Genomic DNA, 57,671 nt, shown 5'->3' on the forward strand with positions numbered 1-57,671 from the left:
CCTCAGGGATACCCACCCTTTGCAATGTCTTTTTAACTTTAATAAAGTAGTGTGAACGAAACTGTGGCTCATCTACAAAATCCAACCTTCACCCCCTTTGACATTGTCGGAGAAATATTATATAATTATATACGTCGCAGGGGAGTAGCTCAATTGGTAGAGTAGCGGTCTCCAAAACCGTTGGTTGCGGGTTCGAGTCCTGTCTCCCCTGCCATTTTTATTTTGTATAGAATAACTGATTGCAAGGTGGCAAGCATCTCGGTGTTAATTGCCAATCCTATTTTTTCTTAAAAAAAAGCCCTTCATAGAAGGGCTTTTTATTTTTGGTTTTGCTTATTAATTTAAATTAAATTATAACCGCCTCAAAAATATTGTTGCAATTGGTACAAAACCCCCACATTTTTCTGTACTTGCCGTAATCATCCATATAATTATTATAAAAAATCAGAAACAACTGGTCACATTTGGGGCATCGAACCCCCAGGGTTTTACCGTTCCATTCTTCTTGTCTCATTGCATCCTCGCAGGTATCCACGCCTTCCATATAAGAAGGTTTCCACTGGCTTTTAGCCCCCGCCAAGTTATGCAATACATATCCCTCCCAGATTTTATTTTTTTATAAGGAAACTCCATCAAGAATCGACGGGAAGGTTTTAAAATTTTTCTCTTAATTTATACTATTTATTTTTTTATCTTTTTTATACCTTGAGATAAGCCTTTTCACCTAAAAAATTTTTGTATTTTTCCAGTCGCGGGTCGACCACCTCTTCTATAAACTCCATCACCTGGTTTTCACTTCTTCCTATAAATTTTTTAGGTTCCAGCATTTGCATTATCTCATCCCGGGTGAATTTAAAGCGTGCATCGCCGGCGATTTTTTCAATCAGATCGTTTTTATAGCCATCCTTGATGTTTTTAGCCGTTTCAATAGAATACCTGCGTATAATTTCATGCAATTCTTGACGGTCACCGCCCCTTTTTACCGCTTCCATCAATATATTTTCAGTGGCCATAAACGGCAGCTCTTCCATAACGTGATTTTTTATGACTTTCGGATTGACTACCAGACCCTCACTGACATTCATATATAAATTTAATATCCCGTCAACTGCCAGGAAACTCTCGGGTATTACTATTCTTCTATTGGCGGAGTCATCCAGGGTCCTTTCAAACCACTGGGTTGCTGCTGTGATATACGGATTTAACCCGTTCACAATTACGTACCTGCAAAGGGCGGTGATTCTTTCACAGCGCATTGGATTGCGTTTATACGCCATTGCAGAAGATCCGATCTGACTTTCCTCAAAGGGCTCTTCCACCTCTTTTAAGCTGGCCAGCAGTCTTATATCATTGGCAAATTTATGTGCACTTTCCGCTATGGACTGCAAAACGCTTAAAACTCTGCTGTCAAGTTTTCGGGGATAAGTCTGTCCTGTTATGGGAAACGTGCTTTTATAACCCATTTTTTCCGCTATCAACCGGTCTAATTTCTTAACCTTTTCCTCATCCCCGTCAAAAAGCTTCATGAAACTCGCCTGGGTCCCTGTGGTCCCCTTGGCCCCTCTGAGCATTAGATTTTGTTCCTGATATTCAAGATCGTCGAGATCCATAACGAGATCCTGAATCCACAGGCACGCCCGCTTGCCGACAGTGGTCAACTGAGCCGGCTGGAAATGGGTAAAACCCAGTGTGGGCATGTCTTTATATGCCAGCGCAAAACGCTTTAAATTATTTATTACGTTTACCAGCTTTTTTTTAATGATTTCGAGGCCGTCTCTCATTAATATGATGTCTGTATTATCTCCGACATAGGCGCTGGTGGCACCCAAATGTATTATTGGTTTTGCTTTGGGGCACTGCTTGCCGAAAGCCAGGACGTGTGCCATTACATCGTGTCTTGTCTTTTTCTCGAATTCCTCGGCGTCATCAAAATTTATTTCGCTAACATGAGCTTTCATTTCATCTATCTGTTCCTGAGTGATGGGCAAACCCAGTTCCTTTTCCGCTTCAGCCAGGGCAATCCACAGTTTGCGCCAGGTTTCAAATTTTTTTTGAGGAGAAAAATTGGCTAGCATTTCCTCACTGGCGTATCTCTCAACCAAAGGGTTCTCGTAAAAATTCTTCAAAGAAAAATCACTCCCATACATTTCTCTAAACAAATGGAGCAGGGCAAGCCCTGCTATTTATTTTAAATTACTTACAAATTCTTCAATGCGGTCCAGGCCGTTTTTGATATTTTCCATGGAAGTGGCATAAGAGAGCCTCACAAAATCATCAGTTCCAAAAGCCACACCCGGAACTACCGCCACTTTCACTTTTTCAAGCAGCATCTCGGCAAAGCTTGAAGAATCCTTAATGGGCTTTCCATCCACCTGTTTGCCAAAAGTGCCCGTGATGTTCATCATTATATAAAAAGCCCCCTTTGGCATACGGCACGAAAGACCCTCTATTTTGTTTATCCTTTCCACCATGTAGTCTCTTCTCTTAGCAAACTCCCTTACCATTTTCGCCACAACCTCATCCTTTTTTGGACCCGTCAGTGCTGCCAGGCTGGCTTTTTGTGCGATAGAATTGGGATTTGATGTAGAGTGGCTTTGAAAATTGGTCATGGCTTTGACCAGCTTCCCGGGACCGACTGCAAAACCTATCCTCCAGCCCGTCATGGCATAGGCTTTAGAAACACCGTTTACGACAAGGGTCCTATCATACATTTTCTCGTTTACCGCCGCAATACTTACATGTTTTTCTCCGTCATATATTAGTTTCTCGTAAATTTCATCAGAAATTACAAAAATATCATTCTCTACGGCAATGCGGGCTATTTCCTCAAGATCCTCTTTGGAATACACACTTCCCGTGGGATTGTTAGGGCTGTTTATGATGAGCACTTTTGTTTTTTCATCTATTAAAGGTATTATGGCTTCAGCTTTAAGTTTAAAACCACTTTCTTCCGTCGTCGGAACAAAAACCGGTATCCCTCCGCAGAGCTTAACCAGTTCAGGATAGCTTACCCAGTACGGCTTCGGGATCAGTACCTTGTCTCCGGGATTTAACAGGCAATACAGCGCATTAAACAGGCACTGTTTTGCACCGTTTGAAACAATCACCTGATTCTGATCATATGACAGGCCCGTGGTCTCTTTCATGTACTGTGAAACGGCGCTTTTCAGTTCAGGTATTCCAGCTACCGGCGTATACTTGGTAAATCCTTCCTTGACAGCCGCTACGGCCGCCTCTTTAATATATTCGGGGGTATCAAAATCCGGTTCGCCGGCCCCAAAACCGATGATATCATGCCCTTCTTTTTTCATTTGTTTTGCCTTGGTATCCACAGCCAGAGTTGGAGAAGGGCTTATGCCCTGGACTTTTTCTGATAGGTACATATCTTTTCCTCCTTACAAATATTAATTTTTGGCTTGTGGCAACAATTCGGGGGGAAGTTGAACGTCAATGTCTTTTGCATTGAAATCAAAATAAGATATCGTCATGTTTATAGTCTGCTCTCCGATTTTGCCTGCATATAAAACAATATCCACATTCATTTTGTGAATTAAAAAGTCCTTTTTGCCAATCCAGGCTTTAAAAGTATATTGTTTGTATTTAATTTCATTTGAACTTTTACCGTTTATTATTTTTGCAATTTTTTCTCTGTCAGGTACATACCTGACAACCTTACAATCGATGTCTCCCAATTTTTCATCGGGCAAATACTCGGCTTCCACGATTAATTCATTCAGGTCATCAAAAGTCTCTCCCGGGGTTTTTATGATGTTGTCCACTTCGGCGATACCTATGTCCCGGCTTTCGGTCCACTTTCCGGTAAAGGGGTTTTTTATAAAAAATGCGTCATCTTTTTGATAAATCTCGAGTTCCATCCCCATTAAATCACCTTTTAAATGGACTATTCCGGGATTCTGAACCTCCCCCTCAAAAATCACTTTTTGCCTGATATCCTTTACATTAAGCATCGTTTCGATTTTCATTCTATAACCTTTCGTTTGCTTCATTCTTTCATTGGCTTTTATGACCGCATCTTTCGGCGTTAAATTTTTAAAACTGTTCGAACAGCCCGCCACAAATATTATAAATACGAAAACATACAATACTATTGTAAGTCTTTTAACCGCATTTAGATTCTTCATGCCGCCCTCCGGAAAGTTAAGTACATTTTTATATTCTTCAAAAGTTGCCGGAATCCTCCTTAAAAAAATAAAAAAAAAGAGGAATCCCCCTTTTACATATAACTTTCGGCATAAATATATTTTAAAATCCTGGAAAGGGTTTGCTCACGAATGATATCGAGCCTTTCGAAGTTCATGTTTGACACATACAGTCGCTCGACGTGCTCATGTATCTTTTTTGCATCTTTCAGGGTTTTTACCGCGCTGTCTATCAAATTCCAGAACAGGGTTTCATTGAAATTTACATGTTCTTCATACGCTTTTATCTTTTCGGGATCTACCGCAAAATTCATGTCGATGATTTGGTCATTCTCTTTTAATCCGGATATCATGTGGGGTTTGACTGATGTAACAAATCCCACATTCAAATCTTTAATTATTATATGTTCTATCTTTTCCGGATTCATAGCGCAATGGAAAACTTCTACATCAAGACCATTTAGCAGCGCTTTCTCCAACACTCTTTTCATGAAAGTAGCTTTACCGGTGCCGGGATAGCCGCTTACCACAAATCTCTTTTCGACGCCCTTGAATATGGAGGCCAGGTAATGGACGAGCCCGTCGGGAGTTATGGCGCTGGCGAACATATGCCGTTCGAGAGACCTTTTTTCAAACGCCGGCGAATCCTTAAAGACCATTTCAAGTATTTCCTGTGTTTTTGCATCTACCAGGCGAAAATTCGTGGCATTAATATAAATGTCCTCAAGGTCATCGTGAATTACCCTGGCCGCCTTAAGGTAGTTATATGCTCTTGTATAGCAGCGACTGTATTCTCGTTGCAGTTCTAAAATCCGTTCTTTGCCCCGCTTTATGCCCTCTTCGTCCCAGTAGTCTCCTAAGTTTATAATCTCGTCCACACATCCCGGAAATTTTGGATCCATCATATGAGGAGCCGTTCCGTCCAGCAGGGCTATCTTAAAATCCGGCACTACCAATCCGTCGAGAGAATTGGTATCAGCAGAACAGTGAAGCAATTCCAGCTTTAAACCTTCCTTCAAGAGTTCTCTCGCAATCCTTTTCATGAAAGTCGACTTTCCAACCCCGGGTCCGCCTTTTATAATTAAAATTCTCCGGGCGGAGGGCCAGGATATCACCCGTTCGAAAAATGAAAAATAACCGTCCGGCGTGTTGCCTCCTGGAAAATAACTTTTAATACTCCCTCTCATAAATTGTCCCCTCCTGAAAATTCACCGTATATTATAATATTTGGAGGAGACGCGGCCGGTGCATGTCCTAAATTTCGTAAATTGAAATAACGGCCTTATCTTGATTTTTTGAGATGCCCAGGATAATTCGCTTGTTTTTTAAATTCTTATTTAAAAAATCGATTAACTTGTAGAGATCATCGCTGTAGTTGATTTCTTTTTTTGCTATTAATTCCAGCTTGTTTTCACTCACGTTTATTACCTTCCTCATATTTTTAAATTCCAACTTTTAATGGTGTCAATAATATCGTACTTAGTCAAATCGAAGTGAACGGGTGTAACAGAAATATAATTGTTTTTCACGGCCCACACGTCGGATCCGACATCGTTCAGATCTTCTACCACTTCGCCAGCCAGCCAGTAGTATACCCTGCCCCTGGGATCTTTTCGTTTATCGAAGCTGTTTTTATATTTCCTGCTGCCCAAATGCGTTATATAAATCCCTGAAATATCGCTTTCATCCAGAGGGGGTATGTTGACGTTCAGCAGAGAATCGCCCGGAAATGGATGGTCCATTATTTGCAGGCAGAGTTTCCTCGCAAATTTTGCGGGATATTCGTAAGATATGTTTTCATAGGCAGTAACGGAAAAGGCTATAGCAGGTACACCCATTATGGCCGCTTCTATGGCCGCAGATACCGTTCCGGAATATATTACATCGGTTCCAAGATTGGGCCCCCTGTTGATCCCTGACAGTACCATATCGGGAGTAAAATCAAGTAATGCCTCCAGGGCCAACTTTACACAATCGGAAGGGGTTCCGTTAACCATCCAGCACACCGCATCACAGCCCGGGACCTTGACATTTTCCACTCTCAACGGTTTGTGCATGGTTATGGCATGGGCCGTAGCGCTTCGCTCCCTGTCTGGAGCCACGATGGTTATCCTGGCTATTCTGGATATTTCACGGGCGAGAGTAATTAATCCTTCTGAAAAAATCCCGTCATCATTTGTCAAAAGTATGTTCAAACCTTCACACCCCTATTTAAGCGATAAGAGATTTATTAAAATACTCTACAGCCTTTTCACTATCTCCCAGCTTTTCAAAGCAAATGCCTTGAAGGGTATATATGTCGGGCCTCTTACTGTTTTTATCCTCTACCTTCCCTAGACACTCCAGGGCTTCACCGTAAAGTTCTTTTTTAATCAAACAATAGGCCTTATTAATCAAAACATAATCTGATTGGTTTCTTTGCAAAACCCTATCAAAAATTTTCAGGGCCTCGTCATAATTTTCCAGGGCCATAAAACACAGCGCCTTGTTGTTTAATAATATTATATCATCTTTTACGGTTCTTTCTGCTTCATTTAAACATTCCATGGCATTTTTGTAATCTCTTAATTTATAAAGGCAATATCCTTTGTTGACCAGCAAATCGCCGTTAATGGGGTCTATTCTGAGGCCCCGGTTGCAATACTCCAGCGCTTCCTCATACTTTCCCCGGGCAGCCAGACATAAAGCCAGATTATTGATGGCGGTGATATCATACGGAAATCTTGATAAAATTTTTCTATAAAACTCCTCCGCTCGTTTATAATCACCGGTTTTGCTCAAAATGAGAGCCAGATTCATCCTTATAAAATCGTCGTTGGGCGAATGCTTTAGACATTCGTTAAAGCACATTTCAGCCTCTTTTAATTTCCCCTGAGCCATTAAGCTTAACCCTTTTTTATTTAATATTTTGACACGGGATTCTTCATCCGCATGATTTAGTGCTCTGTTAAAAAACACCACGGCTTCGTCATACCTGTGGTTCTTATAAAGACAACAGCCTGCCCCGTACAAACCTATAGACTTAAACCTGGAGCTGCCTATCAACCACCTGTATTTGGCTTCAGCTTTTTCAATCTCCGACCTTGCATAATAAGTTTCCGCCAAAAAATACTTTATTTCGAAGCTTTTATCATCGAGAGCCTCCGCCTTTTCAAAAAAAGTCGAAGCTCTTAGATAATCTTTTAAAAAATAATACACTATTCCTCCCCAGCAGTAAAGCTCCCCGGAACTGCCCTTTCTTAAAAAATTTTTAATGTCATTTAATGCCCTTTCATAGCTGCTTGTCCAGAACAAAAAACTCAGCCATACAAAGCTCAAGTTGAACTTCCTGGCCCTGCCATTCCCCTTTCTCACGATATTTGTCAGCAGATTAAAAGCCTCAAACTTACTCATCGACAGACCCCCCTTATTTTTTCTTAACATAATATTCTATTTTTTCCCGGTTTTTCCTTCTGTGGTTAAAAAAGAAGGTTTGGCTTCCACAGCAAACCTTATACGTAAGAGTCAAGTTTTAACCGGGTCATAAATATTGCATTGCAGATGGCAAAATTCTTTAGGCATTTCCATTACTATATTCAACATATCACAGTTAAACCACGTCTGGCTCGAACCCCGTATCAGAAAAGTTTTATGAGGTTTGAGGTGCCTGCAGGGCCTGTCGGCCATTACCGCCGGCACTTGACAGCCGCCACAGGCCCATTTCTCATCCAAATCTCCAGATTTCAGCAGTGTGTTGGCAAGTGTGCATTTATAGATCATTCCCGATGAATTGATGGATTGAAAATCTTTATATTTTATCAAAAACGGGCATATCTCTAGCATATGTTCATGCCTCCCTTTTATATAATTAAATTATGAGAGGCATGAATTTATCGTGCTTGAACCTGTAAATCTTTAATTACCCATTTTAAACCTCCTTATCAAATTCTTCCCGCCATTTTATACCCCTCTTCAAAAGCCCTGAAATTCAGTTGTCTGAATTGAGCCGGAGAATTCTTCTCCAGGGATCTCTTCACGCTGTCATAACCCACTATTCCCGTCCTCCTCACCAGGATGCCCAGGGCGATCATGTTTAAAATTTTTATGTTGTTGAGGCTTACCGCAGTTTTTGTAATGGGATATCCTTCGGCTTTTCCCGAACACACCCCGGGTCTTATGGTGTCACTGTCATAAATTAACAGACCATCGCTGCCGATTTTGTCACAGTACAAATCAAAAGCCGGTTGAGACAAGGTAAAAACTATATCCGGCTCCAAAACCTCCGGATACGCTATCTCATCATCGGATATGACCACCTCAGACTTTGAAAAGCCACCTCTAGAAGCTACTCCATAAGATTGGGTCTGGACGGCATTTTTCCCTTCGAAAAGGGCCGCAGCTTCACCCAGAATCTTCCCCATTAATATCAATCCCTGGCCGCCGACCCCCGCCAAAACCACTTCTATCCTGCCTTTCAAGAAAAATCCCTCCTTATCTCCCGCTCAAATCTTCTTCCAATTGAGCCAATTTTTCTCGGGCGTTCTTTTGAACCTCGGCATATTTGGTAGAAAAGTCGGGTTTATCCTCATCGGCAAATACTCCGATGGCAAATTTATTGTTAAAAATGTCGCTTTCAGCGATTTTTGTCGTGCTGCTATTTTTAAGCCACTCCATCATCTCAACGGCGGATTTCATATTGTTAAGCCTTCCGAAATAAGTTGGACATATGCTTATAACATCCACCACCGAAAATCCTTTTTTCGCAATGGCGGCTTTTATGTATTTTTCCAAAATATTTACATGATACACTGTGGCCCGGGCTACGTATGGCGCTCCCGCGGCCCTGGCCAGGGCGCATATATCGAAAGGAGGCTCGATTGAACCAAACCTCGATGTGCTCGTAAAGCTCTTTTCCGGTGTAGTGCCCGAGTACTGGCCGCCTGTCATCCCGTAATTGAAGTTGTTGGCTATTATGGCGGTTATATCCATATTCCTCCGGGCGGCATGTATAAAGTGGTTTCCCCCTATGGTAACCCCGTCGCCATCCCCCATAAGTGTGACCACCTTTAAATTGGGATTTACGGCTTTTACGCCGGTGGCCGCCGCCAGGGCCCTGCCGTGAGTTACGTGAAGGCTGTTGGTGGCCAGATAGTCGTCGGCCTTTCCCCAGCAGCCGATCCCCGTTACCACCACCACATCTTTTGGGTCCAAATCCAGGTCCGCCAAAGCCCGGGCGGTGGCTTTCAAGATTATGCCGTTTCCGCAACCCTCACACCAGAAAAACGGCAATTTATCTTCGATAATATAATCAAATATACTCCTGGTCATTTCTTAGAACCTCCTTTGTCCTGCCCACAATCTCATAAGGCGTAATGATGGTGCCGTCCACCTTGTTTATCCCATAGACGGGCATATCTCCCACCACCCTTTTTACCTCGTTTACAATCTGGCCCAAATTCATTTCCGGCACCAGCACCATCTCTGATCTGGAGGCAAGTTCTCTTACCTTCTTTTCGGGGAAAGGCCAGATGGTATTCAGTTGCAATAACCCCGCTCTTACGCCTTCCCTCCTTAGCATCTTTACGGATTCTCTTACACTTCTAGCCGTGGCGCCGAAAGACACAAAAAGAATATCCGCGTCGCTCGTTTCGAATTCTCTTGTTATGGTTATCTCGTCTGTATGAGCGTAGATTTTCTCGTAAAGCCTCCTTATTAGCCTGCCGGCATTTTCCGGGGTGTTGTTGGGATAACCTGTCTCGTCGTGCATGGAACTGGATACATGCAAAATGTAATCGCTCCCAAAACGGGCCAGAGGCGGTACACTATTTTCGGCCGGCCGGTATGGTTTATATTCGTGTGGTGAAACTCCAGGATAGAGTCTGTCGATTATGGGAATATCATTGTGTAAAACAACCTTTTCCCGCATATGCCCCACAATTTCATCTGATAATAATACCACCGGTGTCCTGAATTTTTCGGAAAAGTTAAACGCGTATATCATCAAATCGTAGCATTCCTGGGCCGAACTTGGACATAGCACTATAATCGCGTGGTCTCCATGGGTTCCCCAGCGTGCCTGCATCACATCGGATTGAGCGGGCCTTGTGGCCATGCCCGTGCTGGGACCGCTTCTCTGGACGTTTATCACCACACATGGGGCTTCGGTCATTATGGCCAGACCCAGATTTTCTTGCATCAAAGAAAACCCGGGACCGCTGGTGGCGGTAAAGGCTTTGGCGCCGGCCATGGACGCTCCCACCAGTGCCGCCATGCTCCCCAATTCATCTTCCATTTGAATAAAAACTCCCCCCACTGCAGGGAGTCTCTGAGAAGCAATTTCGGCGATTTCCGAGGAAGGGGTTATGGGGTATCCCGCATAAAATTTGGCACCCGCTTTTATGGCCCCTTCGAGACAGGCCTCGTTGCCTTGCAAAAACATGACTTCCGGGCTCAATTATATCGCCTCCTCTTTTTCCACAAATATGGCTATATCCGGGCACCTGAGATAACACCAGTTACATCCGATACAATCTTCAGGTCGGACCACATGGGGAACGGCATTTATTTTAATTTCAAGGACTTTTTTAGGACAAAAAGCAACGCAAATGCCACATTTTTTGCATCTTTTTTTATTTACAGAAATCGAATAGCGCTTCTCCATCTTATACCCTCCGTTATTAAGGAAATTTGAAAAAATTATTACGCATAAACCGTGCCAGGTAGCGCCTTTTTATTCGACTTCTTTCAATTTTTTCCATAAAGTTGTCCTGCTTATACCCAATTCTCTGGCAAGTGCCGCTTTATTGCCGCCAAAAACTCTGTTTAATTGGTTTATAATCTGTTTTTCCATTTCGTGCAGGGTACCGACTTCTATTAATAATTTGATTTTTCCGGTGTTCTGGGAATCTTCAAAAATATCCGACTCGGATAAGAGGGTTTTTATGAGGGAAATATCCAGGTCGTATTTTTCTGAAAGGATGACGCATTTTTCCATAAGATTTTTCAGCTCTCTTATGTTACCTGGCCAGGTATATGTTTGAAGGTATTCTATAACTGACCTGCTCAGATTGGTGTTGACCCATTTATTGTAAAGGCGATTAAACTCCGCGATAAATTTTTGCGCCAGGGGAATTATATCCTCCACTCTTTCCCGAAGCGGCGGTACTTTAAGGGTTAAAATATTCAATCTGTAAAAAAGGTCCGCTCTGAATTTTCCCTCCTGCACCCTTTTTTTAAGGTCCATGTTTGTGGCGGCAATTATTCTTACATCCACGGGAATATACCTGTTTCCCCCGACGCGCATTACTTTTTTTTCTTGAAGAACTCTCAACAACTGAGCCTGAATGTTTACCGGAATTTCCCCTATTTCATCCAGAAAGAGGGTGCCTCCATGGGCCAGTTCGAAAAGACCTGTTTTCCCTCCTTTTTTTGCCCCCGTAAAGGCCCCTTCCTCGTAACCGAACAGCTCGCTCTCCAATAAATTTTCGGGCAGCGCGGCGCAATTTACCGCTACAAAGGGGCCATCGGCCCTGGGACTGGCTGCATGAATGCTGTTGGCAAACAACTCCTTTCCTGTTCCGCTCTCTCCGACAATCAATACGGTGGAATTTGTTCTGCTGTATTTTATGGCCACGTCTATGGTTTCTTTTATTTTTTTGCTCGTTCCGACAATATCCTCAAAGGTGTAAGATGATGTGAGGCCCTTCTTATACAATTCCTCCCTGATGCTCTTTTCAAGCTCCTGGATCTTTTTAATTTCCTGAAAGGTTATAACGGTGCCTATTTTCTGGTTTTTTACGGAGATATGTGCTCTGTTAACGACGATTTTAGTTTTGTTAACTTCTGCGATCTCTTTTATCGTCGGTTCACCGTTTTTATAGATTTGATTAAAAACATGAAAGTTCGCATCCTGCGGTTTTCTATTTATTATCCTATCCTTTGGTACGCCAAGTATTTTTTCCGCCGCCGGATTGTACATGATTATTCTCTTGTCTTCGTCTAAAGCCACAATACCTTCATAAGAATAATCCAGCAGAGTTTTCATGAGTTCTTTCTGTGCCCTGTCTTTTTCCAATACGGCGTAAATGTTTTTGGCCGCATTTATGGCCTGAATAACCGAAAACTTGTTGGACAATACCAGCCGGCCTTCCATTCCAAGTTTAACCGCTTCCTCTAAGACGCACGCTCCTGTTCCTACGGCCACGGTAATGCCGCGGCTTTTTGCCTCCCTTAAAAGTTTTATCAATTCGGCATCTGTTTTATAGTAAAAGCAGCAGATGTTTTTGTTTAATATCCTGGAAAACAAATCAAAATTAAAATGCCCCTTTTTATAGTCATAGCCGAAAAATCCTATCGAATCGTGTTTGAATGTAGACTCATATATGGCCAGGAAGACGTCAAAGTCCGTAATCTCTATGCTCACCAGGGGAAGGTCCACGTTTTTCTTAATTAAAGCAGCCGTGGCACCCCTGCTGATAATGACTTCAATATTTTTCTCTCTTACAAGCTTTTTGGCTATTTCTACACCTTCGTACAGGACACCCTCGCATATTATTATATTTTCGCCCAGTTCCTCGGAAGCTTTTCGCGCAATTTCCGTCAATTCGGGATAAGGTGAAATCAGGGCAATATTGGGATTGATGTTTATCTCCTCCCTCAATTCATCCCTCTATTAACTGTAACAGCAGTTCAACACCCACTTCAAGGTCTTTTAAACACACCATTTCCGAAGGTGTATGAACATACCTGGCGGGAATAGACAGCCCGCCGGCCGGCACTCCCGACCGGGTCAAGTGGATTGCACCCGAATCGGTCCCGCCAAATTCGAGGACCTCCATCTGATACGGTAAATTCCTTTGTTCCGCAGCCATTATAAGAGCCTCTTTGACTTTCGGATGGCTTATGACCGAATTGTCTTTGACCTTTATGGCCGGTCCCTTCCCCAGATTAACAGCCATCTTTTGAGCTTCGGGGGTATCTCCGGTCAAAGTAACATCCACAGCTATAGCCAAATCGGGGTCCACTCCAAAAGCCGATGTTCTGGCTCCCCTTAATCCCACTTCTTCCTGCACAGTAAACACAAAAAACGTGTTGAATTTCGGTTTTTTCAATTTTTGCAGGACTTCAATTAAAACCGCGCATCCCGCACGGTCATCCAGCGCTTTGGATATTACAAAATCCCCCGATATGTCGCATTCCCTATAGAAGGTGGCCATATCTCCTATTTTCACCCTTTTCAGGGCTTCTTCCCTCGTTTCAGCGCCAATATCTATAAACATCTTATTCAATTTTAAATCTTTCATGTCATCGAGCTTTTCCATCCCGAAAACTCCAATGACGCCGTTGGCAAAAATAACCCTCTCGCCTATCAACGTAAACGGAGAAACGCCTCCCACATTTGAAAATCTCAAAAACCCCCTTTCATCTATGTTTGTCACAATAACCCCTATTTCATCCATGTGGGCCGCCAGCATCAACCTTTCTCCGTCGCCGCCCTTTTGCGCAACGATATTCCCGAGTTTATCTACTTTTACATAGTCGGCATAAGGCTTTATTTTATTTATTATCGCATCCCGGATTACATCCTCGCTGCCGGAAGGCCCGAATGCCCGGGTGAGTTCCATTATTAGCTCCTTCATCTCAATTCAATCCCCTTTCCTGTATATCTAAAATTAAGGCATCCACCAGTTCAACAGTGTGTTTTATATCATCAAGACTGGCAACACTTACAGGTGAGTGAATGTACCTGCAGGGTACCGATATTACAAGGGTGGGGATCCCTTCCCCCGTGGTCTGGATTCGACCCCCATCGGTCCCGCCGAAGGTCGTCCGCTTTAACTGGCACGGTATGCCCTTTTTTTCGGCTATCTTCAATGCCCTGTCTAATAATTTCCTGTCGGCAATATAAGTCATATCCATAACCGTCAGGGCGGGGCCTTTGCCGACGGTGGTGCAGTAACCTTCTTCTTTGGTGTCCGGCACGTCGGACGCGAAAGTACCTTCCACCACTATGGCCATATCCGGGTTTACGGCATAGGCGGCCACGGCAGAACCCCTTAAACCTATCTCCTCCTGTACGGTAAAAGCTCCCGTTATGCATATATCATACCGCTTTTTTAAAACCTCACAAATGACGTAACATCCTACCCTGTCATCCAGGGCTTTCGCCTTGATATGATTTTCGCCGAATTCCTCAAATTCCGTATCAAAAGCGGCAAAATCCCCTATTTTAACTTTTTTTTCGGCATCTTCTCTGTCCCTGGCGCCGATGTCGATATAGAGGTTTTTTGATTTTAACGCTACTTCCCTTTCTTTTGGCTCCTGGAGGTGAATGGCTTTTGCGCCTATTACACCTCTTATCCTGTGAGGTCCGACTATAACCGATTTTGACACCAGCACCCTGTCATCAATACCGCCAACGGTGTTGAATTTTAACCATCCGTTTTTGTCAATGGACTTGATCATTAGACCCACTTCGTCCATATGCGCCGAGAGCATTATTTTGGGGCTGGATATTTTGCCGTTTTTTTCAACAAATAAATTTCCCAGGGCATCGGTCCTGATATTCCCGAGACCCCTCATCTCTCGCTTCAATATGTTTCGAACCTCGTCTTCGGCGCCCGAGACCCCAAAAGCCTCTGAAAGTTCTTTTAATAACATGCCAACCCCCCCACGAAATTATCATCGATAGAAGAAATGAACAGCGCCAGCAGCCTGCCCGCCATTTTAATGTCATCCAGGGCGAGAGTTTCCACGGTGGTATGCATATACCGAAGGGGAATTGACACAAGAGCCGTGGGAATCCCTTCTCTTGTAATTTGCATAGCCCAGGCGTCAGTCCCCGTTGAAGATGGCTCCGGGTCTATCTGATACGGAATTTTGTAGTCATCAGCCAGTTCCTTCAGTCTGTGAAAAAGCTTTGGATGGATATTGGGGCCGAGAGCCAGAACGGGACCTCTGCCGAGTTTTTGAGTCTCTTCCTCAGGTACATCCGGCATGTTTGCGTGGCACACGTCTATGGCCACCCCTATATGAGGGTATATGCTGAAACTGCTGACTATCGCCCCCCTCAAGCCTACCTCTTCCTGCACGGTGGCCACGGCGTATACATCCGCACTGAAACTTAGTCGATTTAACTCTTGCAAAACCACAATAATCGCTGCTATTCCGGCCCGGTCGTCCAGGGCGCTGGAAGAAAAAGTGTCGTTGAGCAATTCCAGCGGTTTTCGCTTAAGTGTTATAAAATCTCCCACTCTCACCAGTTTTTTGACCTCATCTGCCGGAAGGCCCGTATCTATGAACATGTCTTCCGATTTAATAGACTTTTTTCTCTCTTCCGGTTCCTGAATATGCGGAGGTTTGTTGCCGATTATGCCTTTTATCTCTTGTCTGCCGTGAATAACAACCTCCTGGGCCGGCAATATCCTCTGATCTACGCCTCCGACAAAAGCAAACCTAATAAAGCCTTTGTCGTCGATCTGCTTAACCATGAGGCCTATTTCGTCCATATGTGCCGCAAGCATCACCTTAAATTCGCCTTTTAAACCTTTTTTTAGCCCTATCACATTGCCAAGCCTGTCCTCTTCTACCCGGTCGCAGTAAATGCGGAAAATATCCTTAACGGTTTGATTTAGCCGGAATTCGCCGCCCGAAGGCGCTGCGGGTTCCAAGACTTTTTTCAGTGTTTCGGTCAACCTCAAGTTAATCCCCCTTTCCTTTAATTGTATATTTCTACACGTTAACAAAGTTTCCTTCAATCTCTAAAATTATATTTCCCTCTAGAGGTTAAAATATTTTCGGAAAAAATTTTTTAGAAGCGTGGACTTGACGAAAAATCCTTTTTATTATATACTAATAATTGCGTTCGGGCCCATAGCTCAATTGGTTAGAGCAACCGGCTCATAACCGGTTGGTTCTAGGTTCGAGTCCTAGTGGGCCCACCAGTTTTGCCGACGTAGCTCAATTGGCAGAGCAGCTGACTTGTAATCAGCAGGTTGCGGGTTCGAGTCCCATCGTCGGCTCCAGGCATCAAAAAATTGTGGAGAGATTCCCGAGCTGGCCAAAGGGGGCAGACTGTAAATCTGCTGGCGATGCCTTCGGTGGTTCGAATCCACCTCTCTCCACCATATATATGTGGGCCATTAGCTCAGCTGGTAGAGCACCTGACTCTTAATCAGGGTGTCGTGGGTTCGAAGCCTACATGGCCCACCATAGAATTTTGAAGGCTTTCAAGCCTTTTTATTATTTCCGTTTTTCGGGTTTGCTCCAATTTTGATTACAGTTGGTTTATTTTGCAATCAAAAAACCGCTTTTTTAAAGAGCGGTTTTTTGATTTTGTAACACCATGACGCCGGCCGACATAACAGAGTACTCCTTAGCCAACTTAACCCCCCCTTTTCACTTTAATCCGATCCGCTTTTTTGTTTCTGATAGAAAAAGTTTTTTATGCTCGTAAACCCGTATTTTTGTGGCATTATAATTTGTTCAGTACTTCCGACAAATAAAATTCCACTGTCGGTTAAAGCGTTATAAAATTTTTTATATAACTTATCCTTGGCATCTTCGGTAAAATATATCATTACATTCCTGCATAAAATCAAATCACATTGAGACGGAAATTCGTCTTCAAGCAGGTTCAAATGCTTAAAATCGACTTCTTTCTTAATTTCATCCTTAATGGCAAAAATTTCGCCATTTTTTGTAAAATACTTTTTCATCATTTCTTCCGGTACATTCGTCAGGCTTTTTCGAACGTATTCCCCTCTTTTCGCATGCTCCAAAGCTCTGTCATCTATGTCTGTAGCCAGAATGTATACTCTATCCATCACACCCATCTTCTCGGCCAATAGTGCCAGAGAATAGGGTTCTTCCCCGGCAGCGCAAGCTGAGCTCCATATTTTCACCTTTTTTTTTCTGGATATTATGTTTGGCAGGATATATTGTTCAAGAACCTGCCACTGTGAGGGATTTCGGAAAAATTCCGATACGTTTATGGTTATATACTCTAGAAATTCCCTTAAATGTTTTTGACTTTCTTTTAAAAGCTTAAGGTACGCAACGTAATCGTCAAGGCCGTTTCTCTTAATCAGGGATTCGATCCGTCTTCTCATCTGTTTTTCCTTATAATAATTGAGGTCAATATTCGTCAGCTTTTTAATCTGAATTGTAAATTCCGCATAGCCCTCCAAATAAAAAAACCCCCTCTACTTATTCAGAGCTATCCTATTAAGGATAATTATAACATAATATAAAAATGATTCCACTGGAAATACTCAGACCACCAGAGGGAGGCGGCAACGAAACCCGCGGCACGGAGGAAAAATAAAAAAATCCATGATACACGTACTTTTGTGTATCATGGGGGCTAAATGTAAAGGGGGTCTTCACTATTTTAATATAACCAGATTAAAACTTTTTATGCAGTAAAAATAGAAAAATGCGCGACTTTCAGTTCACGCATTTTTCCCGCTAAACGTATTCATACGCAACGGATTTTTTAAAACTCAAAAAAATCCCCTTCCTTTAAAAGTTAACTACCTTCACGGGTTTTTCAAAAATACCTCTCTTGACTTCAGAAGCTGTCATATGCTTGGCATTAAACCTCTCGGATATATAATTGCACGCGTCCCATGGGTTGACCCTTTCGCCGCAGGTAAACACGTCGACGGCTGCATATCCCAGTTCGGGCCAGGTATGGATGGCAAGGTGAGATTCTGAAATTACCACCACCCCGCTTACACCCTGGGGACTGAATTTATGAAATGCAACCTCTCGAACTTCCGCGCCGGCTTCCAGTGCTGCTTTGACAAGAATTTCTTCAATCAATTCCCTGTCGTTTAAGACATTTGGATCACAATCATAAATTTCAGCCAGTATATGACGGCCCAAAGCTTTCATTTCTCCATCAATACCCCCTCATTTTGAAATTCAATCAAATTAAATTGTAGCAGATTATCGCAGTTTGTCAATAGATTATAGAAAAAACATTGATTTTTAGTTAAGGACATTCTTTTCTCTTGATTAAATGATAATACCTCTCTGTTTTAACCAATTATATGTTTTTCCTTCGATTATTACCGGCCGCTGACTTAATTCTTTTAAATTCCTTGCTCCGGCCATGGCCATGGCATATTTAATCTCCCTTTTAATTTGCGATATATGTTCCTTTAACGCCGCAGGCCCTTCTTTTAATAGTTTATATAAAAACGTTCCAGCGTAAGCCACCGCCTTGGCACCCAAAGCCAGAGACTTTGCCGCATCCAGGCCGGTCCTGAGTCCCCCAGACGAAATGACGTCGGCTTTACTCCCCACCCTTTTGATAACCTCTACTAGACATACGGGGGTAGGAATTCCCCAGTTTTCAAGTTCTTTTACTGCAAAATTTTTATTTCTCCTGTTTTCAATGGCTATAAAATTGGTGCCGCCAGCCCCGGCTACATCGATAATTCTCACGCCGATGTCCACCAGTTTTTGAGCCTCCTCTCCTGCTATCCCGAAGCCCACTTCTTTCACAATCACAGGCACGCTGATATGATTTATTATATTCTTTATGTTTTCCAGCGTGCCCTTAAAATTTTTCCGTCCCTCTCGCATGATGATTTCCTGGGGGCTGTTTAAATGAATCTGCAAGCCGTCGGCTTTTATCATTTCTACAGCCTTGACGGCATCTTCCACCGATGCGTCGGAACCGATGTTTGCGAAAATTATTCCTTCGGGATAAACTTCCCGCACAATTTTAAAGCTCCTTCGGCTTTCTGCATCGTCAACGGCTATCTTTTGCGAACCCACCGCCATGGCCAAATTATGCTTCTTTGCAATTTTGGCCAGTTCCCGATTAATGACTTCTGCTCCGCAAAAACCTCCGGTAATGGCGTTGATTATAATGGGGTTGTCGAGTTTTATTCCCTGTAAATCCGTGGATATGTCGATTTCATCCAAATCGACTTCTGTCAAACAATTGTGTACAATTGTGATATCGCTGAAATAGTTTCGCTTTAATCTTCTTTCCAGCAATAAACTGAATTTAATGTGATCCATTTTTCTTCTTTTTCTCAAAAGGTTCATGGCAGCTCTCCCCATTAAAAAATAGGGGGTATGCGCCCCCTATTTTTCTTGCTTTTTGTCAAAAACGTCTCCCACCATTTCTCCTATGGTGATGCCGTTTTCCTTTGGCACCTCGTAAACGTCGGGCTCCTCTTCCTTTTCGTTCAGGGCCTCTTTTATGCTAAGGCTCATCTTCCTGTCTTTGGAATTGATGTCCATTATTTTTACTCTTACAGTATCCCCCACCTTGAGCTTATCCGCCGGCGTGGGTATACGTTCTCTTGAGATTTGAGAGATATGCACCAGGCCTTCAATTCCAGGTTCCACTTCCACAAAAGCGCCAAAGTTTACGAGATTGACCACCTTGCCTTCAACAACAGAGCCCACTTTGTATCTTTCATCCACATTATCCCATGGGTCGGGCATAACCTGCTTTAATCCCAGAGAAATTCTCCCGCGTTCCCTGTCGACCTTTAAAACCTTCACCTCGACTTCCTGGTTTTCCTTTAAGACCTCTGAGGGGTGTTTTATTTTCTGCCACGACAAATCGGAGATGTGAATCAAGCCGTCGACACCGCCGATGTCGACAAAAGCTCCGAAATTGGTCAGCCTCCTGACTACACCTTTTATGACCTGACCTTCTTGTATAGTGGCCCAAGTTTTTTCCTTTTGTTTCTCTTTTTCTTCTTCGAGAACCAGTTTATGAGAGAGAACAACCCTGTTTCTGTTTTTTTCTATTTCTAAAATTTTCAATTTTAATTTTTTGCCAACATAAATGTTCAAATCGGGAACATACCTTATATCGGCATGGGATGCCGGGATAAAGCCTCTGATGCCATTTATATTGGCCAGAAGTCCGCCTTTAACGGCTTCGGTAACTATCACTTCGATGTCTTCTTTATTGTCGAAAGCCTTCTCTATGCTCTTCCATGCTTCCACGGCATCGGCTCTTTTTTTAGATAAGATGAGGTTTCCCTCTTTATCTTCCATTTTTAAAATATATACTTTTATTTTATCTCCCACTTTCACTATTTCGCCGGGAGATTCAAAGGGCATATTCGAGAGTTCATTTAAGGGAATAATGCCGTCGGATTTGTATCCCACATTTACCAGGACTTCGTTGGGAGTGATTTTAACCACAGTTCCTTCAACCACCGTATCCTCTTTAAAATCCGTAAAAGTGGCCTCATACGGCATTCCACCTTCTCCCGCATTTTCCTCCGCCCTGTTGTTGATATCTCTGCTGATCTCATCCATTTTTGATATAACCTCCTTTATAATCCAGTCAGGTGTAGAAGCGCCGGCAGTGATACCTACCGTGTCCGTGTCGTTAAACCAGCTCCTTTGTATTTCTTCGGCCGTTTCTATGTGGTAGACCCTTGCTCCTACATTCTGACAAACTTGTGCCAACTTTTTGGTGTTCGAGCTGTCGCGGCCACCGACCACCAGCATCACATCGGCTTTTCGAGCTACGGCTTCGGCGGCCCTCTGTCTTGTCTGGGTAGCATTACACCGGGTATCAAAAAAGGCTGCGATGTTCAATTTGGGCCTGAGTTTCTCCATAATTTTTTTTACATTTTCCTCTGTCTGTGTAGTCTGGACCACAACCGCCACTTTTTTATTTGTATAAAAATTGTCGGCGTCATTTTCATCTTCAATTACTTTTGCTTCACCAGTGCACCAGCCTTTTATGCCCTCGACTTCCGGGTGATGCGGGTCTCCGATAATGATTACCATATATCCCTTTTCACACATATCCATTGCAATCTTTTGAACTTTTTTAACAAAAGGGCAGGTGGCGTCGATAACATTTAAGCCCTTTGCGCTGGCCTGCTCGATGAGCGATGGACCTACTCCGTGAGTTCTTATTATCAAATTACCCTCATCAATTTCCTCCAATGCGGCAGGCGTTATACCCATGCTTTTCAATCGTTCCACTTCCTGCGGGTTGTGAATAATGGGGCCCAGAGTATAAGCTTTTTCGCCTTTATCTATTAACTCCTCCACGATTCTTATGGCATTTTTTACACCGAAGCAAAAACCCGCATGTTCGGCAATTATTATCTTCATGGATTCACTTCCTGTTATTTTTATTATTGACTTCAATTTTTATTTGATGCAGATGCAATTTTATTGAATTCTATAAGCAGCTCTTAATTTCCTGCCAGGAATAAAAAAAATTTTTATGATGCCATCAATTTAGATATCTCTACAAAAAGCCGTTCGCTTATTTCACAGAGTTTTTGCGAACTCAGCCTTTCATCATTTACCTTCACACCGGTTGGCTTCCCAATTTTCACGTAAATGTCGGAAAACCACCTGTAAGAGCCTTTAATGGCAATGGGAACAAGAGCGGCGTTTTTACTTCTTACCGCCATTAGCGCAATTCCCGGTTCGGGCTTCAAAAGTTCGCCCGTCTTACTCCTGGTCCCTTCGGGGAAAATACCAAGCACCTTACCGCTCGACAATATTTCAAGCCCTCTCTTGATGGCTTTTCTATCGGCATTATCACGCCTTACCGGAAAAGCGTTGATATTGCGTAAAACAAATCCAAAGACCGGGATTTTAAAAAGCTCCTGCTTCGCCATAAAATAAACCGGCCTTTTCAAAACACAACCAATTATAACGGGGTCCCACATGCTCCTGTGATTGGAAAATATGATGACCGGCCCCTCTTCGGGAAAATTATGAATTCCATCCACATGTATCCTGAATAGGAGATGGATAATGACACTGCAGATGGCTTTTGCAAGATTATACAGCACCTTTTTCACCTCTTTTTATATGACTTACAATCTCTTCAACCACCTCTTCCACAGACTTGTTAGTAGTATCTATAATAACGGCATCCCTGGCGACGGCGAGAGGTGCATAAGACCGTTCCATGTCCTGACGGTCTCTTTTCAATATATCCTCTTCCACCCGTTCCAGCTCGGTGGCCTCACCTTTTTTAACCAGTTCCTCGTAGCGCCGTCTGGCCCTCGCTTTTATATCGGCCGTTAAAAAAAATTTGTATTCGGCATCGGGTAGAACAGCAGTGCCTATATCCCGGCCGTCCATAATTACCCCCTTTTTCTCTGCCATTTTTCTCTGCCGCTCAAGCATGAAGTACCGGACCTGAGGGATTTTCGCCACTTCGGACACCTTTTCCGTAACCTTTATAGTCCTGATCTCATCGGTGACATCTTCTCCATCGATAAAAACTCTATTATCTATTATAACAATATCGCTGTTTTTAGCGATTTCAACTATTCCTTTTACGCTGGTTTGGCCATGCCGTATGGCTTTTAAAGCAACGGCCCTGTACATGGCGCCTGTATCTACATAAACCAGATTTAGTTTCTGAGCAACAATTTTTGCTACTGTGCTTTTTCCCGCTCCAGCCGGACCGTCAATGGCAACATTGTATCGCAACAACAGTCACCTCCTATCTGGCGAAAGCCGTTTATAACAGCTATACAATCAAATCCGGCCTTAATTTTGTAGCCTTCTCCAGATAAATGTGTTTAATGTCTTCCAGATTTTTTTCGCTGTTGAAAACCAGTAATACCCTGATGCATTTTTCTAAACTCCCCCTTACTTTCATTTGAGCCACATCAAGTAGAGGAACAGGAGCAAGCCCCATTTCCCTGGCCGCCTCTGCGGGGAAAGCCGCTTCCAGGTCATCGGTTACGCTGAACAAGATAAAACACAAATCCTCGCGCTTTATATCATTCACCTTTATCATTTCATTCAACAGTTTTTTTGTGGCCTTCTTTATGGCATCGGCAGTATTACTATCAACAGTAATAGCGCCCCGTACCGCTCGCAATTTCATGTTTCACCCCACCTTCATTCATTAACGGCCGCATGGATACCGGCCAGGTAACCCGTTGAGAAAGCCGCCTGGAGATTGTATCCACCGGTCAACCCGTCCACATCCAGCACTTCCCCGGCAAAAAAAAGGCCTTTCACCAGCCTGGATTCCATTGTTTTGGGATCTATTTCCCTTATGGATACCCCACCCCTAGTCACAATGGCCTCCCTTTCCATGCAGCCAATCACTGATAGCCGCAAACCTCTCAACGTTTCTATAATTTTACGTCTTTCTTCCCTGGTTATCTGGTTCACCGGTTTATCGGGCTCAATTCCCGAACATTTCACAAAGACCGGTATGAGCTTTTCGGGCAAAAGCTCGATCAGTGCATTTTTATAAATTCTTCTTTCGTAACGCTTGAAATCCCTCAGCAGCCTGGCATCAAGTTCCTTCTCGCTTAAAGCCGGTTTTAAATTGATGGAAAGGGTGATCTGGTTTCCCAGATGCTCCACCACATCCCGGCTCAAAGTAAGTATCACAGGGCCTGAAACCCCGAAATGAGTAAAGACCATCTCGCCGAATTTTGACGCAACCTGCTTGCCTTTTATAAAGACGGAGACCTCTATGTTCCTCAGGCTTAAACCCTGCAGTTCTTTAACCCAGTTTTCCCTTATAACTAAAGGAACCAGTGAAGGGATTAATCGTGTCACGGTATGGCCCGCCTGGCGGGCCAGCACATAGCCATCCCCCGTCGAACCGGTGGCTGGATAAGAAAGACCTCCTGTGGCCACTACAACCCTGTCACAAAAATATTGTTCATCCGAATTGTATAACTTAAGCCCTATCACCCGGCCATTTTCTATTACCAGTGTTCTTACCCGACTTTTGTATTTCACAGATACGCCGGCCTTTGCAAGAGCGGCCTCCATGGCCTTTACCACATCTATGGATCTGTCAGATTGGGGGAACACTCTTCCCCCTCTCTCCACCTTCGTGGGTACCCCCAGTTTCTCAAAAAAGGCTATCAGGTCATTGTTGGAAAACCTTGCCAACGCACTGTACAGGAATTTTCCATTCCCCGGTATATTTTCTATAAATTCCTGCATGTTTTTAATATTTGTCAAATTACACCGGCCTTTACCCGATATTAAAATTTTTCTGCCAAGATTTGGATTCCGCTCGAATAGAGTAACGCAGGCGCCGTGGACCGCCGCCTGATATGCCGCCATAAGGCCAGCGGCACCACCGCCCACAACCGCCACTATGTTTTTCATCAAATCATCCCATTATCGTTTTATCTTCCTCGAATACAGCAAAAGTTGACTCCTCAATTCTTCGTTCATTTTGAATAAAATTCTTTCCAGGTCCTTGCTGGTAACGACCATCTGTGAAGGTTCCAGAACTTCCAGTTTCCTGAATTCTTCCCTCATCACAAACCGCACCATATCTTCTATAGAGTCGGCGTTAATTGTCAGCAAAGCCGGAGCATAAGCAACTTTTTCCCCAAGGCTATCATCGAATACCACGTAAGGTTCCGCCGAAATATCGTAATCTTCAAAAGTTACTCCCTGAATAGGGATGTTTTTTAAAAGCGCTATTTGCTCTTCCCTTCTCTCCTGCGCCACCTGCTCTACGGATTTTCCGCCAAATAAAAACCTGCCCGGCTTGTACTCCCCTCTAAAATCGAATCTGACTATAAACCGTATTTTGCTCTGAACCAATTCATCCCCCAATTTCACCTTGACCATGCGTAGGCCCTCCATCATTTATTAAAAAAAACTCTTAAGTTCATTTATAGAATTAAATATTACGGCGCTTTTTCTTAATTCGATGTAGATTTTCGAAGCTTGACCGCCGGTGTAATCCCTTAACTCTATAGGCTTTTCCTCTATTATAAATATCTTTTTTTCTCCGACTGTATCTCTCAGGCATTTCAGGTTTTTTAGATTACCGGGCCCGAAGGGAATATTAGCCAGAATTACGGCCTCGGCCCGCTCTATATACAGCTTGTTTTCCATTATCTTTTCGTCGGAAATATGGGAAAAAGGCAGTTCCTCGACCACCGAAAATCCCAATTGTTTTGCGGCCTTCCAGTCGGTATCGCCTGTATTTAAAACACCCGTTGAAACCTCATAACCTCTCCGGCCCAAATAAAAAAGCAACCTCTCCCCTTCTCCTCCCCCACAAACGACATGAAGTTTTTGAAAGGGCTTTGGTACATCAATTCTGTCTGTATTTTTTAAAAACACAATTACGGGCCTGAGGGTTTCCCTGTTAAAACTTACCCGGGCATCTATATTAAATACTTCTTTAATGTTTTTTTCATTTATCACATCATTTACCGGTCCCATTTTGAATATTTTATGATCCCGTAAAAGAATTATCTTGTCACAAAATGCCGCCGCCAGATTAATGTCATGAAGCACGGCAATTATAGCCAGGTTCTTTGTTGCGCAAAGCTTTTTTATAAGTCCGAGTAGTTCCCATTGATAATTTATATCGAGGTGGGAAGTGGGTTCGTCCAAAAGCAGTAATTCGGGTTGCTGGGCAAGAGCCCGCGCAATTAAAACCCTTTGCTTTTCGCCGCCGCTCAACAGGTTAACCGGTTTATCCCTTAAATGCCACACGTCCATCAGTTTCATAGCCTCTTCCACAGCGTTATAATCCCGCTGGCTTTCTTTCTCAAGACTCCTCAAATAGGGGTTTCTTCCCATCATAACTACCTGCTCGACCGTAAAACCCATTTCCATAGAGGCTTCCTGTGGAACCGTGGCCACATGCTTCGCCAATTTCTTTGGCTTTAGTTTCAGGATATTCTGATCGCCTATGTACACATGCCCCTTAAAAGGTTTTAGCCAGTTGTTTATATTGTTTAATAAAGTGGTCTTACCGCACCCGTTGGGCCCCAATATGCCGATAAACTCCCCCGTGCTTAATTCAAAATTTATGTCCTTAAGCACATCTACATCATTAAACCTAAAACCAAGATCTTCAACTTTTAACAACACAGACATACGATCACCTTAGCCCAGGGCTATTAAAACTTCACGTAAAATCTTTGCGGCAAGTAAAGATGTCCTTTCAGATAAGTCGGCTGCCGGCGAAACCTCTACCAGATCAAACCCCACGACCTTTAATTCTCTTAAAAGTGATATAACTTTCAGTATCTCCCGAGAACTGCAACCACCCGGCTCTGGGGTCCCCGTTCCGGGAGCGAAAGCGGGGTCTACCACATCTATGTCCAGAGTAACATATACGGGTTTGCCCTTTAAGTCATCATATACGTTTTTAAAAGGCTCAACTACTTCAAGGGGATACATATTGGTGTGCTTTTTTGCAAAATCAAATTCATCTTTTATCCCCGATCTTATTCCGAATTGGTATAGACGCTTTTCTCCGACATGCTCGTAAACCCTGCGCATAACTGTGGCGTGCGATAAACTCTCCCCGAAAAAGGTATCCCTCAAATCCGCATGGGCATCGAAGTGTACAACCACCAAATCGGGGCATCTTCTTGCCACCTGTTTGATTACAGGATAGCTTATAAGATGCTCTCCCCCCAAAACCACCGGGATTTTACCGTCATCCAGTAGCCTTGCGGTAACCCGTTCTATTATATCAAGGCTTCTTTCTACATTGCCAAAGGGTATGTCTACATCTCCAGCATCAAAAAAATGCACGTCTTTCAAAGAACCCCCGGCATAGATACTGTAATCTTCCAGGCCGTAGGATACCTCACGTATTTTCCGGGGCCCCATCCGGGCACCGGGCCGGAAGCTTACGGTAAAATCCATCGGTACACCGAAGATCACGGCTCTGGCTTTGCCGTATTCCTTTGTTGCACCTAAAAATCCGCCATGATCCAGTAAATATTCCGGTTCTTTCACGGCTGTCCTCACCTAATTTGAAATCATATTTTTTAAAAATGGAGGAAGTACAAAACAACTTTTATGAATCTGGTTTGAATAATACCTGGTACCGATGTCAGGGATCCCGTCAACTTCTTTCACAAGGGGATCCACGGCCTTCGACCCCATGGTAAAGGTCCAGAAGGCTCCGGGATAAGTGGGAATTACTGCGGTATAAATACGGGTATATGGGAAAATCGATGAAATGTCTTTGTGTACCCGCTTTATAAAATCAGGGTAGAAAAAAGGTGATTCGGTTTGCGCCACCATAATGCCGTCCTCATTTAAAGCATCGTATACATTTTGATAAAACTCCCTGGAAAAAAGGCCGACGGCAGGGCCCAAAGGATCAGTGGAATCTATAATTATCACATCATAGCCCCCGTGCTTTTTTACGAATTCTATCCCGTCTTCGCAAAAAATTCTGGCCCTTGGGTCTGCAAATCCACAGCTCACAGAAGGGAAAAACTTCTTAGAGGCCTCTATGACTTGTTCGTCAATCTCCACCAGATGTGCTTCTTTTACAGGGTGCTTCAAAACTTCCCTGATGGTCCCACCGTCTCCTCCCCCTATTACCAGGACCCTTTTAGGGGCTCCGTGGGTGAAAAGAGGTACATGCGCCATCATCTCGTGATATATGAACTCATCTTTTGTTGTAAGCTGCACTACGTCATCCAGGGTGAGAACCCTCCCCAGTTCCTCGGTTTCCAAAACCGCAAGATTTTGATAGGGAGTCTTTTGAGATGATAATACTTCTTTTACACGGAAGGAAAATCTGACATTTTTTGACTGATATTCCGAAAACCACAGTTCCATATAGTTCACCTCATATACCCTTTGATTTCCTTGTACTTCGGGAAAATTATATCAAATATACATAAAATATTCAAATATATCCGAGGCATGCGCTTTTTCGATGTCAAACGGGTTGTTCATTTACTGCAGCGGAGAGTGTCAAAGAACTTCCGAATATCAAGCGCCATGGCGGTAGCACCAGTCGGACAGAGCCCGGCTTCACCGGAGCTTCTGCATCTTTCATCGATGCATTCCTTTGGTATCGCTTTAAAACCAAACTTTTCAAAGAATTTCCGGGCTGTTTGAGTAAAAAGGTATATTTGCTTTATATTTCTTCGATCGGCAAAATTAATCATCGCCCTTACCAGCCCGTCCCCCATGCCCTGACGGCGGAATTCAGGAAGGATGGCGACAGACCTTAAAATAGCCACATCACCATAAATTTCCAACCCCGCCGTCCCTATAACACACCCGTCTCTTTCCACAACCATGAAATTCGAAAAATGTTCGTCTACACCGGCAGTGGACAAATCGGCCTCTTTCAATATTTCTTTTACGTTTTCTTTTTCTTCGTGCAAAGCCCTGCGGATAATAATCAATCCAACTTAGGCCTCCTCCTCATAGATTTTTTAGATATTCTATTTCACTTTTGGTCATAAACCTCCAGCGTCCGGGCTTTAAGCCATTGAGCGAAAGTTCGCCTACGTGCGTTCTTTTGAGGTTTATTACGGGGTGCCCTATGGCATCACACATGCGCCTGACCTGCCGTTTCCGGCCCTCGTGGATCTTTATCTCCAATACTGTTTGGTTTTCTCCAACCCTCAATATTCTTACCCTTGCCGGAGCCGTTTTCCCATCTTCCAGCACAACGCCCCTTTCCAGAGCTTTCAACTGGGTTTCATTGACGATCCCTTCCACCTGCGCCACGTAAGTTTTTTCCACCTCATGCTTGGGGTGGGTGAGCCTGTAGGCCAGATTTCCGTCATTCGTCAAAATCAAAAGACCTTCCGTATCCTTGTCCAAACGCCCGACCGGATATACCCGTTGTTTTATTCCCTTCAACATGCTTAAAACAGTGGGCCTCCCGAAGGGGTCTTTTACGGTGGTTATCACGCCTTTGGGTTTATTCATCAATATATAGATATAATGAGGATTTGCCCGGACAATTTCTCCATCCACCTTTATTTCATCCACCTCAGGGTCTACTTTGGTGCCCAGTTTTCTTATTATCCTGCCATTGACCTGGACCTTTCCCTGGAGGATTAAATTTTCAGCAGCCCTTCGGGAAGCAACACCGGCATCCGCCAGAAACTTTTGAAGTCTTATCTCCAATTTCAAAACTCTCCTTTTTAAAGTCCTATATTATACATTTCATGCCATTTTCCTTCTTCAATACAAGATTTTCGTTAAAAATTCCTCTCAAACCCAAATTAAATACCTTCTTTTCTATGGTCTCCGGCCTGGTTTCGTATAATCCCAGCTGTTTCATTCTCTCGAAATAAACGGAACCGGCAAAAGTGAATCTTTTATATAATCCTTCTTCGGTTTTTATCTGTTCATTTACAAAGGTTATTATGTCGCCGATGGCAAGCTGCCCTGGCAGTTTTAGAAGGTCCATCCCCATGCATTTGCGGACGCTGTTGTGCCCGGCCAGTAGCCCCGTGCATATGGCTTCAGTATGACCTACAAAAGGTCCGGCCTTTTCCCCTGCGCAGAAAAGGTTGTCGACGCCTTTTACCTGCATAAAATCGTCTCGCGGCGCCATAGACATATATCGAATAGAATTTCCCCTGCCGGCAGCGTAAGGATCTTCATACCTTGCATTTTCAAAACCCTCGATTTTTCTTAATTCCTCCAATGGGAAAAAGGGTGTCATAAGCTTGGCATAACCTGTATCCAGAAGCACGATGTTTTCTGCGTATTCTTCAAAGGCGTATTGCTGGCATACTTTCATCGATAGCTTTTCCCTGCGGATAAATTCGGCGGGGATTTTTACAACTGCAACTCCTTTTTCTTCTAATTCTCTCCGTATATTCTCCCCCAAAGTCTCCTTGTTCAGTTTGCAGGAACCGCTCATGGCTCCGTAAATATCATGGGACCTTTTCCCGACCAGGTCTTCAACTCCGGCTTTTTTGCTTATGCTCACCCTGGGGCCGAAAGCCGGACAGCGCTGAATGCACATTGAACATCCGTTGCCGTATTTCAGGCAGTTTCCCATCGGACCAGAGGAGCCGGTGGTTTCAATAAATACGTCGCCTTCGACAACCCCATCGTCCGCCAGGACCACACCTTTTATGATACTGCCATCTATATCTACATCCACCACTCTGGATTTAAAGTTTATCCTTATACCCATATCCAGTAGAAAACCGCGAACCCGCGGTTCTATTTTTTTTACATCGTATAAAGTCGCATGCCTGTGACCGGGAAAATCAACGTTCCTGTGTCTTGCGGTGGCATCAGCTATCTGGAAAAGTTCCCCCGCCCCCAAGGCAATGGCTTCTTCCGCGGCGGTAAAACGGCCGTTGTTCCTGATTATGCCTCCGACGAGTCCGCAACCCAGGAGCATGTCGGTCTTTTCCAGAATTGTAACATCGGCCCCGGCCTTTCTTGCCGCCAGTGCCGCTCCGCATCCGGCCCATCCTCCGCCTATCACTATCACTCTAGGCATTTTTGAACCCCCTTAAAATGTTTTTGCTATCTAATTGCATTTTGCACATGTGTACCAGCTGGCCGTCTATAAGACCTTCACAGCTGCCGCATATTCCTTCACCACAGCACAACTGATGGTTGTTTGATATCGCCAGTGGTATTTGACGGTTACTTTTATTTATGATGTTCTGTATTAACATGTGCTGGGTGTCCGACCCGGCGCTGTAAACGTAATCTACCGAGCCTCCAACAATTATCTCCTTTATCCTGTTTCTGGCGAATGTATTTGACAAATCAATGGTACTTAAGTTGACACCAAATTCTTTAAGGATTTCTTCTGCCAGATTTACCTTTATTCCTCCGGGATCGAGAAACGCGGTTATTCTATTGTTTCCCCTCACCAGGTTTTTGGCCACAGGCACCAGTGAAGCCTGGCCTATGCCTTTACCCACCAGTAACCAGCGTTTGCCGATACTCGATTTTACATACTTTAGTCCAAACAAACCATTCCAGTAAGGGCCCCGCAGGATCACCTCTTTTTCGGCCCTGGCCAGAGCTCTGGTTTTTGGGCCTATTATATGCAATGCAAAAGTCAGCGTTCCATTTTCCTCATCCACGTCCATGACGCAGAGGGGAACATCGTAAAACTCCGGCGAGTCAGCCGCTCTTAAAAAAGCAAAGGCACCCGGCTGGTTAAAATCCTTTAGAAGGCTGCCGTGATGCACAAATACTTTAAGGATGGCCAGTCCGTCGGATAATACCTTTTTCCCGGTCAACCTGGCAAAAATCTTCTTTCTCTCCTTTTCCACTCTTTTTCCGGCCCAAATGTATTCGTGGTAAACGCATATCCCCTGCCACCTGCAGTCGCAGAGTTCTTTGCCCTGCAGCATAGAGCAGACAAGACAGCTGTCCATCTCGGCCAGATGGCACGGGCAATAAGGCGATGCGGCGTCTACGCAATAGTAATTTAAAGCCATATTATACACCTCTTTTGTAAAAAGAATAAAGTACATTAATAGTGTATTCCGCAGGGGTAAAATAAGTGAATAAAAAACAACTGATTCCATCGGGAATCAGTTGCCGCCTTCTTTCTTCAATTCATTTATGATTTTTTGAGCAAATGGCCCGGCATCACCAAGAGCAAAAGCGTTCATAGTGCCGCATGCCACATTTCTGATGGCGAAACTTATGTATTCATCGGGGATGTCCAATTCTTTCAACCTTTTTTGGATATTTAAAGCCGCTCTTATTCCTTCTTCGCTGGCTATGTTATTGATCTGCCTCACCAGTTTTTCCGGGCCAAAAGTTACAACTCCTATTCTTCCAAAGATCTCCGCAACCTTATTTTTAATTTTCTCATCTTTCCCGTCTATTACGACAAGCGGGAGTTCCCCCGAATCTATTTGCAACGCGTGGCCTATAATTTTCGCCGAAACCGGCTCGCAAAGGCCTCTGATTGACGTCAAAGAATCCGTCTCCTTGTCAGTGGAAATATTTATCAAAATCTGCCCCGACTTCAGAAAAGACCGGGCTTTTTCCAGAGCTGGGGATATGGCTGAAGCCGGAAGGGCAATTATTATAAAATCCGCCTCGGATATAAAAGAATACTCCGTCGTCGCTATTCCACCGAGCTCTTTTGCCAGCATGCCGCAGCGGCGCATATTGCTGTCTATTAATATTAAATTATAGTGCGGTGAAATTTTCCGGGCGATCAGGCTTCCCATTCGACCCGCTCCCACTATAGCCACCGTTTCCATAACCTCTACCTCCCGCCGACCATAAAATTATTTTTGTTGTATGCTCAATGACTTTACAAGTTCCAATGGACCGTCCGCCACGACGTCAACCACCGGAATGGGAACGGCCGCCTTCATCTTTGATTTCAATTCATTTTTGTCCACATATCCCGGTTCATAGTTGTTGCCGTCATATCTGTAAAGTGGATAAAAAGGATTTACGGTGACGGCCAAGATGGGCAATTTTTTTTGGACTTTAACGCAACCTCCCATATCCAGTATTTTCCGCACCTCATCAATTATGCCTCCCGGGTTTCCGCCCACGATCAACTTTATCGGGTCCTTTATAATTAACGTCTTTTTTGCCCATAATTCTCCCAATGCACCGTTCAATTCTTTAAGCATCGTCTCTGGAAGAACGGCGGGTATATAAACCATTGGCGCATCTTCAAGTTTATCCCTTATCTCATCAACGGTGGACCTGTCAATCAGGGCCGCATACCCCAGGGTATGCTTCTGTTTTTCATCATAAATTATCGATATCTTGTTGACATTCGCAACCATACTTTTTTCGGCATCGGTGGCTTCGGGAAGGTTGAACAATTCATAAAGGGCCTTCGTTTCTTTTACCAGTTCATCTATATCATTATTTCTGGCAGCACCGGTGGCCAGGATGATGCCGTCGGTCTCCACCATTGGGGCCATCCTGTTGAGTGCGCCGTCAACCATAACGAATTCACAACCAGTTTTTTGTATCAGTATTTTCAATATAAGACTCAATTCACTGCTTTTATTCGGGCCGGCAATTACGGCCGTTCCCTCTTCCTTTACCACGGAGATTATTATCCTGCCTAGAGGTGTCATAATACCGGTGGCTTCTATAATTTGCAATTCCGCCGTTCCGGCTTGAAGGCATTTCTGGGCCGTAGCTATAACGGTCCCTTTTTTCAATAGAAGACGGGGTTTGGGCAACCCCGTTATGTTATCCACCTCTTCGCCGTCATAACCGATGCTGGTCAGACCTACCGATATATTTTTTTTGTCCAGCTCGCCCAGAATGGCGGAAGTTGTGGTGGTTTTACCGGTGTTTTTTGCGGTCCCCGCCGCCCCTATTATCATGTTCATTTTTCGTCCCCCGCAAATTACAGCTTAATTACAGTGCCCCTGCCGGCCCTGCCCGGGTATGCTCCTTCCTCCCTGCTCCCCAACAGGCCTTTATACAGCGCCTCCACAAAATTGCCGTTTTTGGCCACATTTTCAAGAACTTGCTCTATACCTTCTTCCATCTCTTTTGCCCATTTTTCCGCAGCCGGGGTTGGCGTGATAGCTGAATTTCCAAAAAATCTAAAAGCCGACTGGGTTGCTCTCAAGGTGTCGATCCGGGCCGGTACGGAAATCGGGCCCCCGGAAAAGGCCTCATCAGCCGATGCGATGGAAATACCGTCCACGCCCAGCGAAGAGGCTAAAGACGCATGCAAAGCGGTCATCAGCGACGACTGCACGCGATCCTCTGTCTGTGTCAGAAAACCTATAGGGGCTCCACACCATATGGGAGCGTTTACAATGTTCCTTAGACAAATGATTTTTGCGGCGTTGAAGTCTACGTAATTGTCCCTCATCTGGCCGCTTATCATAACCTCGGGAGAATAGCAGAAAAGGGGTTGGAGAATGGGTTTGCCTCCCAATCTTAATCCGAGTTTTGATACGATGAGCATGCCGGCAAAGGCTTTGTGCGCTGGCACACCGCAAAGCTCCTCATTTGTCACCACGTCAAAAGGCATATTAAATTCCGCTGCGTACTTTATGGCCGCCACCGCATCTACAGTCAATCTTTCCGGGTCGGTACCGCCTCCCAAAGAACCGTAAGCAATATTAATTTTTGTAAGATCCGCACCGATTTTGCCTGCCAGCAAGACCGTTTCGGGTGTGTTGAGCCCCCTGTGGGCCCTGACCTGCCATAAAGTAAAGGGACTCAACGAGTCTTTTATTCTCTTCAGGTTTTCGTATGTTATAACAGACCCGTCTTCTTCGTGTGTTATATATCCTTCAAAAAAACCTTCGGTCCTGGCGCCCCAAGAGGGGTCAAAATGCACAACACCGTCGGCCCCCCATGCCTCGCAGGATTTTATATGGGCTATATCCATAAAGGGGCACCCGGTCCCGTACTGGATGAATACCACGGGGTTTTTATCGATATGCTGCAAAATTAAGGGATTTATCCTTGAGTTTACTTCTTCCACATACTCACCCAGGGCCTTTACTTCAATATCCGTCAAAGGCCTGGTCTTTTCCCTGAATTTGCCAGATTCATAAAAAGCTTTCACCATTTCGTCGCATAGCTTGCCGTATTCTGCTTTTAGCTTAATTTTTTCAGACTCGCTGGTACTCTCAAGGATCTTTCGGCGGATTTCGGCTCTCAGCACCGCACTGCTGGTTTTATCCTTCACGTAATCGAGTATTCCGTCGACTATATCATCCAGCAGTTTTTCGATTTTTTTGTTCTTGAAAGAATAGTCGTATCCCCGGGTTAAATCTTTCTTCTTTTTTTTGCCTCCAACTTCTTCGGGTGCATACTCTCTGCCCTCGACAAAAGCCACCGCTTCCTCGACGGTAGTGCCCGGGCCGAAACCTGCGTCAAAGCCCAGTTCGGCGGCAAGCTCAGGTTTAATGGCCATACCTCCAATTCCTATCTTGACCTTTTCCCTGATGCCGGCGGCTTCTGCCAGATCAATGAATTTTCCGAGTATCTCCGCGACACCGTAGCCCAGCGTCCTGCTCACCAGAACCACATCCACATCGTTGTCAATAACGGCCTTTATTATCTCCTCTTGAGAGTAATCCGGCGGCAGTAGCAGGGTATCGTGACCGGCCTGTTCCAGCCCTCTCTTTATCATCTTCAACCCTATGTCATGCACCGGGTCAAGGGGTGCCAGAAGCACTTTCTTTTTTGCCGATGACATATATAACCCTCCAATTCATTCATTCTTTGTCAAAGAGCCAGCCGTACCTGTCGCCTGGCTTATAGATATAGCCCCTAATCCTAACTCTCGCGCCGGGACCCTGATGTTGTAAAAACACAATACTCACATCCTTAAAGCCCAGTTCGCTCATCAGTTCCATAGAAAGCTTTTTGGCTTCTTCTTCATCCCTGCATACCAGGAAAGTTTCTAGATCAACGGCATCCATTACCCTTTCCAGGACTTTTGACATTTTTTTACCTCCTATGCTCATCATAGATGAGTGGTGATGGGTAAAAATAAATAAATATTAATAAAAACAATATTAATAAAAACCTCTAATTGACTTTATTTTAATTTTAACAAATAAATTACCATAAATCAATTTGGAAGCGTTTAAATTTTTTCTTTCTCCATTTCGTCTTTATACGCGCTCTCCCAGTACTTCTGCACATCGCTCATGAGATTTTCTATGTGCAACGTCATGGCTTTTTCAGCCAGTTCTGAATTTCTTGAAACGATAGCCTCGTAAATGTTTTTATGGTCTAAAAGCACAGTGCTCCGCACTTCTTTCCTTATAAACTCAAGGATGGGTGAAAGCTGTCCGTGCTGCCTTATGAGATCCAGAGCTGCATCCAGAACCCTGTTTTTTGCCGCCTGGGCGATAAGCTTGTGAAACTTTACATCATCTTCGGCGATAGAAACTCCTTCCTGTACATGTTTTTGCTGACTTTTGATAATTTCATGCAATTCTTGAATTTCCTTTTTTGTGATAAATTGGGCCGCCAGTTTTGCCAGCTGGCCTTCTATGGCCTTTCTGGCTGTCAGAATATCCAGCAGCTCCTGTCGCCCTGTAACTTTAATTACATTTACCAGCTCATTTCCGTAATGGTTTATCTTGAATTCATGGTCCAGTTCCTTTAGTTTCTGTTTGCCATTACTCGTTAAAGTTCTGCCTTTAAAACCAACTTTTTCGGTGTATCCCTCGGTGTCCAGTTCCCTTAATATTCTTCCCGCGGTAGCCTCGCTGATTTCTATACCCTGAAGTTTCAAATTGTCCCGTATATACCCCGAACCGACCGGGAGCTGAGAATTGGAAATAATTTTTAAAATCAAATATATAAGTCGCTGCCGCTCCGGTAACATTTTTTACCCCCACAATTATATTAAAAAAGATTTTTGTTTTAATTATACCTTAATTTTACTTTAAAAAAAACATTTTTTAAAAAATAAATAGGGATATCAGAGATTCTTTTACAGATTGAATTATTGAAACAGTATTGCATCGAGAGCGGCCGGAAAATCGACGGCATTTATAAAGACGTTGCTTCCGCCCTGAATTTTGACAGTCGGAAGCACTAATGAATTGCATAAGCAAATTCCGATTTACCGAATTGAAAAGGTCATTGAAATTTTATGCCGGAATGACGGAAGAAGAAAATCTCCTTCGAGCTTCTCCCTTTCTTTTACACCGGAGAATTTGAAAAATCCAGGTACTCTCCCCATCCAGTTGCAGATACGTGACCCTTTCTACAGCAAAAAGATTGCCACTATGGTGGTAACTATTAAACCCACAATGACCGGAATAAAATTTTTTCTAGCAAGGTCATTGGGGTCCACCCCGGTAATAGCGGCGACGGGTATTATTCCCCACGGGATTATCGTCCCTCCTCCCACCCATATGGCGGATATTTGGCCGAGCGCCCCAAGAGTGGCTTTATCTGCATGGATTGCGGTGCTGAATGTTTGGGCGAGAGAACCCACCAGGGGCAGCCCGGAAAAGCCCGAACCGTCCAATCCCGTTATTCCTCCTATTATCATCTGTATAAAGGCGACCGGCACCTTGCTCAACGGTACCGATTGGGATAAAGCTATCCCAAGATCCGAAAGCAACCCGGTGGCCTGCGGCCCGAGAATGGCTTTCGCGGTGGATTCGGAGCCCAGGAAAAAAAATCCCCCGATGACGATTACAGGCGCAAAAACTTTCATTCCAAATAAAAAGCCTTCTCTAACATAATCGGTGATTTTTTCCAGGGCCTCGGCCCCAAAACCCGAAACGGCAATGACCGCTGTGATGATAAGAGCGGTCCCCCCAATCAAAGCAGTGGCATCCCCACCCCTCAATTTAAATCTAATCAGTAAAAAGATGTCTACGAGAAACAATATGATAAATAAGGCGGCTCCCAAATAGGACGCGAAAGAGTAACGCTTTTCTTTTTGTTTTTCATCCGCTTTTTCATAGACCAGACGATGAGCCTCGTCTTTGTCTTTTCGTTTTAAATCCCGCTTTACAAAAATATAAGACAGGATGGTGGTTACTATACCCATGGTAAGCCATAATGGAAAACTGGCGCTCATAACCGGTGTCGCATTGGCAAAACCCGCAGCTTTGGCTGTTATGGCCGGCGCACCCTGGATCACATAATCTCCGGACAGACCCAGACCGTGGCCAAAAATGTTCATGGCCACTGCCGCGCCCATTACCGAAAGGCCTCCTCTGACGGCGATGGGAAGCATTATGGCTCCTATCAAAGCCACCGCCGGTGAAGGCCATATAAACAAAGTTACTATCAACATGACGAAGCCCAGCACCCAAAAGGCTACATCTGCATTGACCATTATTCTTGCCGCCGGACTCATTATGAGGTAGTCGCTTCCTACATCCCCCATGGCTTTTGACATGGCCACCACCAGGCCAATGACGGTTATTAGTCCCAAAAATTCCGTTCCCGCCGCAATTAACGCATTAAACAGGATTTGAACCGCCCTCCACAGGTTGCCGGTGGATACGAAGCCCACCAGCAATATTCCGACAATACAAGGTAAAACCGTATCTCTTCGCAGAGCCATGGTTGTGATTATGAGTATTACCATTCCAAAATATACCCAGTGTATAGTCGAAAGTTGAACCATTATATTTTTCCCTCCAAAATAAAAATAAAAGGGGTCATCAGACGACCCCTTTTTTATATTGCTCTATAATGAACGATTTTATACGACTTTCTGGTTGAAAAAGTTGCTCATTCCGGCTTTTTCAACCCTTTGCCGTATTTCGCCAACATCGGTGGTGTACAAGCCCAACTGCTTCATCCTTTCAAAGTAAACCGAACCGGAGAAAGTATATTTTTTTGAAATGCCTTCTTCCGTCTTCATTTGTTCTCCCACGTAGGCAATGGCGTCACCCACAGCCAGTTCCGTAGGAATTTGCACCAGTTTTTTACCCGCGGCATAGCGAACGGCATTGGCTCCGGCCAGAGTCCCGGTGCAGATGGCCTCGGTGTGGCCCACCAGAGGCCCAGCCTTTTCCCCTCCGCAGAAAAGGTTTTCAACACCCTGGGTCTTCAAATAATTATCCCTGGGCGAAATGGCCAAATATCTCATGGAATTGCCGATATTTCCGGCGTAGGGATCTTCATACCTGGCGTTTTCAAAACCGGGTATGCGCCTCAGATTGTTGAGAGGGAAAAACGGCGTCATCAATTTTGCATGCCCCGTATCAAGAAGAACAACATTTTCAATAAACTCCTTCAACGCGTACTGCTGGCACGCTTTCTTGTTGAGTATATCCGCTCCCTCCCTAACTTCTTCGGGGACCGGTATTACCGCAACGCCGGTAGAGTTGAGCTTATCGACGATGTCCTTTGAAAGGGAATCCTTATGGAGCTTGCAGGAACCGCTCATGGCACCGTAAGTTCCGTCGGCCTTTTTGGCCATCATCTCCTTCACACCCATTTTGGCGGCAATACTTACTCTCGGCCCGTAGCTGGGGCACCTGTAAATGCACATTGCGCATCCATTGCCGTATTTTGTGCAATTGCCCTGGGGACCCGCCGTACCGGTACACTCCACAAATACGTCCCCCTCAAATCTTTCATCGGCATCAGTTATCACCGCTTTTATCCTGTTTCCGTCGGCTTCCACATCTTTAACCCTGCTTTCGGTATGCACGTCGACGCCGGCATCTAAGAGGACTTTTTTTACTGCAGGTTCTACTTTTGCCACATCGTAAAGAGTTGCGTGTTTATGGCCAGGAAATTCTATATTTTTGTGCCGGGCCACGCTATCCGTAACCTGGAACAATTCCCCGCCGCCCATTGCAATCATTTCTTCCGCTGCGGTAAACCTGCCGTTGTTCCGCATAATTCCCCCAACCAGGCCTGTCCCGAGCAGCATGTCGGTTCTCTCCAGCAAAACCACATCGGCACCGGCTTTTTTTGCAGCAAGGGCTGCTGCGGAACCGGCCCATCCTCCACCAATCACCACTACTTTTGGCATCGCTTTCCCTCCATTTTTTTTGCAAAATGCCAAAGGAGTAATACTCCTCTGGCATTTTTATTTTTTAATCAAGAAATCCGCTGTACTTGGCCACAATTTCCATCAATTTGACCAGTGCTTTAACCGCATATCTTGTGGTTTTCTCGATGATCTGTCCGTTTTCATCGGTGGTGCCCAGCCCCGGTGAAACCAGAATATTGGCGTCATAGGCAACGGTGGGGATTACGCCCATTTGTGAGGTTCCTGTTTGCAGAATCTGGCTTCCTGCATACATATCCTCGATGGAGAAGATCGGGAATCCCAATTCGCCGTTGTTCCACGTATTTTCATAGTTGATTTCAACGGCTCTCGAGTTATAAGATTTGGTGATTATCAAGCCTTTCTTAATCTTGGGGTGAATCTGGTCAAATTCCTCTTTTACAATGTTGTAAAGATCATCCACCGGTTTTGTGAGTTCCTCGGGGTTGTCTCTCAATTCTTTTAATGCAGCCAGCACGCCCAGTAGCGCCTCTTTCCCGGGATCCTGGGTAACGTATGCCGCCTTCCCGTAGGAAGCGGTGGTACCATACCTGTCGCCGTGCATACCCAGTGCCCGCCTGATGGGAACCATATATTCCTCTTTGCCGATTATCAAGCCGGCGGTGGTGGATTCACTGGCTTTATCCATGCTGTAGATGACAACATCGGCGCCGCTCTTCCTTATGTCATGTCCAATAAATGGCACACCCCAGGCATTGTCCACGACATACGGTACATCAAATTCATGGGCTATTTCGGCCAATCTCTTCTGCAGGACGGGCGTTCCGTCGGTATCCTTGACTCCATATCCGTATCCCGGCGTATCATATCCCAGCGAAGTAATGCCCGTCAACATGGATGCGTGCCTCTCGGCTACGGTTTTTATCTTTTTGGCTGACGCTTCTGGGTCAACCTTGGTCAACTGAATAGTCGGATGGTATTTGATTCCATGAACCGAATAATCGGCCCCCACCAGCGGCACTATATATACGCTCAGGTTGTTCTGGCGCTTGCCGTAAAATCCCAATTCTCCGGCGGTGGCTCCCCTGTCGGCAAAGATATCCTTGAATCTACCGGGGAAAGGCCTGCCGTAGGCGCCATGATGATGAAGATGTTTCTCATAAGGAATAATGTACCTTGCCTGGTAGTTGTCACCTCTTCCCTGCATGGGAGGGGTAAATAAGCAGTCAAAGGCGACCCACAATCCCGCTTCACATGTATTTACCGGCGCCACATCGTATTCATCGCCGTATACATCTTTTACCACCGCTCGAATTTCATCGACCAGTTTCGCCAGAGGGATGACCTCTGTGCTGCCCTTGTCTAAAGCTTCCCTGACTTTTTTTGTCAGTGGAGAGGGACATCCCGAAATAGCTCCCGTAAGGCCGAACTTGCCCCGAAGCTCGGGCGGAATACCGATCTCGTCGGCGGCTTTCCGCGCTTCGGCGTATATGTTTCCTATGTTGGCCTGCAAATGTCTGTACATCTCAAATTTCTTTGTGAATCTTGCCATTTTAACTTTCCTCCTGAAAAAATTATTTTAGCTTTACTATAAGCTCTACTTCGCACGCGGCGTCCATGGGCAACTCACTTACGCCCACGGCCGAACGGGCATGCACCCCTGCTTCGCCAAAAATCTGGCCCAAAAGTTCTGAAGCTCCGTTTATTACTTTGGGCTGCTGATTAAATCCTTCGGCGCTGTTCACATAACCGACCACCTTTACAATTTTTTCTACATTGTCAAGGTTTCCGGCCAGAGATTTGACTATGCCGAGGCAGTTAAGAGCACAGATTTTGGCTGCTTCATAAGCATCTTCCACAGAAACGTCTTTACCGACTTTTCCTTTGTATTTCAATTCTCCGTTTACAAAAGGAATCTGTCCGGCGGTGTATATATACTTATCCACCTTTACTCCGGGAACATAAGCCGCGACAGGTTTCGGTGGTTCAGGTACAACTATGCCCAGTTCCTGAAGCTTTTTCTCAAAAGACATGTTTAGCACCTCCCTTCAAAATTATTCCAAATTTATGTGCAAAAAGTGTTTTATTCTGCACTGAAAAAACGCGCAACTTACTTTTTATTTTTCTGTAAAGTTGCTTTTGCGGCACGCGTACGTCGAATTAGCCAATTATAACTTCTTCATCAAGCTCCAATCCTCTTTCACTGCCGGAAATGCGATTATCGCCTTTTACGACAATGTTGTAGTGGTTGGGCATATGGGTTTCATCAAACCCCGCAACTTTTCCGATCACTTTTCCGCCCACTTTTACCTCGTCTCCGACAACTGTGACCGTACTCTCTTTTACTTCAAAAAAACCTATGTACGCGATTCTGTTGACAAGATCACCGGGACCTTTGTCCTCGTCGGTCAATATCATTTCATGAACTTCGCCCGCCAGCAGACAGCGCGAAGGCTGGGCTATCAATTTCAGACCACGGTCTTCGTATTTTCCATCCAGCACTGCTACCAGATTGCCCTTTAATGCTTTTTTCTTTGTATAGGGGTTTGACTTGAACATCCCTTTCTTATACGGGTCGGTCATCGACATGCCTCCTCATCATTGATGAGCTATACCTTGTTATAAGTATTCTACATCTTAATTGAAAATCCTTCTTGCCTGTAAAATTTTTTTTAGTTTTTCCTCTCCTTTTTCCTGTTATACCTACAAAACCTTATTTGACTTTGGAAAGCCATTTGTTGTAAAAAGTCTCATCAAGGCCCGGATAATTCTTGCTTTTAAGAAACCGAACGAATTCGTCGACACTTACATTTTTATATTTATAAGTCTCAAAATAGCTTTTTAAAAAGTCCATCAAGTCGCGTTCCCCTATTTTCGCTTTTAGCTCTTCATAAAACATTGCCCCTTTGACGTAAATTATGCTGTAGTATTCAGTATTATTTGAGAAAGAAAAGAGGGGATCTAAAATGGATTTCTTGCTTTTTTTTATTGTGTTTAAGAAAGGTTTTATCTGATTGTTGTAATACGCCTCCCGTCCGGCCTCGCCGTACCTTTTTTCAAAATAAATCTGGGAGGAAAATTGGGCCAGGCCTTCATCCAGCCACGGCTCGTTTACCTCATCGTTCCCCACAACGCCGTACCACCACTGGTGGGCCACTTCGTGAGCCACAGTCCTTTCAAAAGATGTGTTGGACAGAAGGGGTTCCCGGTATTTTCTGTCATCTATCATGATAAAAGTAGGGTATTCCATTCCCCCGAAGTAGAAATTGGCCTCCGCCAGCCTCAGTTCCGCATAAGGGTATTTTCCGAAGTATTCATTGAATATTGCCACGGCGTGCTTCGCTATGTCCAGAGCCTGCATGCCTCCCTTTTTATCACGGGGATAAAAATAAGAAATAATTCTTGTGCCGTCTACCATATCATCGACCGTTTCATAATTGTTGCTTACACTCAAGGCAAAATCCCGCACTTTTTCGGCGGAAAACACATATGTAACCGTTGAATCTTCGGCGTATTCCCCTCTTAAGATACCGGAAGCCGCAACGGTAAAACCTTTAGGCACGGTGAACTCCACCGTATAATCTGAAATTTCGCTGTAAAAAGGATCTCCGATTCCATGGTATTTATCGAGATGCCAGTGCTCGTCTTTATAAACGGCCAGAATCGGATACCAGTTTCCCAGTGAAACGGTTATATTATCTCCCGTTTTCTGATAACCAAACCTGTATTTGGCTTCCGGCACCACAAGATTAAATTTAATATATATGTTTTTGGTTTCTCCGGGGTTCAAGGGGCGCTCCAGGGGAATTTTTACAATGCGGGAATCTTCGAGAGATTCCCAGTCTGAAGGCCTTCCGTCCTGTTTCACCTCGGATATCTGAGCACGGCCGGGATGAAAGCCGTTGGGATATATTTTATCTAAATGTTCTTTAAAAAAGGGTAATTTTTCCCGGGATGAAAAGTAGTTGGGATAGAGGTGAAAATACAGCTCTTTTAAAACCGCCCCTGTTTTATTTATATAAGTTAATTCCATTTCGGCTTCAATCCTATTTTGTCCGTTATATGCGGCCTTTATTAAGTAAACGTTTTCGGAAATATCTTTAGTTTCGGGGAAGAGCCTCTGATCGCTGTTATATTTTACCATCCTGTCGCCGGAATTTAAAATGTTTTTGAAAGTGGCGGAAGTATAACTGAAAATTAAAAAGACAGTTGCAAACAGCACCAGCAGTAATAAGCCGAATCTAATTAATCTTTTCAAACTCAATCCTCCCATCATAAAAACATGAGATCTATCTAATTTCATAATAATTTTATACCAAATTTGTCAAAAATAAAGTAAAAAAAGCACTTTAAAGTGCCCCATTCAATGAAAGCCATTGCCGCAATATTTTATACAGTGTATCGAACAAAGTCTTTTCTCTTATATCCCAAACGGCCACGAGAGGCGTTTTGTATACCGGCTTGCCGTTTATATATATGTGCAATTCGCCTATCTCCTGACCTTTATATACGGGGGCTTTTATTTTATCCGGAGTTACCGCCCTTAAGTTTACGGTTTCTCCTTTTTCCACAGGCAGCAAAACATCGTATTTCGCCGCCAGCGGGGATTTGTCGATTACGCCATTTTCAACAATAATTTCTCCATAGATTTTTCCTTCATTCACCACTTCAAGAGGTTTAAAACGGGAAAAACCGTAACTCAAAAGGTTGAAAGAATTGCCGAAATGGTCACGGGTTCCCAAAACCACCGATATTAATTGAATGCCATCCCTTGTGGCCGAAGCCACCAGGCACTTGCCCGCTTTCCCGGTATAACCGGTCTTTACCCCATCCGCCCCCTCGAATCTCCACAGCAGCTTATTGGTATTGTAAAGCCTCCGCGGAAAATTGCCTTCCAGTATCTCTTTTTGGGGCGTTTTAACGATTTCCCTGAATTTAGGCATGGTCAGCGCATAGCGGGCTATTAAAGCCAGATCTTTTGCAGTGGTATAATGCCCCGGAGCATCCAGCCCGTGAGGATTCATAAAATGCGTGTTTACCGCACCTATTTCCAGGGCCTTTTGATTCATTAATTTTACAAAATTTTCTACACTTCCCCCTATATGTTCGGCTATTGCCACCGCGGCATCATTGCCCGACGGCAATAAAAGTCCGTAAAGCATGCTTTCCAGAGACATTTCCTCCCCGGGCTCAAGCCGGAATGAAGATCCCCTTACGGCGGAAGCTCTACCGCTGACCCTTACTTTTGAAGTAAGGTCTCCTCTTTCCAGCGCTATTATGGCGGTCATTATTTTTGTGGTGCTTGCCATGGCTCTTCTCTCTTCTGAATTATTTTCTATCAACACCCTCCCTGTAATTGCATCCATCAGAACATACGCTCCAGCGTTGACATTCAGCGAAGTATTTTCAGCTTTTGCGCATGCGCTCCAGAAATTCAAACAGTTCAACCACAATAGAACAACCAACAAACATACAAGAATTTTTTTAGGCATAAAGAAAACCTCCAGCTAAACATATTTTTTGTCAAAGACATAATTTAATTCTGATAATAGCTGGAGGGTTTGCCAGTTTAAAACTTATACGTATTGAATGTTGCATCCGAATTCTTTTGCAATCTTTTCCGCTTCCTTGATGTCTTCTTCACTCCATATAGACCAGCCGCCCTTTAATACCCCGTTGACATATATCTCCACTTTATCTTTTTTAAAAATCATAAGCTTGCCGTGCCTTTCCTTCATTTGAGCCACCTGGCGCATTACGGCCTCCTCCGGATTAATATTAAGAACTTTCAAGGCTATGAAGAGACAGGAAAGGGCGTCTTCCAGCTCCCTTTTGGCCTTGTCAATTTCATTCCGGAGAAGCGCCTTTAATGATTCCGCCACTTCTTCATTCAAGTGGCTGACTGCTTCCTTCGGATCGGTAGTTTGGTATTTTCTGTTTTCCCATATTAGATCTAAGGCTTTTGTAAGTTCCAATTTTATCCCCTCTTCCCAGCGTCTATACATTATATTAACGTTTACTGCTATTTTTTTCAATAAAAAAACGGTCCGGCTATCTGGCCTGGACCGTAATGTGTTCCCTGTCCCTTCTTATAATATTCTTTATTTGATCCAGTATCTGGGGCGCGATATCAATAATCCTTTCTATCATGGCGTTCTGGTTAACGGGCAAAAGTCTTATCTGCCCCTGGCCCACCACCATAAAGGCTACAGGCTGAACCGAGACTCCCGCACCGCTGCCCCCGCCAAAGGGCATTTTCTGCTGGCCGCCTCTGTCGCCGTCCTGGGAGCCCTTCATATCGAATTCTCCCCCGCCGGCCGCAAAGCCGAAAGTCACCCGGGAAACCGGAATTATAACGCTTCCGTCCGGCGTTTCCACCGTATCCCCCACAATTGTATTAACGTCCACCATTTCTTTTATGCTTTCCATCGCAGTTTTCATCAAACTTTCAATTGGATGACCCTCCATAACTCGTCGCTCCCTCAAGTTTTTTCCTGTATCGCTTTTTAGAAAAAGCCCATAATAGAAGAACTGCTATGCTCGCAATAATAATATGGCCTACTCTGAATTGAAATATACCTTTAAACTCCATTTGGACCGGCTCGGCTTTTAAAAACTCCGGGTGGACGTCTACCATGATTGAGGCTCCGCCGGCGTCCAGAAAATGCGACATGAGGCTTAAAACAAAGTAAATAAAGCCCCACAGCCCACCGGCCATCACCCCGCCGGCTGCGGGATCTTCGTTACCGAATTTAACTGTCAGATAAACCTTTCTCACTTTGACGGTTTTTAAAAATAATCTCACTGCTTTGTCAAACCTTTTTATTTGCAAATAAGCACTTAAAAGAAAATGAATAAAGAGGCGAATTTTCATCCTCAGCGGGGATACCACAACTTTTTCTTTATTTGCGGGAAAATTCAGCCTCAGAGTTGCAAAAGGAACAAGGTTTTTGATGTCAAGTTTCATTTGGGGTATTTGTAAATCGAGCTTTACAATTCCTAAATACACCATTGCTACTTCCGTAAATTCATCAGAAGCCGTTTTATTGAAAACAAATTTAAATGTGACCGGCGATAAAATAAAAAGAGAAAAAGTTAAAAAAATTATTATGTATATCAACTCGAGCCACCTTAACTTTTTCTCTTAGTTTACGGAAAAACATGCTGAATAATACATTTTTAATTTGGAACCGGGATGTCTTCGATAGACCTCAATCCGAAATATTCCATACACTGCTGGGTTATACCGTACAAAATAGGCCTCCCGGGGGCATCCATGCGCCCCATTTCGCAAATCAGGTTTTTTTCAATAAGACTGTTCAAGGCTTTTTCGGCATTTACTCCTCTTATTGCTTCAATTTCGGTCCTGGTGACAGGCTGTTTAAACATAATTATAGCCAGCGTTTCCAGGGCGGCTCTTGAAAGTTGGGCTCTTACTTTCGGCTTGAAGATGTTCTCTATGTATGAATAAACTTCAGGTTTGGTAGTCAACCGGACTTTTTCTCCAACCCTCGATATCATTATCCCCCTGTCGGGAGAGTTGTATTCTTCTTCCAGTTCGCAAATGCAACCGGCTATCTCTTCTTTGGTCATTCCAAGAGCTTTGGACAACTCGTCTATTCCAACCGGATCCCCGGATGCGAACAGGATTCCCTCTATAATTCCCATTGCCTTTTTAATTTCCATTAACGGTCCCCCTTGTAAACAAGGACGATTTCCCCAAAGAGTCTCTCCTGAATCGCTTTTATTCTGTTCATCTTTATAAGTTCAAGCACGGCAAGAAAAGTCACTATAAGTTCGACTCTTGAATGCCGGTGGTCAAATAACCTGCTGAAAAATACGCCCGCCTTGCTGCGGGAAACAACTTGAAAAACCTCTCTTATCTTTTTTTCCAGCGGCACAGGGTCTTTTAAAACTGTATGGACTTTATTCTCCCTGGTCTTTCTCTTCATCAGGTCCGAAAAAGCCATGACCAGGTCTTTTAAGGTAACTTCCGATATGGAAAAGCCTTCAGGCCACAAAAAGGACAAATCTTCAGGCGGCCTTTTAAATATTTTACTCTGCTCTTCTTCTTTTTCTCTCAAAATTAAAGCTATATCCTTAAACTTTTTATATTCCACCAGCTTATCCACCAGTTCTTCTCTCGGGTCCAGATCATCTTCCCCGACCGCCAGTTCGAGCTGCACCTGATTGTCTTTGGGCACGGGCAGCAGCATCTTTGATTTTATGCTGAGCAAAGTGGCCGCCATCACTAAAAACTCGCTGGCCAAATCAAGCTCTTTTTCATCCAGGTCTTGAAGGTAGCTTATATACTGATCCGTAAGCTCCGCAATAGGTATGTCGTAAATATCTATCTGATTTTTTTCTATGAGGTGAAACAAAAGATCAAAAGGGCCCTCGAATGCTTCCAGCTTAACATTTAACGCCATGTTTTCACCCTTGGTTTAAATTTTCATGGCTTCTCTTACCTCTTGCAGAGTTTTTTCCGCTACAAGCCTCGCTTTGTTCGCCCCCTGTATTAATATGTCGTCTATCAATCCCGGATCTCTTTCATACACCTTCCTTTTCATGCGAATCGGCTCGGTCTTTTCTATAATTAAATTTGCCAGTCTTTTTTTGCATTCCACGCATCCTATAAGGCCTTTTCCGCAGGTTTCCTTTAATTCCCTGATGTTTTCCTCCTCGTCAAAAGCCTTGTAAAAGGCATAAACACTGCATACATCCGGATGACCGGGGTCGTTTTTTCTTATTCTGGCCGGGTCGGTAACCATCATCCTGACCTTTGCACTTATTACATCCGGTGTGGCTGAAGCTTCAATGTAGTTGTCGTAGCTTTTGCTCATCTTCCTGCCGTCTATCCCCGGCAGCACCTTAACCTCGGTATGGATGGATTGCGGTTCCGGGAAAACAGGCCCGTACAGATAGTTAAATCTCCTTACAATTTCCCTGGCCAGTTCAAGATGCGGTTCCTGGTCTTCCCCCACGGGAATCCTGTCGGCTTTATACGCCAGTATATCCGCCGCCATCAAAACCGGATATCCCAGGAAACCGTACGTGTTTATTTGCCTGCTCTCCAGTTGTTTTAGCTGGTCTTTGTACGTTGGACACCTTTCGAGCCACGAAAGGGGGGTAATCATGGAAAGCAAAAGATGCAGTTCAGCGTGTTGTTTTACATGAGACTGAACGAATATGACGCATTTGTCCGGGTCAAGGCCACAGCTTATCCAGTCGATGACCATCTCTCTTATGTTATTTTTAATGTTTGCGGTGTCTTCATATCCTGTGGTCAGGGCGTGCCAGTCCACCACCGCAAAATAGCACTCACATTCATCCTGCAGCTTTACCCAATTTGTCAGAGCGCCCATCATATTCCCCATGTGCAGGCGCCCCGTGGGCCTCATTCCGCTAAAAACTCTATGTCCTTTCATTTGTAAAACTCCTCCCTGCCAATCATTATAATCTCAATAAAATTATATTCGTCAAATTATCCAGGCCGGTATATACCACAGAAATTAAAGGTTCCAGAACCCCGTCTAAAAAGCCGAAATAGGCCAGAGCGATTAATATGATTGGGCCATAGGCTTCCAGCTGGGAAAACATATATGCCTGCCTGCCGGGTAAAAAGCCCATCAGGATTTTCGACCCGTCCAGCGGCGGGATGGGGATCAAGTTAAAAACCGCCAGCGTCAGGTTGTAAAGAAAAAGGAGGTATATAAAACTTTCCAGTAAGCCGCTTATGAAAAGATTTGATTTTAATAAAGCCAATGTAATAAACGCCAGCAAAAGATTGGAAAGGGGGCCCGCCAGTGAAACCAGCATGATGCCCTGTCGTGGATTTTTGTAATAAGTCGGGTTCACCTGGACCGGCTTTGCCCATCCGAACTTAAAAATCCAGAGCATTAGCAGGCCCACCGGGTCCAGATGAACCAGTGGATTTAACGACAATCTGCCGCTCCACGCCGGCGTCGGGTCCCCCAGAGCATCGGAAACTTTGGCATGGGCAAACTCATGGAATGTAATGGCTATTAACAGGGCCGGTATTCTCAACAACATCTCCGGGCCGAAAAAATTCATGTAATTCTCCCTTTCTTTGGCTTAATTTTAATATATCCTTATAGCATTATAACATTTATATCAAAACGAAAAAAGTGCGCATCTTACGCACTTTTAATTTATATATGAAAGCGCCATGGAGATATTGCTCTACAGGGCAAAAGAAACAGCTTTTTTTGAAGGCGCGAATACCTCGTTGCGCAGCAGGTCTTCATAGGTTTCCCTCTTGACCATCAGGTGTGCCTTTCCCTCCCTGACAAACACCACGGCTGGCCTCGGGAGCCGGTTGTAGTTGCTGGACATGGTATAATGATAAGCGCCTGTACAAAATACTGCCAGAATATCCCCGGGGGCTACCTTGGGTAAAGCCACATCCCAGATCAGCATGTCTCCCGACTCACAGCATTTACCCGCAACAGACACCTTTTCCTGAGGAGCAAGCCCCGCCTTGTTTGCCAGTATGGCGCTGTATTTTGCGCCGTAAAGTGCCGGTCTGATGTTGTCGCTCATGCCGCCGTCGACGCTGACGTATTTTCGTATACCTGGGATGTTTTTTATGGAACCCACTGTATAAAGAGTGGTCCCGGCCGGTCCGACAATAGCCCTGCCAGGTTCAATTAAAATCCTCGGCACGGGCATATTTACCCTTTCCGCCCATAATTTAACGGATTCAACCAGTGTCGATAGATAAGTTTCCACCGGCAAAGGCCTGTCTTCATCGATATATTTTATACCAAAACCTCCGCCAAAATCAATTTCACCGGCTTTGTAACCGTACCTGTCATAAATATCCCTGGCGAATTTCATCATCACCTCGGCTGCCATCTGGAAGGGTTCCTTTTCAAAAATTTGAGAGCCTATATGGCAGTGAAATCCCATTAATTTTATACCCTTTATGCTTAAAGCGTTCTCTACGGCCATCATCGCATGACCGTTTTCCATACCAAAACCGAATTTTGAGTCCAGCTGCCCGGTCTTAATATAATCATGGGTATGGGCTTCGATGCCCGGCGTTATACGGAGCAAAACCCTGATCTTGGCATGATGTTTTTTCAGCAGATCCTTTAATATCTCCAGTTCAAAGAAATTGTCAACTATCACCCTACCTACTCCGTACTCGATGGCCATGTTCAGCTCATCACAGGACTTGTTGTTGCCGTGAAAATAAATTTTTTCCGCGGGAAAACCTGCTTTTATAGCCGTGTAAAGCTCTCCTCCAGAAACTACATCCAGTGCGAGGCCTTCCTCCTCCAGAATCCTGCACATCCCCATGGTTAGAAAGGCTTTTCCCGCATATATCACTTCGCTGTTTTCGTGCAGTTTTGATAATGTGTCTTTATATTGACGGCAGTTCTGGCGGATAAGATCCTCATCCATTACATATAATGGGGTGCCGAATTCCCTGGCCAGAGCCACTGCGTCGCACCCGCCGATTTCCAGATGGTTTGCCTCATTAATTCTGGCGGTGCCGTAAAACATCATTTTATCTCCTTTCGTAAATCTTTATAGTAGACATAAAAAAACAACCGCAGATATTTGCCGGTTGTGAACAAAAAAGACAACCCAGATATTTGCCGGTTGTCTTTAACTCTAGGCAAATACCTCCTCTCTTCCCCTAACTGAAGTAGCGCTCCACCAAAAAACCGGGAATTTTTTGGTGACAGTTCCATACCTCTTCGATATGGACCCAGCACGGTTTTCCGGGTAAAAACCGCACTTCGGCGGCGACCCCTTTCCCTTGGCATTATCGGCTCCCGGCCTCCGCAAAGGTACTCTTGATGCGCCGCAACCTCTACCCCAACTCTTACGAGATGAGGTATAAATATTCAGTTTAAAACAATATAACACAAGAAATCCTACATTGTCAAGAAAAAAAATTTAAACGGCCAGGGAAGACGACCACCTTCCGCATTTATCTCCCCAGCGGGCCAGGAGCCTATTGTCTGAGAAAATCTGCACCACTTCGCATAAGTTTGGGCACCCTTTGCACTCAAAACTGCCGACATGGTAATTTCGAAAAGCCACATCAAATCCCATAAAATTCGTTTTTTTATTTTCTTGCTGAGCCATGTGCCTTGCGGCAAGGATGGCCGCTCCCACGGCCCCCATGACGTCGTAATTTTTTGGGACCGTTATTTCCATTCCCAGTTCATTTTCAAACGCTTTTTTTATTCCCACATTTGCCGCCACTCCGCCCTGAAAGAGCACGGGAGGTTTTATCTCCTTCCCCTTGGCAACATTCGCCAGATAATTTCTCACCAGCGCCTGGCAGAGGCCCCAGATGATATCCTCGACTTTATGCCCAATTTGCTGCTTATGTATCATATCCGACTCTGCAAAAACGGCGCACCGCCCTGCTATTCTGGTGGGGATCTTAGATTGAAGCGCTTTTTGCCCGAATTCTTCAATGGGTATGCCCAGCCTTTGAGCCTGCCTGTCCAAAAAGGAGCCGGTTCCGGCCGCACATACAGTGTTCATGGCAAAATCCACCACGATCCCGTCTCTTATGATTATTATCTTCGAATCCTGTCCACCAATTTCCAAAATGGTGCTGGCACAGGGCACCTGAGATAGAGCCGCCACTGCGTGAGACGTGATTTCGTTTTTAACAATATCCGCCCCCACCAGGATTGATGCCAGTTGTCTTCCGCTGCCTGTAGCCCCCACGGCAAAAACTTCAATTTCATTTTTATACTTTTTCTGAAGCATTGAAAGGCCTTCTTTTATTGCGTCTATAGGCCTGCCCGCCGTCCTCAAATAAAGTTTTTCCACGAGTTTGTTCTGTTCGTCGAGCAAGACTAAATTGGTGCTGACCGAGCCCACATCAATTCCCAGCGAACATCTTGTCATGGATATCCACCTCCGATCTGTGTCTTATCATGTCCACAAAAGCTTCAAGGCGTGTTCTAAAACCGGCTTCCGCCGAATGTTCATCCAAAACCAGAGTCATTACAGGGATTGAGTATTTTCTGCTTACATTCGGTAGAACGCTTTTTGCCACAATTTCTGGCATGCACGTAAAAGGCAGCAACTGGATAACGCCTTCAAAACCTTCCCTTGAAAATCTGACAACCTCGGCTACCGTTTCCCGGCCGTGACCTCCCACAAAGCAGTTTATATATGGACTGGCAAGTTTCAGGATTTCAGCGTGCTCCTTTGGTTTTAAAAATGAGGGAAAGATATTTTCTCGGAACCAATCGGTAATATAAATACTCCTCCGAACTTCCACCCCCAGTTCACCCAGCTGTTTTTCAATATACAGATTTACAAAAGGTTCTAAAACAGTATATATTTCTCCCGCCAGCCCTATTTTGACCGGGATTCTACTGCCATCTACTTTTATGCTCAAAAACATCTCCTGTATTTCACGCTTCACATCTCCCATTTCGGCTTCGTTCCTCGCCTTTTCTATCAGCTTCATCGCCTCGTCATACTTTCTTTCGGTATCCCCTTTGTTCAGTTCCAGCGGTCTTGTTTTGCTGGCCATTCGATCCAGCTCATCCAGGAGGATGGCTTTTTGCCACGCCAACTTCCCCGCATTCACAATCTCTTTAAAGGTGCGGTTTTTCTTATTGACTATGCGGCCCAGCTTTTGAATCAACTCTAATAAATGACCCCTCGGTGGCTCAAGGACCACCATGTCAAAATGAAACCCCAAATCTTTTAAAATTTCTCTCTGAACCTGGGCATAGTATCCAAACCTGCATGGCCCTGAACCTCCCGCCATAACTATGACATCAGCACCCTTTTCCAAAGATTCAATAAAATTCCCTATGTTTATTTTCAGAGGGAGGCAGGCAAATTCCGGCGAGTGTTTGACCCCGAGCTCCAGTGTTCTTTTATTACAAATCGGTGGCACTATAACTTCAACACCCAGCTGCTCGAAAAAAGTTTTTATGGGTATATAAATATTACCCATATGCGGAAAGGTTATTTTCACCGTCTTTTCTCCCTTCTAAGATATCCAAAAACGCCTCGAGCCTTGTATTAAAACCGGCTTCTCCAGCATGCTCATCAAGGTTTAAATAAAGAAAAGGCATTTTATACTTCCGTATAACCATGCGCTCCAGAAGTTCGCCCACCAGGGAATCGGGGCCGCAACCGAAGGAGGCCACATGTATAATGCCGTCTATTTCTTCCTCTTCCAGATGACAATATGCGCAACCTATTATGTTCCTGCCAAGAGTCCAGAACATGTCCTTGGGCAGGTTTGCCGCTCCCCGGAGGATTTTCCTTAAAGGCACCATTTCTGGTGTTATTACTTTTACACTGTTCTGACTCAATTTTGAAATCAAATTCATGTTAATAAAGCTGTCATAGAGATTATATGGGTGTCCCAGCAGGAGAACCGCATATTTGAAGTCGTTAACGCGGTTAATTCCGTTTTTTAGATCATAATTGTTTAATATATTGTTTAAAGCCTCTTGTGCATCTACGCTAAATCTTTTCGCATGGTTTTTATAAGCTTTCCAGGCTTTAATATACGCTGCGATGATATTCAGTTTATTTTTATTTAGAATTCTGCCGATCTGAAAAAAATGTTCGTACATACCGCTTTTCCTTTTGTATAAATCAAGTTTCGTATCTATCATTAGCGGCAAATCTGGAATGTTGCTTTTAATCATGTCCGGAAGCCCTAAAAACTTGGGGCAGATATATTTTTTCGGCTCTACGCTTACAATTCTCGGCACATATAAGGCGTCAACCTTTCCCAGTAGTTCTTTGACATGCCCGTGAAAAAGTTTCACCGGCAGGCAGGCGTCATCCACCGTCAATTCAACGCCGTCTTTTAAAATTTTTTTGTTTGTGGGACCGGAAAGCACCACCTCATGCCCCAAATTTTCAAAGAAGGTTTTCCAGAGGGGATAATAATTGTAAAAAAGCAAAGCTCTGGGTATCCCTATTTTCATAATCACACCTCTATTACCATTTCTTTACCTATTTATTTCCATTTTTTCATTTTTTATATCTTTCCCGGTTTTGAATTTCAGGTATGGGCTTTCTAAAGATCACTGTCGACAGGGCCTTTCTATCCAGTGGAATTAGAGGCCACATGTAAGAATTATTATCTACGGATCTGGTGGTAAAAAGTACGGCCAAAGTCAAAATTACACCCGCCATAAAACCCGGCGCTGAAAAAATCCCTGTTAGTATCAGTATTAAAAGCCTGAAAAGCCTCACTGCGAGAGCAAACTCTATGCTGGGTGTGGCAAAGGTTCCTATCGCGGTTATTGCAATGTATAAAATTGTTTCCGATGAGAAAAGGCCAATTTCTACCGCAAACTGCCCCAGCATAATGGCTCCAAGTAAACCCAGGGATGTCGCCAGGGCGTTGGGAGTGTGTATTAGCGCTATTCTTATTAAGTCAAGCCCAATCTCCAGGATCAGAAACTGGCCAAATAGAGGTACCGGGGTGTCCTTCCTGGGCCCGATAAACTTAAGCCACGAAGGCAACAATGCTCTGCTGTAGACCAGTACCAGCCATAGTGGGGGCAGTATCCAGGACAGTATTATCCCCAGTATCCTTACCCAGCGAATATAAGTTCCCACTATGGGGTTCTGGTAATAGTCCTCGGCGTGCTGGATAAAGTTAAAAATATTGGCCGGTAGGATCATTACGCTGGGGGATGTATCCACCATAACAGCAATGTAGCCTTCCAACAGATGAGCTGCCACCACATCGGGTCTTTCGGTGAACCGGACTTTAGGAAAAGGATTCCAGTTTTTTCCTACAATAAATTCCTCAAGACTTTTTTCGGCCATCACCAGATCATCGGTCTTAATGCCCTTAATTTTGGCCTTGATTCTCTCCACCAGCTCAGGATCAGCCTTGTCTCTTAAATATGAAACCACCACGTCGGTTTTTGTCCTCAGACCAACTTTCAGGATTTCGTTGCGCAGCGAGGGGTCTTTCAACCTTCGCCTAATCAGGGCTGTGTTAAAAACCACCGTTTCAACCAGGCCGTCTCTGGGACCCCTGGTAACCCTTTCAAGATCGGGCTCCTCGGGATTCCTGGCGGGGTATTGTCTGGCATCGATGATAATGGCTTCCTTTAGGCCGTCTATGAGCAAGGCCACCGGGCCGGCCAGTACGTTGTCTATAACCTCTTCAATGGTTGACACCGCTTCTACTTCGATATAACTGATTTTTGATTTTATCAGGTTTTCCACGGTTTCCGGAAAAAAATCCTCTTTCTTTACTCTCAATAGCGTCTCCAGAATTCTCAATATAACCTGATCTTTAACAAAACCGTCGATAAAGACCAGAGCCGCACTTCTTTCGGCTATTTTTAACGGCCTGGATATAATGTCAAAACTTTCGCCTATCCCAAGCTTTTCCGACAGAAAATCCAGGTTTTCATTCAGCTGTCTTTTTATTTCCATCGATTCACTTCCCGGCAAGAAAATATAGAAATACAAGCATTCTAAATACTGCCAGCTTTATCATTATAACCGGCCATGGTTTTCGGAAACCGGCAAGGGGGTTTATCAGATCGAGCCACGGGATTTCTTTGGGCCCGGCAAGCCCCAAACCAATCGTCAGCAAAAATAGAGGACCTAAAATAGTCAAAAAGCTTTTTCCACCGGGCCAGGTAATGGAAGAAAAAATACCCCCGGCAATAACTTCTGTTATTCGTGATTGAAGAACCAGAGAAATACACACGGAAAACAACAAGTCGGCACAGGAAATTAAAAATACTATATTCCAGTACCTTGGGCTTATAATTAATATGGTTAGAAGGATACCTATAATATCAATCAACATTTTTTTCTCCTACTTGGATTTGGGATTGAAAACAACCGCCATTAAATATCCGAATACTACCGCAGCCGTTATCCCGGCTGCGGCGGACCTCAATGCGCCGGTGAATATACCCCAAAAGCCGTATTTATCTACATCCTCTATTACCCCCGTTACCAGATTGTGCCCGAACCCCGGTAGAGGTATCGTTGCCCCCGCCTTTCCTATTTCCACCAGCGGCTGATAGAGGCCCAAACCGCTGAGAATAGCCCCTAAAGTGACAAATAACACCAGCACATGGGCTGGCGTCAGCTTGGTAGTATCCATTAAGATTTGCCCCACCACACAGATTAATCCGCCTATGATAAAAGCCATTAAATAATCCATTTTCTGTATTCTCCTCTTAAAAATTTAAATGTTTTCAATGGCCACGGCGTGTGCGATGCACGGTATGGTATCTCCCTGCTGGGTGCTGGTGGTGCTCAAAAGTGCACCGGTAGCCACCAGCAATACTCTATTGTATTTCCCCTTTAACATCTCTTTGTAAATATAACCGCACGTGACGACGGCGGCACAGGCGCAACCGCTGCCCCCCGCGTGCACGTCTTGATCAGGGCTGTATATCAAGAGACCACAGTCCGAATACTTATCGGAAACATCATAACCCTTTTGCTTCAAGAGCTCCTCCGCAATATCTTTTCCTACGCTTGCAAGATCCCCGGTCAGGATAATGTCATAATCACAAGGGTTCCGCCCGGTATCCTGAAAATGGCGGGTTATGGTATCTACGGCGGCGGGGGCCATGGCCGTGCCCATATCGTTGGGGTTTATCTCCCCCATATCTATAACCTTGCCGGTGGTAAAATATGTGATCCGGGGATTTTGCGCTTTGGAAGATATAACCGCAGCCCCGGCTCCTGTCACGGTGGTCTGGGCTGTAGGCGGCCTTTGGGTGCCCAATTCCAGCGGAAATCTGTATTGTCGCTCGGCGGTGCAGAAGTGGCTGGAAGTGGCCACCACAAGGTTATCGGCGTATCCCCCGTCCACCATCATCGCTCCAATGCCAAGCCCTTCGGACATGGTGGAACAGGCACCGTATATCCCCAAAAACGGAAAGCCCAGTTCCCTCGCCGCAAAACCGGCTGATATTATCTGGTTCAAAAGGTCTCCCGCCACAAAGTACTCTATACTTGTGTGCGGAATCCTGCTGTTTTTAATCGCCATTTCGGCGGCTTCTTTAAGCATTTTTCTCTCGGCTTTTTCCCAGCTCTTTTCTTTATATATGTTGTCATTCAGTGTCAGATCGAAGTAGTTTTTTAGCGGGCCCTGACCCTCCTTGGGCCCCACAATAGAAGCCGTTGCTATAATGGAAGGTGGATTTTGAAATTTTACTGTCTGTAAACCCAGTTTTTTGGCAGACAAAACCTTTCCTCCTAAAGCTTTATTAAATAATAAATAAGGCCGATTACAACTGCTGAAGAAATCCCGTACACCAGAACCGGCCCAGCCACCACGAACATTTTTGCAGCCACGCCAAACACGTAACCTTCCCTCTTAAACTCCATGGCCGGAGCCACGATGGAATTGGCGAAACCCG

At 44.4% G+C, this 57,671-nt stretch carries 61 protein-coding genes, 5 tRNA genes and 1 riboswitch (1 of these 67 running past the window's edge); of the genes, 5 read left to right on the top strand and 61 right to left on the bottom strand.

The window, feature by feature from the left end; translation table 11 throughout:
- The first annotated feature begins 138 nt into the window (after positions 1 to 138).
- Positions 139 to 214: transfer RNA gene (locus tag ACKX14_RS00910), tRNA-Trp, on the top strand.
- A gap of 132 nt (positions 215 to 346) precedes the next feature.
- On the opposite strand, the gene ACKX14_RS00915 is transcribed toward ACKX14_RS00910, so the two are convergent.
- The 17 genes from ACKX14_RS00915 to ACKX14_RS00995 form a co-directional block, all read right to left on the bottom strand.
- Complete coding sequence (locus ACKX14_RS00915; RefSeq protein WP_422443733.1) at positions 347 to 589, bottom strand: hypothetical protein; 243 nt, start codon at positions 587 to 589, stop codon at positions 347 to 349.
- Positions 590 to 698: 109 nt separating this feature from the next.
- Positions 699 to 2,126 (bottom strand): adenylosuccinate lyase, encoded by a 1,428-nt coding sequence (purB, locus tag ACKX14_RS00920; RefSeq protein WP_422443735.1) that lies wholly within the window; start codon positions 2,124 to 2,126, stop codon positions 699 to 701.
- 57 nt (positions 2,127 to 2,183) lie between these two features.
- Positions 2,184 to 3,383: a pyridoxal phosphate-dependent aminotransferase gene (locus ACKX14_RS00925; protein ID WP_422443737.1), complete on the bottom strand. Its 1,200-nt coding sequence runs from the start codon at positions 3,381 to 3,383 to the stop codon at positions 2,184 to 2,186.
- Positions 3,384 to 3,404: 21 nt separating this feature from the next.
- Positions 3,405 to 4,142, bottom strand: coding sequence for a hypothetical protein (locus ACKX14_RS00930; protein ID WP_422443739.1), 738 nt, complete (start codon positions 4,140 to 4,142; stop codon positions 3,405 to 3,407).
- A 92-nt stretch (positions 4,143 to 4,234) separates the two neighbouring features.
- Positions 4,235 to 5,347 carry a PRK06851 family protein gene (locus ACKX14_RS00935; RefSeq protein ID WP_422443741.1) on the bottom strand — a complete coding sequence of 371 codons (1,113 nt, stop codon included), beginning with the start codon at positions 5,345 to 5,347 and terminating at the stop codon, positions 4,235 to 4,237.
- Positions 5,348 to 5,414: 67 nt separating this feature from the next.
- Entirely contained in the window at positions 5,415 to 5,597 is a 183-nt protein-coding gene (locus tag ACKX14_RS00940; protein WP_422443743.1) for a YpmA family protein, read from the bottom strand.
- Positions 5,594 to 6,355 (bottom strand): 5'/3'-nucleotidase SurE, encoded by a 762-nt coding sequence (gene surE / locus ACKX14_RS00945; protein ID WP_422443745.1) that lies wholly within the window; start codon positions 6,353 to 6,355, stop codon positions 5,594 to 5,596. Before surE ends, ACKX14_RS00940 begins: the two co-directional genes overlap by 4 nt.
- Before the next feature lie 16 nt (positions 6,356 to 6,371).
- Positions 6,372 to 7,553, bottom strand: coding sequence for a tetratricopeptide repeat protein (locus ACKX14_RS00950; protein ID WP_422443747.1), 1,182 nt, complete (start codon positions 7,551 to 7,553; stop codon positions 6,372 to 6,374).
- Positions 7,554 to 7,664: 111 nt separating this feature from the next.
- Positions 7,665 to 7,982, bottom strand: a complete 318-nt coding sequence (locus ACKX14_RS00955) for a hypothetical protein (RefSeq protein WP_422443749.1) — start codon at positions 7,980 to 7,982, stop codon at positions 7,665 to 7,667.
- Between the two features lie 98 nt (positions 7,983 to 8,080).
- Complete coding sequence (locus ACKX14_RS00960; protein WP_422443751.1) at positions 8,081 to 8,617, bottom strand: 2-oxoacid:acceptor oxidoreductase family protein; 537 nt, start codon at positions 8,615 to 8,617, stop codon at positions 8,081 to 8,083.
- A gap of 13 nt (positions 8,618 to 8,630) precedes the next feature.
- The gene (locus tag ACKX14_RS00965; RefSeq protein ID WP_422443753.1) at positions 8,631 to 9,467 is read right to left on the bottom strand and encodes a thiamine pyrophosphate-dependent enzyme; all 837 of its coding nucleotides are present in this window, start codon (positions 9,465 to 9,467) and stop codon (positions 8,631 to 8,633) included.
- Entirely contained in the window at positions 9,448 to 10,593 is a 1,146-nt protein-coding gene (locus ACKX14_RS00970; RefSeq protein ID WP_422443755.1) for a 2-oxoacid:acceptor oxidoreductase subunit alpha, read from the bottom strand. Before ACKX14_RS00970 ends, ACKX14_RS00965 begins: the two co-directional genes overlap by 20 nt.
- The gene (locus tag ACKX14_RS00975; protein ID WP_422443757.1) at positions 10,594 to 10,800 is read right to left on the bottom strand and encodes a 4Fe-4S binding protein; all 207 of its coding nucleotides are present in this window, start codon (positions 10,798 to 10,800) and stop codon (positions 10,594 to 10,596) included.
- Between the two features lie 69 nt (positions 10,801 to 10,869).
- Positions 10,870 to 12,798, bottom strand: coding sequence for a sigma 54-interacting transcriptional regulator (locus ACKX14_RS00980; RefSeq protein ID WP_422443759.1), 1,929 nt, complete (start codon positions 12,796 to 12,798; stop codon positions 10,870 to 10,872).
- Between the two features lies 1 nt (position 12,799).
- Positions 12,800 to 13,777, bottom strand: a complete 978-nt coding sequence (locus tag ACKX14_RS00985) for a M42 family metallopeptidase (protein WP_422443761.1) — start codon at positions 13,775 to 13,777, stop codon at positions 12,800 to 12,802.
- A 1-nt stretch (position 13,778) separates the two neighbouring features.
- Complete coding sequence (locus ACKX14_RS00990) at positions 13,779 to 14,798, bottom strand: M42 family metallopeptidase (protein ID WP_422443763.1); 1,020 nt, start codon at positions 14,796 to 14,798, stop codon at positions 13,779 to 13,781.
- Positions 14,789 to 15,838, bottom strand: a complete 1,050-nt coding sequence (locus ACKX14_RS00995) for a M42 family metallopeptidase (protein WP_422443765.1) — start codon at positions 15,836 to 15,838, stop codon at positions 14,789 to 14,791. The genes ACKX14_RS00990 and ACKX14_RS00995 overlap by 10 nt, the downstream gene beginning before the upstream one ends.
- A 166-nt stretch (positions 15,839 to 16,004) precedes the next feature.
- On the opposite strand from ACKX14_RS00995, the gene ACKX14_RS01000 reads away from it, so the two are divergent.
- The 4 genes from ACKX14_RS01000 to ACKX14_RS01015 all read left to right on the top strand — a co-directional run bounded on the left by ACKX14_RS01000 (position 16,005) and on the right by ACKX14_RS01015 (position 16,349).
- Positions 16,005 to 16,081, top strand: a tRNA-Ile gene (locus ACKX14_RS01000).
- A 5-nt stretch (positions 16,082 to 16,086) separates the two neighbouring features.
- Positions 16,087 to 16,162: transfer RNA gene (locus ACKX14_RS01005), tRNA-Thr, on the top strand.
- Between the two features lie 16 nt (positions 16,163 to 16,178).
- Positions 16,179 to 16,264 (top strand) — tRNA-Tyr (locus ACKX14_RS01010).
- A gap of 9 nt (positions 16,265 to 16,273) precedes the next feature.
- Positions 16,274 to 16,349: transfer RNA gene (locus ACKX14_RS01015), tRNA-Lys, on the top strand.
- 191 nt (positions 16,350 to 16,540) lie between these two features.
- Here ACKX14_RS01015 and ACKX14_RS01020 read toward each other — a convergent pair.
- From ACKX14_RS01020 to spoVAC, 44 genes are all read right to left on the bottom strand, one after another.
- Positions 16,541 to 17,326, bottom strand: coding sequence for a CheR family methyltransferase (locus ACKX14_RS01020; protein WP_422443767.1), 786 nt, complete (start codon positions 17,324 to 17,326; stop codon positions 16,541 to 16,543).
- Positions 17,327 to 17,660: 334 nt separating this feature from the next.
- A complete protein-coding gene (gene speD / locus ACKX14_RS01025; RefSeq protein WP_422443769.1) occupies positions 17,661 to 18,035 on the bottom strand; it encodes an adenosylmethionine decarboxylase in 375 nt (124 codons plus the stop codon).
- 123 nt (positions 18,036 to 18,158) lie between these two features.
- Positions 18,159 to 19,202, bottom strand: coding sequence for a type 2 isopentenyl-diphosphate Delta-isomerase (gene fni, locus ACKX14_RS01030; RefSeq protein WP_422443771.1), 1,044 nt, complete (start codon positions 19,200 to 19,202; stop codon positions 18,159 to 18,161).
- A 39-nt stretch (positions 19,203 to 19,241) separates the two neighbouring features.
- Positions 19,242 to 21,251 (bottom strand): bifunctional 4-hydroxy-3-methylbut-2-enyl diphosphate reductase/30S ribosomal protein S1, encoded by a 2,010-nt coding sequence (locus ACKX14_RS01035; protein ID WP_422443773.1) that lies wholly within the window; start codon positions 21,249 to 21,251, stop codon positions 19,242 to 19,244.
- 113 nt (positions 21,252 to 21,364) lie between these two features.
- Positions 21,365 to 21,946 carry a lysophospholipid acyltransferase family protein gene (locus ACKX14_RS01040; RefSeq protein WP_422443775.1) on the bottom strand — a complete coding sequence of 194 codons (582 nt, stop codon included), beginning with the start codon at positions 21,944 to 21,946 and terminating at the stop codon, positions 21,365 to 21,367.
- Positions 21,936 to 22,595 carry a (d)CMP kinase gene (gene cmk, locus ACKX14_RS01045; protein WP_422443777.1) on the bottom strand — a complete coding sequence of 220 codons (660 nt, stop codon included), beginning with the start codon at positions 22,593 to 22,595 and terminating at the stop codon, positions 21,936 to 21,938. The genes ACKX14_RS01040 and cmk overlap by 11 nt, the downstream gene beginning before the upstream one ends.
- A 40-nt stretch (positions 22,596 to 22,635) precedes the next feature.
- A complete protein-coding gene (gene aroH / locus ACKX14_RS01050) occupies positions 22,636 to 22,998 on the bottom strand; it encodes a chorismate mutase (protein ID WP_422443779.1) in 363 nt (120 codons plus the stop codon).
- A gap of 14 nt (positions 22,999 to 23,012) precedes the next feature.
- Complete coding sequence (locus ACKX14_RS01055; RefSeq protein ID WP_422443781.1) at positions 23,013 to 24,251, bottom strand: BaiN/RdsA family NAD(P)/FAD-dependent oxidoreductase; 1,239 nt, start codon at positions 24,249 to 24,251, stop codon at positions 23,013 to 23,015.
- A 12-nt stretch (positions 24,252 to 24,263) separates the two neighbouring features.
- Entirely contained in the window at positions 24,264 to 24,725 is a 462-nt protein-coding gene (locus ACKX14_RS01060) for a hypothetical protein (RefSeq protein ID WP_422443783.1), read from the bottom strand.
- Between the two features lie 21 nt (positions 24,726 to 24,746).
- Positions 24,747 to 25,985: an ABC transporter ATP-binding protein gene (locus ACKX14_RS01065; RefSeq protein WP_422443785.1), complete on the bottom strand. Its 1,239-nt coding sequence runs from the start codon at positions 25,983 to 25,985 to the stop codon at positions 24,747 to 24,749.
- A gap of 15 nt (positions 25,986 to 26,000) precedes the next feature.
- The gene (gene speB, locus ACKX14_RS01070; protein WP_422443787.1) at positions 26,001 to 26,864 is read right to left on the bottom strand and encodes an agmatinase; all 864 of its coding nucleotides are present in this window, start codon (positions 26,862 to 26,864) and stop codon (positions 26,001 to 26,003) included.
- Positions 26,865 to 26,876: 12 nt separating this feature from the next.
- On the bottom strand, positions 26,877 to 27,701 hold the full coding sequence (speE, locus tag ACKX14_RS01075; protein WP_422443789.1) for a polyamine aminopropyltransferase: 825 nt from the start codon (positions 27,699 to 27,701) through the stop codon (positions 26,877 to 26,879).
- A gap of 116 nt (positions 27,702 to 27,817) precedes the next feature.
- Positions 27,818 to 28,279 (bottom strand): GNAT family N-acetyltransferase, encoded by a 462-nt coding sequence (locus tag ACKX14_RS01080; protein WP_422443791.1) that lies wholly within the window; start codon positions 28,277 to 28,279, stop codon positions 27,818 to 27,820.
- Between the two features lie 19 nt (positions 28,280 to 28,298).
- A complete protein-coding gene (locus ACKX14_RS01085; protein ID WP_422443793.1) occupies positions 28,299 to 29,012 on the bottom strand; it encodes a pseudouridine synthase in 714 nt (237 codons plus the stop codon).
- Positions 29,013 to 29,037: 25 nt separating this feature from the next.
- Positions 29,038 to 30,351 (bottom strand): FAD-dependent oxidoreductase, encoded by a 1,314-nt coding sequence (locus ACKX14_RS01090; RefSeq protein ID WP_422443795.1) that lies wholly within the window; start codon positions 30,349 to 30,351, stop codon positions 29,038 to 29,040.
- On the bottom strand, positions 30,344 to 31,309 hold the full coding sequence (locus tag ACKX14_RS01095; RefSeq protein ID WP_422443797.1) for a sulfide/dihydroorotate dehydrogenase-like FAD/NAD-binding protein: 966 nt from the start codon (positions 31,307 to 31,309) through the stop codon (positions 30,344 to 30,346). The genes ACKX14_RS01090 and ACKX14_RS01095 overlap by 8 nt, the downstream gene beginning before the upstream one ends.
- 96 nt (positions 31,310 to 31,405) lie before the next feature.
- On the bottom strand, positions 31,406 to 32,089 hold the full coding sequence (locus ACKX14_RS01100; protein WP_422443799.1) for an NAD(P)-binding domain-containing protein: 684 nt from the start codon (positions 32,087 to 32,089) through the stop codon (positions 31,406 to 31,408).
- 27 nt (positions 32,090 to 32,116) lie between these two features.
- Complete coding sequence (kamB, locus tag ACKX14_RS01105) at positions 32,117 to 33,193, bottom strand: lysine 5,6-aminomutase reactivase subunit KamB (RefSeq protein ID WP_422443801.1); 1,077 nt, start codon at positions 33,191 to 33,193, stop codon at positions 32,117 to 32,119.
- Between the two features lie 17 nt (positions 33,194 to 33,210).
- Entirely contained in the window at positions 33,211 to 35,028 is a 1,818-nt protein-coding gene (locus ACKX14_RS01110; protein ID WP_422443803.1) for a cobalamin B12-binding domain-containing protein, read from the bottom strand.
- Between the two features lie 19 nt (positions 35,029 to 35,047).
- Positions 35,048 to 35,278, bottom strand: coding sequence for a hypothetical protein (locus tag ACKX14_RS01115; RefSeq protein ID WP_422443805.1), 231 nt, complete (start codon positions 35,276 to 35,278; stop codon positions 35,048 to 35,050).
- Positions 35,279 to 35,421: 143 nt separating this feature from the next.
- Positions 35,422 to 36,171: an FCD domain-containing protein gene (locus tag ACKX14_RS01120; protein ID WP_422443807.1), complete on the bottom strand. Its 750-nt coding sequence runs from the start codon at positions 36,169 to 36,171 to the stop codon at positions 35,422 to 35,424.
- Between the two features lie 384 nt (positions 36,172 to 36,555).
- Positions 36,556 to 37,938 carry a hypothetical protein gene (locus tag ACKX14_RS01125; RefSeq protein WP_422443809.1) on the bottom strand — a complete coding sequence of 461 codons (1,383 nt, stop codon included), beginning with the start codon at positions 37,936 to 37,938 and terminating at the stop codon, positions 36,556 to 36,558.
- 78 nt (positions 37,939 to 38,016) lie between these two features.
- Positions 38,017 to 39,300 carry an FAD-dependent oxidoreductase gene (locus ACKX14_RS01130; protein ID WP_422443811.1) on the bottom strand — a complete coding sequence of 428 codons (1,284 nt, stop codon included), beginning with the start codon at positions 39,298 to 39,300 and terminating at the stop codon, positions 38,017 to 38,019.
- Positions 39,301 to 39,364: 64 nt separating this feature from the next.
- The gene (locus ACKX14_RS01135; protein ID WP_422443812.1) at positions 39,365 to 40,831 is read right to left on the bottom strand and encodes a hypothetical protein; all 1,467 of its coding nucleotides are present in this window, start codon (positions 40,829 to 40,831) and stop codon (positions 39,365 to 39,367) included.
- 22 nt (positions 40,832 to 40,853) lie between these two features.
- Positions 40,854 to 41,312 (bottom strand): RidA family protein, encoded by a 459-nt coding sequence (locus tag ACKX14_RS01140; RefSeq protein ID WP_422443814.1) that lies wholly within the window; start codon positions 41,310 to 41,312, stop codon positions 40,854 to 40,856.
- A gap of 127 nt (positions 41,313 to 41,439) precedes the next feature.
- The gene (locus ACKX14_RS01145; protein WP_422443816.1) at positions 41,440 to 41,862 is read right to left on the bottom strand and encodes a DUF6917 domain-containing protein; all 423 of its coding nucleotides are present in this window, start codon (positions 41,860 to 41,862) and stop codon (positions 41,440 to 41,442) included.
- A gap of 130 nt (positions 41,863 to 41,992) precedes the next feature.
- Entirely contained in the window at positions 41,993 to 43,537 is a 1,545-nt protein-coding gene (locus tag ACKX14_RS01150; RefSeq protein WP_422443818.1) for a M1 family metallopeptidase, read from the bottom strand.
- A gap of 91 nt (positions 43,538 to 43,628) precedes the next feature.
- Entirely contained in the window at positions 43,629 to 44,771 is a 1,143-nt protein-coding gene (locus tag ACKX14_RS01155; RefSeq protein ID WP_422443820.1) for a D-alanyl-D-alanine carboxypeptidase family protein, read from the bottom strand.
- Between the two features lie 84 nt (positions 44,772 to 44,855).
- Positions 44,856 to 45,254 carry a nucleoside triphosphate pyrophosphohydrolase family protein gene (locus ACKX14_RS01160; RefSeq protein ID WP_422443821.1) on the bottom strand — a complete coding sequence of 133 codons (399 nt, stop codon included), beginning with the start codon at positions 45,252 to 45,254 and terminating at the stop codon, positions 44,856 to 44,858.
- 76 nt (positions 45,255 to 45,330) lie between these two features.
- A complete protein-coding gene (gene ytfJ, locus ACKX14_RS01165) occupies positions 45,331 to 45,747 on the bottom strand; it encodes a GerW family sporulation protein (RefSeq protein ID WP_422443823.1) in 417 nt (138 codons plus the stop codon).
- Positions 45,728 to 46,399 carry a DUF2953 domain-containing protein gene (locus ACKX14_RS01170; protein WP_422443825.1) on the bottom strand — a complete coding sequence of 224 codons (672 nt, stop codon included), beginning with the start codon at positions 46,397 to 46,399 and terminating at the stop codon, positions 45,728 to 45,730. Before ACKX14_RS01170 ends, ytfJ begins: the two co-directional genes overlap by 20 nt.
- Positions 46,400 to 46,458: 59 nt before the next feature.
- Positions 46,459 to 46,965 (bottom strand): SMC-Scp complex subunit ScpB, encoded by a 507-nt coding sequence (gene scpB / locus ACKX14_RS01175; RefSeq protein ID WP_422443827.1) that lies wholly within the window; start codon positions 46,963 to 46,965, stop codon positions 46,459 to 46,461.
- Positions 46,965 to 47,708 carry a segregation and condensation protein A gene (locus tag ACKX14_RS01180; RefSeq protein WP_422443829.1) on the bottom strand — a complete coding sequence of 248 codons (744 nt, stop codon included), beginning with the start codon at positions 47,706 to 47,708 and terminating at the stop codon, positions 46,965 to 46,967. Before ACKX14_RS01180 ends, scpB begins: the two co-directional genes overlap by 1 nt.
- 15 nt (positions 47,709 to 47,723) lie before the next feature.
- On the bottom strand, positions 47,724 to 48,707 hold the full coding sequence (gene trpS, locus ACKX14_RS01185; RefSeq protein ID WP_422443831.1) for a tryptophan--tRNA ligase: 984 nt from the start codon (positions 48,705 to 48,707) through the stop codon (positions 47,724 to 47,726).
- Positions 48,708 to 48,732: 25 nt separating this feature from the next.
- Positions 48,733 to 49,353 carry a site-2 protease family protein gene (locus ACKX14_RS01190; RefSeq protein WP_422443833.1) on the bottom strand — a complete coding sequence of 207 codons (621 nt, stop codon included), beginning with the start codon at positions 49,351 to 49,353 and terminating at the stop codon, positions 48,733 to 48,735.
- Positions 49,354 to 49,482: 129 nt separating this feature from the next.
- Complete coding sequence (gene lysA, locus ACKX14_RS01195; protein ID WP_422443835.1) at positions 49,483 to 50,811, bottom strand: diaminopimelate decarboxylase; 1,329 nt, start codon at positions 50,809 to 50,811, stop codon at positions 49,483 to 49,485.
- Positions 50,812 to 50,949: 138 nt separating this feature from the next.
- Positions 50,950 to 51,135: riboswitch (Lysine riboswitch) on the bottom strand.
- Between the two features lie 75 nt (positions 51,136 to 51,210).
- Complete coding sequence (locus tag ACKX14_RS01200) at positions 51,211 to 52,182, bottom strand: acyl-CoA dehydratase activase (RefSeq protein ID WP_422443837.1); 972 nt, start codon at positions 52,180 to 52,182, stop codon at positions 51,211 to 51,213.
- Positions 52,157 to 53,272, bottom strand: a complete 1,116-nt coding sequence (locus ACKX14_RS01205) for an acyl-CoA dehydratase activase-related protein (protein WP_422443839.1) — start codon at positions 53,270 to 53,272, stop codon at positions 52,157 to 52,159. The genes ACKX14_RS01200 and ACKX14_RS01205 overlap by 26 nt, the downstream gene beginning before the upstream one ends.
- Positions 53,244 to 54,242, bottom strand: coding sequence for an acyl-CoA dehydratase activase-related protein (locus ACKX14_RS01210; RefSeq protein ID WP_422443841.1), 999 nt, complete (start codon positions 54,240 to 54,242; stop codon positions 53,244 to 53,246). Before ACKX14_RS01210 ends, ACKX14_RS01205 begins: the two co-directional genes overlap by 29 nt.
- A 46-nt stretch (positions 54,243 to 54,288) precedes the next feature.
- On the bottom strand, positions 54,289 to 55,716 hold the full coding sequence (locus ACKX14_RS01215; RefSeq protein ID WP_422443843.1) for a spore germination protein: 1,428 nt from the start codon (positions 55,714 to 55,716) through the stop codon (positions 54,289 to 54,291).
- Between the two features lie 4 nt (positions 55,717 to 55,720).
- Entirely contained in the window at positions 55,721 to 56,098 is a 378-nt protein-coding gene (locus tag ACKX14_RS01220) for a hypothetical protein (RefSeq protein WP_422443845.1), read from the bottom strand.
- 9 nt (positions 56,099 to 56,107) lie between these two features.
- Complete coding sequence (gene spoVAE / locus ACKX14_RS01225; RefSeq protein WP_422443847.1) at positions 56,108 to 56,461, bottom strand: stage V sporulation protein AE; 354 nt, start codon at positions 56,459 to 56,461, stop codon at positions 56,108 to 56,110.
- Between the two features lie 24 nt (positions 56,462 to 56,485).
- Positions 56,486 to 57,496, bottom strand: a complete 1,011-nt coding sequence (gene spoVAD, locus ACKX14_RS01230; RefSeq protein ID WP_422443849.1) for a stage V sporulation protein AD — start codon at positions 57,494 to 57,496, stop codon at positions 56,486 to 56,488.
- Between the two features lie 11 nt (positions 57,497 to 57,507).
- Positions 57,508 to 57,671, bottom strand: partial view of a stage V sporulation protein AC gene (gene spoVAC, locus ACKX14_RS01235; RefSeq protein WP_422443851.1) — the 3' portion only. It continues 286 nt past the right edge of the window; only the last 164 of its 450 coding nucleotides appear in the window; its start codon lies off the right edge, out of view — the gene reads right to left on this strand; it ends in the stop codon at positions 57,508 to 57,510.

It is taken from the genome of Thermorhabdus hydrogeniformans, assembly GCF_049310025.1.
Lineage (GTDB): Bacteria > Bacillota > Thermosediminibacteria > Thermosediminibacterales > Tepidanaerobacteraceae > JBJYKD01.

Bases quoted from the DNA above. Each gene is read 5' to 3' on its own strand.
- ACKX14_RS00925 (WP_422443737.1), bottom strand. From the start codon at position 3,383: ATGTACCTATCAGAAAAAGTCCAGGGCATAAGCCCTTCTCCAACTCTG.
- ACKX14_RS00930 (WP_422443739.1), bottom strand. From the start codon at position 4,142: ATGAAGAATCTAAATGCGGTTAAAAGACTTACAATAGTATTGTATGTT.
- ACKX14_RS00935 (WP_422443741.1), bottom strand. From the start codon at position 5,347: ATGAGAGGGAGTATTAAAAGTTATTTTCCAGGAGGCAACACGCCGGAC.
- ACKX14_RS00940 (WP_422443743.1), bottom strand. From the start codon at position 5,597: ATGAGGAAGGTAATAAACGTGAGTGAAAACAAGCTGGAATTAATAGCA.
- ACKX14_RS00950 (WP_422443747.1), bottom strand. From the start codon at position 7,553: ATGAGTAAGTTTGAGGCTTTTAATCTGCTGACAAATATCGTGAGAAAG.
- ACKX14_RS00955 (WP_422443749.1), bottom strand. From the start codon at position 7,982: ATGCTAGAGATATGCCCGTTTTTGATAAAATATAAAGATTTTCAATCC.
- ACKX14_RS00965 (WP_422443753.1), bottom strand. From the start codon at position 9,467: ATGACCAGGAGTATATTTGATTATATTATCGAAGATAAATTGCCGTTT.
- ACKX14_RS00975 (WP_422443757.1), bottom strand. From the start codon at position 10,800: ATGGAGAAGCGCTATTCGATTTCTGTAAATAAAAAAAGATGCAAAAAA.
- ACKX14_RS00985 (WP_422443761.1), bottom strand. From the start codon at position 13,777: ATGAAGGAGCTAATAATGGAACTCACCCGGGCATTCGGGCCTTCCGGC.
- ACKX14_RS00990 (WP_422443763.1), bottom strand. From the start codon at position 14,798: ATGTTATTAAAAGAACTTTCAGAGGCTTTTGGGGTCTCGGGCGCCGAA.
- speD (WP_422443769.1), bottom strand. From the start codon at position 18,035: ATGAAAGCTTTGGGCCGTCATATACTGGCTGAAATTTATGATTGTGAT.
- fni (WP_422443771.1), bottom strand. From the start codon at position 19,202: ATGAACCTTTTGAGAAAAAGAAGAAAAATGGATCACATTAAATTCAGT.
- ACKX14_RS01035 (WP_422443773.1), bottom strand. From the start codon at position 21,251: ATGAAGATAATAATTGCCGAACATGCGGGTTTTTGCTTCGGTGTAAAA.
- aroH (WP_422443779.1), bottom strand. From the start codon at position 22,998: ATGAAATTGCGAGCGGTACGGGGCGCTATTACTGTTGATAGTAATACT.
- ACKX14_RS01055 (WP_422443781.1), bottom strand. From the start codon at position 24,251: ATGAAAAACATAGTGGCGGTTGTGGGCGGTGGTGCCGCTGGCCTTATG.
- ACKX14_RS01060 (WP_422443783.1), bottom strand. From the start codon at position 24,725: ATGGTCAAGGTGAAATTGGGGGATGAATTGGTTCAGAGCAAAATACGG.
- speE (WP_422443789.1), bottom strand. From the start codon at position 27,701: ATGGAACTGTGGTTTTCGGAATATCAGTCAAAAAATGTCAGATTTTCC.
- ACKX14_RS01090 (WP_422443795.1), bottom strand. From the start codon at position 30,351: ATGCCTAGAGTGATAGTGATAGGCGGAGGATGGGCCGGATGCGGAGCG.
- ACKX14_RS01095 (WP_422443797.1), bottom strand. From the start codon at position 31,309: ATGGCTTTAAATTACTATTGCGTAGACGCCGCATCGCCTTATTGCCCG.
- ACKX14_RS01100 (WP_422443799.1), bottom strand. From the start codon at position 32,089: ATGGAAACGGTGGCTATAGTGGGAGCGGGTCGAATGGGAAGCCTGATC.
- kamB (WP_422443801.1), bottom strand. From the start codon at position 33,193: ATGAACATGATAATAGGGGCGGCGGGGACCGCAAAAAACACCGGTAAA.
- ACKX14_RS01110 (WP_422443803.1), bottom strand. From the start codon at position 35,028: ATGTCATCGGCAAAAAAGAAAGTGCTTCTGGCACCCCTTGACCCGGTG.
- ACKX14_RS01115 (WP_422443805.1), bottom strand. From the start codon at position 35,278: ATGTCAAAAGTCCTGGAAAGGGTAATGGATGCCGTTGATCTAGAAACT.
- ACKX14_RS01120 (WP_422443807.1), bottom strand. From the start codon at position 36,171: ATGTTACCGGAGCGGCAGCGACTTATATATTTGATTTTAAAAATTATT.
- ACKX14_RS01125 (WP_422443809.1), bottom strand. From the start codon at position 37,938: ATGGTTCAACTTTCGACTATACACTGGGTATATTTTGGAATGGTAATA.
- ACKX14_RS01130 (WP_422443811.1), bottom strand. From the start codon at position 39,300: ATGCCAAAAGTAGTGGTGATTGGTGGAGGATGGGCCGGTTCCGCAGCA.
- ACKX14_RS01135 (WP_422443812.1), bottom strand. From the start codon at position 40,831: ATGGCAAGATTCACAAAGAAATTTGAGATGTACAGACATTTGCAGGCC.
- ACKX14_RS01140 (WP_422443814.1), bottom strand. From the start codon at position 41,312: ATGTCTTTTGAGAAAAAGCTTCAGGAACTGGGCATAGTTGTACCTGAA.
- ACKX14_RS01145 (WP_422443816.1), bottom strand. From the start codon at position 41,862: ATGACCGACCCGTATAAGAAAGGGATGTTCAAGTCAAACCCCTATACA.
- ACKX14_RS01155 (WP_422443820.1), bottom strand. From the start codon at position 44,771: ATGCCTAAAAAAATTCTTGTATGTTTGTTGGTTGTTCTATTGTGGTTG.
- ytfJ (WP_422443823.1), bottom strand. From the start codon at position 45,747: ATGGAGGGTCATCCAATTGAAAGTTTGATGAAAACTGCGATGGAAAGC.
- scpB (WP_422443827.1), bottom strand. From the start codon at position 46,965: ATGGAAATTAAAAAGGCAATGGGAATTATAGAGGGAATCCTGTTCGCA.
- ACKX14_RS01180 (WP_422443829.1), bottom strand. From the start codon at position 47,708: ATGGCGTTAAATGTTAAGCTGGAAGCATTCGAGGGCCCTTTTGATCTT.
- trpS (WP_422443831.1), bottom strand. From the start codon at position 48,707: ATGAAAGGACATAGAGTTTTTAGCGGAATGAGGCCCACGGGGCGCCTG.
- ACKX14_RS01190 (WP_422443833.1), bottom strand. From the start codon at position 49,353: ATGAATTTTTTCGGCCCGGAGATGTTGTTGAGAATACCGGCCCTGTTA.
- lysA (WP_422443835.1), bottom strand. From the start codon at position 50,811: ATGTTTTACGGCACCGCCAGAATTAATGAGGCAAACCATCTGGAAATC.
- ACKX14_RS01200 (WP_422443837.1), bottom strand. From the start codon at position 52,182: ATGACAAGATGTTCGCTGGGAATTGATGTGGGCTCGGTCAGCACCAAT.
- ACKX14_RS01210 (WP_422443841.1), bottom strand. From the start codon at position 54,242: ATGAAAATAGGGATACCCAGAGCTTTGCTTTTTTACAATTATTATCCC.
- ACKX14_RS01215 (WP_422443843.1), bottom strand. From the start codon at position 55,716: ATGGAAATAAAAAGACAGCTGAATGAAAACCTGGATTTTCTGTCGGAA.
- ACKX14_RS01220 (WP_422443845.1), bottom strand. From the start codon at position 56,098: ATGTTGATTGATATTATAGGTATCCTTCTAACCATATTAATTATAAGC.
- spoVAE (WP_422443847.1), bottom strand. From the start codon at position 56,461: ATGGATTATTTAATGGCTTTTATCATAGGCGGATTAATCTGTGTGGTG.